Genomic DNA, 57,671 nt, shown 5'->3' with positions numbered 1-57,671 from the left:
CGTTCCTGGAATGGTTCGCCGAGGAAGCCAAGCGTATCGACGGCGACGTGCTGCAAAGCCCCAAGGCCGGCCAGCGCCTGCTGGCGCTCAAGCAGCCCATCGGCGTCACCGCCGCCATCACGCCGTGGAACTTCCCGGCCGCCATGATCACGCGCAAGGCCGGCCCGGCGCTGGCCGCCGGCTGCACCATGGTGCTCAAGCCCGCCCAGCAGACCCCGCTGACCGCGCTGGCGCTGGCCGTGCTGGCCGAGGAAGCCGGCGTGCCGGCCGGCGTGTTCCACGTCGTCACCGGCAGCTCGCGCGAGATCGGCGCGGCCCTGTGCGAAAGCGACGCCGTGCGCAAGCTGAGCTTCACCGGCTCGACCGAAGTCGGCCGCACGCTGATGGAACAGTGCGCGCCCACCATCAAGAAGCTGTCGCTGGAACTGGGCGGCAACGCGCCCTTCATCGTGTTCGACGACGCCGACCTGGATCGCGCCGTGGACGGCATCCTGGCCTCCAAGTTCCGCAACGCCGGCCAGACCTGCGTCTGCGCAAACCGCATCTACATCCAGGCCGGCGTGTACGAGGAAGTCACCAAGCGCCTGGTCGCAAAGGTCCAGGCCATGAAGGTCGGCGACGGCTTCGGCGAGGGCGTGACGCAAGGTCCGCTGATCGACGCCAACGCCGTCGAGAAGGTGCAGGAGCACATCGCCGACGCCACCGCGCACGGCGCCAAGGTCATCGTCGGCGGCAAGCATCACGCGCTGGGCGGCACCTTCTTCGAACCCACCGTGGTGCGCGACGTCACCAAGTCCATGCGCTTCGCCACCGAGGAAACCTTCGGCCCGGTCGCGCCGCTGTTCCGCTTCGAGACCGAGCAGGAAGTCATCGAACAGGCCAACGACACCATCTTCGGCCTGGCCGCGTACTTCTTCACCCGCGACTACGCCCGCGTCTGGCGCGTGTCCGAGGCGCTGGAATACGGCATCGTCGGCATCAACACGGGTCTGATCTCCAACGAAGTCGGCCCGTTCGGCGGCGTCAAGCAATCCGGCCTGGGCCGCGAAGGCTCGAAGTACGGGATCGAGGAATACCTGGAGATCAAGTACCTCTGCCTGGATCTGGGTTAAGGCCAAGCCCTGGAGCGCACGGCGCTTCGGGGCGAATGGCATTACGCGTTTCGGACGTTTACGAACGCGACAGCGCCGTCGGCAAGGCATGTGGGGAAGGTTCCCGCGCGTCTTGCCGACGGCGCTGTTTCATGGGCGGGCGCGATAAGTACCCCGATCAGGGCAGAAGAAGCCCGTGCGCCTCCACCCCCGCCAGCATGCCGACCATGCTGGTTTTTTTCCATCATCCGTGCCCACGGTCCTGTTCATCTGATCCTGTCAGGGCACGCACAACGGGATGGCGCGTTCCGCGCGACATCATGAATCCGAAGGCGCGCTACGCCAAGCCGTCCCTGAAATGCTCTTTTGATTCAACCCCTACCCCGACACGATCAATTGCCTTGCCGGCATGCTAGATTTGCGCGTTGCTAGGACGAATACTATGAGCAGATCTTTCACCCGCGAAGAAACGCGCCGGCTGGCGTCCATCCTGGCCGATACGGCCCAGGCCGAGGTCATGCCACGCTTTCGCAACCTGCCCGAGGGCGCCGTGCGCGGCAAGACCTCCGTGCGCGACCTGGTCACCGATGCCGACGAGGCCGCCGAGCGCATGATCAGCGCGCGGCTGGCCAAGCTGTATCCCGGCGCGGTGCTGATCGGCGAGGAAGCCTCGACCCGCAACCCCGCGCTGTTGAACATGCTGGTCGACGCCGACCTGGCCTTCCTGATCGACCCCATCGACGGCACCCGCAATTACGTGGCGGGCCTGCCGCTGTTCGGCATGATGATCGCCGCCTGCCATCGCGGCGACGTGATCGCCGGCGTGATCTACGACCCCGTCAGCCGCGACAGCGCGCTGGCCGTGCGCGGCGAAGGCGCATGGATGGAATACGAGAACGGCAAGCAGGCGCCGCTGGCCGTGGCCAGTCCCGCGCCGCCCGAGGACATGGACGGCCTGATCTCCACCGGCGCGCTGCCCGAGCCGCTGCGCAGCACGGTCAACGGCAACCTGTCGAAATTGGGCAGCACGGCCTCGCTGCGCTGCGCGGCCCATGAATACCGCATGCTGGCGGCGGGCCATTGCCATGTCGCGCTGTACAACCAGCTCACCGCCTGGGACCACGCCGCCGGCTGGCTGCTGCACCGCGAGGCCGGCGGCTACGCCGCGCGCTTTGACGGTTCGCCGTACAAGCCCACGCACCGCAACGGCGGCCTGCTGTACGCGCCCGACGCGGGCAGCTGGCATGCCGCGCAAAAAGCGCTGATGGGCGAGGATTTCGTGGCCTCGGAAAGCTGAGCCCGGGCGGGGTCCGTCCCCGTCCGGAGTCCCATTTTCCGGGACTCCGCCTCGGGTTATCCCTAGGAGTTATCCCCACTATCTGTGGACAACCCTATGGAAAGCTCTGTAACAGCAGAAAAAAACCCTTGCAGGACAAGGGCTTGTATAAACCGCTCAAAAACCGGCCGCTAACTGGCGGCCGGCGAGCGCTTTCACAGGGCATCCAGCGCCAGCGCGCAAGGCTGTTCCACCTTCAGGGTCAGCAAGGCGTCGGCGCGCGTGCGGCCCAGATTGATCGCCGCGATCGGCATGCCGTTGCGCGCGGCGGCGGCCACGAAACGGTAGCCCGAATACACCATCAATGAAGACCCCACGACCAGCACCGCGTCGGCGGCCATCAGGCCCGCGTTGACGCGGTCCACCCGTTCGCGCGGCACCGTCTCGCCAAAAAAGACCACATCGGGCTTGATCACGCCGCCACAGCGCGGACAGGGTGGAACGCGGAAGCCGGAGAAATCCACGCCATCCAGATCGGCGTCGCCGTCGGGCGCGTCGCTGGCCTCCAGCGACTCCCAATGGGGATTGAGCCCCGCCAGCTCGTCCTGCCAGGCCTGCCGCCCGCCGCGCCAGTCGCACTGCATGCAGCGCACCTGATCCAGCCGGCCGTGCAGGTCCACGACCTCGCGGCTGCCGGCGGCCTCGTGCAGCCCATCGACGTTCTGCGTCACCAGCAGGCTGAGCCGGCCGCGCGATTCCAGCCGCGCCAGCGCCCGGTGCGAGTCATTCGGCAGGACGCGGCCGAAGCGGCGCCAGCCGATCATGCTGCGCGCCCAATAGCGCGCGCGGGCCAGGTCGCCGCCCATGAACATCTGCAGGGTCATGGGCGGCTTGCGCTTCCATTCGCCCTCGGTGTCGCGATAGTCCGGAATGCCGGAATCGGTGCTGACGCCCGCCCCCGTCAGCACGAAAAGCCGCGGGTGGCGGTCGACGAAGCCGCGCAGCGCGGCCAGATCCGAAACGCGTGTGTCCATCCAGGCTCCCAGAATCACCGATGCGCGGACCGGCGGACGCGCCCGGCGCGACGATCAGCCGCCCAGCCCGCAATCGGGCATATCGCTGACCAGGCTCGCCTGGGTCACGTTGCTGCCGGGCGCCACGCTGCGCGTGAGCCAGACGTTGCCGCCGATGGTCGATCCCTTGCCGATGGTGATGCGGCCCAGGATCGTGGCGCCAGCGTATATCACCACATCGTCCTCGATCAACGGGTGGCGCGGCAGGCCCTTCTTGAGTTCGCCGTTCTCGCCGGGCGGGAAGCGCTTGGCGCCCAGCGTCACCATCTGGTAGAGCCGCACGCGGTCGCCGATGATGGCGGTCTCGCCGATCACCACGCCGGTGCCATGGTCGATGAAGAAGCTGCGGCCGATGGTGGCGCCCGGATGGATGTCGATGCCGGTGTCGGCATGGGCGATCTCGGCCACCATGCGCGCCAGCATGGGCACGCCCAGCCGGTACAGCACGTTGGCCAGGCGATGGTGGATCATCGCGGTCACGCCGGGATAGCACAGCAGCACCTCGTCGGCGCTGTGCGCGGCCGGGTCGCCCTGATAGGCGGCGGTCACGTCCAGGTCCAGCGCCTCGCGCACCTTGGGCAGCTCGGCGCCGAACTGGCGCACGATGCCGATGGCGCGCTGCTGCGTGTCGGCCAGCAGCGCCGGATCATTGCGCCCGGCGTACTGCAGTTCCAGACAGACCTGGTGCAGCAGCGCGTCCAGCGCCGCGCCAATGGTGTGGCCGACGTAGAAGTCTTCCACTTCCTCGCGCAGATCGATGGGCCCCAGGCGCATGGGGAAGAGCGCGCCGCTCAGATCCTTGACGATCTGGCGCAGGCTTTCCTGCGACGGAAACTCGCGCAGGCCGGCGTCCTCGCGCAGGCGGCCGCGCGGACCGCGCCAGGCCAGGCGCGCCTCGCGCAGGCCGGACACGATGCCGTCCAGGTTCCAGTGCGCGGGCGGGGTGTGGCTGGGCCCGCTCATGGCTGCGCCCGCAAGGAAATGCCGGCGGCGCCGGCGTGGGAATGAAGGTCGAACATGAAGTGCCTCGCTGACGGAGCAGCGGCCGCCGGACTGGCCGACGGGCCGATGCTGCTTTGCAATATTCCCGTCAACTGTAACCGCTGGGGCCCTCTTCGCGGAATCCCCCCGACACGGCGTAGGGGTTATGCGGCAGGGGTCGTCCCCTTGGGCGCCGGCCCCCTGGCGCCGCTCACAGATGCGCCGCGACGCCCGGCACCCAGGCATGGCGCGGCAGCGGCGCCTGGGCGTGGCCCCGGTAGCAATCGATCCAATACGACGTGGACGCGTCGTGCCCCCGGTCGGCCACGGCCGCCGACACCGGCACCGCCAGCTCGCGCTCGATGCCGGTGGCCAGCCGCTTGCCCAGCTCCACGCCCCATTGGTCGAAGGGATTGATGCCCCAGACCACGCTCTGCACGAACACCTTGTGCTCATACAAGGCCAGCAGCGCGCCCAGGCCGCGCGGATCGAGCTTGCGCAGCACGATCAGCGAGGAAGGACGCCCGCCGGGATGCACCATGTGCCGCGCCAGGCGCAGCGCCCGCTCGCGGTCGTCGATATGGGCCACGTCCAGCAGCGCCTGCTCCAGGCTCTTGCCGCGCAACAGGGCCTGGCGCTGCGCCAGGCAGTTGGCCAGCAGCATGCGGTGCGCGTCCGGGTTGTCCGGGCAGCCTTGCAGGCTGGCGATGAAATCCACCGGCGCGCCGTTCTCGCTCTGGTGCAGCCACTGGAAGAAGGTGTGCTGCCCGTCGGTGCCGGGCATGCCCCAGATGATGGGCGCGGACGGCACGCCCACGGCCTGGCCATCGCCCGCCACCCGCTTGCCCAGCGATTCCATCTCCAGCTGCTGCAGGTAGGTCACCAGGTGCAGCAGCCGCGCGCTGTAGGCCGCGATGTTCAGCGAGTTGTGGCCCAGCACGCTGCAATTGACCAGACCGGCAAGCGCCAGCTGCGCCGGCGCATTGGACGCCAGCGGCGCCAGCCGGAAATGCTGGTCCATGGCCTCGGCGCCGGCCCGCATGCCGATCAGCACCTCCGCGCCCACCGTCAGCGCGATGGACAGGCCCGCCACCGACCACACCGAATAGCGGCCGCCCACCCAGTCGCACATCGAGAACACCCGCTCGGCCGGCACGCCCAACGCGCGCGCCGCCGCCGCGTTGGCCGTGACCGCCGCCAGATGCGCCGCCACATCGGTCACGCCGCCGCGCCGCAGCCAGGCGATGGCGGCGCGGGCATTGTGCAGGGTCTCGGCGGTGGTGAAGGACTTGGACGACACCACCACCAGGCAGCGCCTCGGGTCCAGCCCGGTCACCGCGTCGTTGAACGCATGGCCGTCGATATTCGAAACGAAACGGATCTGACGCCGCTGCGTGGGGCCGCCAAAGGCCTGCACCGCCAGCCTCGGCCCCCAGTCGCTGCCGCCGATGCCGATATGCAGCACGGCACCAATGTCCGCCTCCTGGTCCAGCGCGCGCACGAAGTCCAGCATGCGCGCGTACTCGCAGACGGAGCCGGCGTCCTGGCCGTCGGGCTGCTCGCGCGTGCGGCCCGCGCGCAGCGCCGTGTGCCAGGCGGGCTTGTCCTCGGTCCAGTTGACCGCCTCGCCAGCGAACAGCGCCTGCACGGCCCTCGGCACGCCACGGGCGCGCAGCAGGGCCAACCCCGCCGCCTCCAGCGCGGGCGACTGGCGCTGCATGGACAAGTCCAGGCTCAGGCCCGCCGCCTCGATCAGCTTGAGCGCGCCGGCGTCCAGTTCCGCGCGACGCGCCGCATGGTCGAAGGCGCGCCATTCGGCGCAGTCCAGCAATCCCGCGGCTTGCGCCTCTTCCCTCGCAAATTCAGCCCTATCCATCGCGTAGTGCTCCTTAGAACGGTAAACGGACATGAGGCGCGACGCGACGCAAGGCGTTGCGGAAGTCCTCCTCGATGCGCGCCAGGGCGGCCATCGTGTCCCCTTCGAAACGCAGCACGACCGTCGGCGTGGTGTTGGACGGCCGCGCCAGGCCGAAGCCGTCGACGTAATCCACCCGCACGCCGTCCAGATCGTTGATCGACTGCGCGCCAGGAAATCCGCCTTGCGCGCGCAGCGCCTCGACCAGGGCGAACTGCTCGCCCTCGGCGGTCTCCAGCTTGATCTCGGGCGTGGCGCAGGACTGCGGCAACCCCTCCAGCATGGCCGAGGGATCCGACGCCGCGGACAGGATTTCCAGCAGGCGCGCGGCGGCGTACAACCCGTCGTCGAAGCCGTACCAGCGTTCCTTGAAGAACAGATGCCCGCTCATCTCGCCGGCCAGCAGCGCGCCGGTCTCGCGCATCTTGGCCTTGATCAGCGAATGGCCGGTCTTCCACATGGTGGCCTTGCCGCCGGCCTCGGTGATGGCGCGGGCCACATGGCGGCTGCACTTCACGTCGTAGATGATCTCGGCGCCCGGGTTGCGCGACAGCACATCGCGCGCGAACAGGATGAGCTGCCGGTCCGGCCAGATGATCTGGCCGGATTTGCTGACCACGCCCAGGCGGTCGCCATCGCCATCGAAGGCCAGGCCGATCTCGCAGTCCGAATAGCGCAGGCAATAGATCAGGTCCTGCAGGTTCTGCGGATCGGCCGGGTCCGGATGGTGCCCCGGAAAGGCGCCGTCCACCTCGCAGAACAGCTCGGTGACCTCGCAGCCCAGCGCGCGGAACAGGGCCGGGGCGATCGCGCCGGCCACGCCGTTGCCACAGTCGACGGCGATCTTCATCGGCCGGGTCAGCCGGATGTCGCCCATCACGCGCGCGGCGTAGCAGGGCTGCATCTGCATCTGCGTGCGCCCGCCGGCATGGGCCGCGCCTTCTATCGGCCGCCGCATGGCGTCACGCAGCGCGGCGATGCCGTCCCCGTAGAGCGAAGCGCCATCCAGCACGAGCTTGAAGCCGTTGTGGTTGGGCGGATTGTGGCTGCCGGTGACCGCGATGCCCGCGCCGGTATCCATCAGCCGCGCGGCGAAATACAGCATGGGCGTGGTCGCCATGCCGATGTCGATCACATGCAGGCCGGCGGCGCGCAAGCCGGCCTGCAGCGCGGCCGACAGCTCCACGCTGCTCAGCCTGCCGTCGCGCGCCACCACCATCGCGCGCGCGCCCAGCTCCAGCGCCTTCACGCCCGCCGCCATGCCCAGGCTGTGGGCAAAGCGCGCGTCGATCTCCTCGGGCACCGTGCCACGGATGTCGTAGGCCTTGAAAACCGAATCAAGGATGTTCGGAGCGTCCCAGCCAAAAGTTCCGTGCATGTCCGTTTCCTCCGGCTGGCGTCACTTGGGACCGTTCTGCTTGAAATCGCCGTAGTACGCCGCCCTGGAGTAGCGGTATCCGCCATATTTGGACCGCAGGCCGAAGCGTTCGGGCAAGAGCTTCAGGCCGTTGAACAGCACGCCGTCCACCGGCGCGCCGGCCTGGATGAGCCGCTTGGCCGTCTCGCGGATCTCGCCCACCGTGTTCATGCCGGACCGCACCACCACCATTACCGCGGCCGCATGGCTGCCCACCACAGCTGCATCCGGCGAGGACAGCACCGGCGCGGTATCCAGCACCACCATGTCGTACTGGGTGGACAGCTCGCGCAGCGTCTGGCCGAACACGGGCGAGGCCAGCAGCTCGGACGGGTCGAAGGTGACGGCGCCGGTGGAAATGAAATCCACGCCCTCGGACACGCTGTGCCGGCGCACCTGCTCCAGCGGGATCGTGCCGGACAGCACCTCGAACAGGCCGTCCTCCTTGGGCACGCCGAAATAGCGGTTGAGCTGTCCCTTGCGGAAGTCGGCGTCGATCAGCAGCACCCGCTTGCCCACGCCGCCCTGGATGAAGGCGAAGTTGGCCGACAGGAAGGACTTGCCCACCCCGGCCACGGGGCCGGTGAACATGACCATGTTGTTGGCCGACTGGCGCAGCGAGGCCTGCAGCACATTGCGGAAGCCCCGCAGGCTTTCGATGGGCGGCGCGTTGCTCTGGCTCTGCGCCAGCAGCGCGGGCACGGTCGCATTCTTGCGGCGGCTGCGGCGCCAGAGCTTGTCCTGGATGTCGCTGTAGGGAATCGCCGCCAGCACCGGCAGGCCGGTATAGCGCTCCACTTCCTCCGGCTCGGACAGGCCGCCGAACAGGGCGTTGCGCACCAGGGCCGACAGCAGGCCGATGATCAGGCCGATGGCGCTGGCCACCAGGATGATGATGGCGGCCTTGGGCCGCACCGGCTTGTCCGGCTGCACCGCCGCGTCCAGGATGCGCACGTTGCCGACCTTGCCGGCGCGAATCAGCTTGAGCTGCTGGGTATTGTTCAGCAGCGCGGTGTACAGCTCGGTGTTCACGCGCACGTCGCGCACCAGCCGCACCACGTCCTGTTCCAGGTCGGGCAACTGCTTGATGTTGTTGCCGATGCGGTTCACGTCGCCGGTCAGCGAGGCGATCTGCCGGTCGATGGCCAGGATGCTGGGGTGGGTGGGCGCGAAGCGCGTGATCAGGTCCTGACGCTTGGCGCGCAGTTCCATCACCTTGGTCTGCGCGTCCACCGACTGGGCCAGGATCAGCTTGGCTTCCTCGCTCAGGTCGATGGTGCCGCGCTTGTTGCGCAAGGCGTTGTACTTGGTCTCGGCCGCGTCCAGGTCCTTCTTCATCTGGGGCAGCTGCTGCTCCAGGAAACTCAACGACTTCTCGGCCTGCGCCGCCTTGCGGTTCACGTTCTGCTGCACGTACTCCGCGCCGATCTCGTTCAACACGGCGGTGGTCAGCGCGGGATCGTTGCCTTCCAGCGTGACGCCGATCACGCCCGAGGCGCGACCGCGCTCGAAGATGCCCATGCGCGCCTGCACGTCCTCGATGGCCGCCAGCCGCGAGCTGCGCGACACGGTGAACTCGGTGCCCGGACGGCCGCTGAGCGCGTCGATGTGCACGTCCAGCGCGCCGCCGCCCGGCAGCACGAAATGCTGCGGCGCGCCCACGGTCCCGGTGAAGGTCGAGCCGGTGATCTTGTCGAACAGCGTGTAGCGCCCGTCGCCCAGCGTCGTCACCCGCAGCGGCTTGCCCAGCCATTCATTGGGCACATCCAGCTGCGACACGGAAATGGTCTCGCCGCCCCAGGCGTAGCCGCCCCGGGGCAGGCCGCCAGGATAGGGAAAGCTCTCGTGGCGCTGCGCCAGCCAGGCGCCCACCACCGGGAAGTAATTCGGCCTGGCGTGGATATACAGCAAGAACTTGTCGACCGCCGGTCCGACCACCATGCGCGAACGCAGCACCTCCATTTCGCCAGAGGTCTCGGTCTTGGTGTCGAAGATCGCGGACACATCGCCCAGCAGGCTGCGGGCCTGTCCGTTGGGCTGCTCCTCCTCCACCTGGACGATGATGTCGGCCTGGTAGACCGACGGCGTCATCATCACGTAGATCACCGCGCCCAGCAGGGCCAGCAGCGTGATGCCGATGATCATCCAGCGGTTGGAGAAGATCGCGTCCACGTGCGAGGACAACGGGGTTTCCTGCTGACGGGCAGGCGCCGTGGGTTCAAAGGACTCGATGGGCAACGACATGCAGCTCTCCAGGAGAAGGCGCCGCCGCCGTCGCGGCGCCTCCAAAGGCGTTGTTTGTCAGGCGACTACTTGATGGAATTGACGGTCTGCACCGTTTGCGCGCTGGGGAACAGGTTGCTGATGAAACGGTTCCAACGCACCAGGCCGGCCGTATCCACGAATACGACGTCTTTGGGCTGCAACTCGAATTTCTCCGCCACCGCGAGCGCCTGCGGCGATGCCGCGTTCAGGTGAAAGACCAGCGGTTTTGCCTCCTCCGTGCTGCGCACGACAAACACCTGCGACGGATCCGAGTTCAACTGGCTGGGGCCGCCGGCCAGTCCCAACGCCTCGTTCAGCGACATGCGGCCGTCCCGCATCACCGCCACCGTGGGCGTGGTCACCTCGCCCATCACGAAGATCTTGCTGTCATCGCGCGGCGTCACCCGCACGATGTCTCCCGCCTTCAGCAGGACCTGGTTCAGGTCCTTGCCGCGTTCGATCAGAGCCGGCAGATTGATGCGCGTGCGGCGGCCTTCGCGGATGACATACACGCCGCTGCGATCGCCCGTCGCCAGGATGCCCCCGGCCCGGTTGACCGCTTCCATCAGGGTCATGGGAATGTCGTTGATCGCCAGCGCGCCCGGCGTCTTCACTTCGCCTTCCACATAGACACGCTTGCTCCGGTAGCCCAGCACGCGCACGGTGATCTGCGGATCCTGGATGTACTTGCTCGAACTATTGACTATGAGATTGCGCGCCTGAAGCTCCGTCAACCCGGCCACTTTCAGCAATCCCGTGTACGGAAACTGGATGAATCCAGTGGCTGATACGGCATAGCCCGGAATGCCCGAGGCGGTGTCCCCAATGGCTAGTTCGGTCGCCCCCGCGCCGATGGCGTAGGTTTGCGTCGGAAGCACGAGTTCGGGGTGGTCCCAGACCACGATCGAAAGGATGTCCCCGGGGCCGATGCGGTACGGCTCGCTCTTGCCGTACAGGCGGTCCACGCCGTCGTTGTCGATCAGCGCGTCGCGGGCGCGCACGTCGTCCATGACCAGCGCCGGCGTGAGCTCGCGGACCTCCGAGACGGAATTCGGATCATTGGGATCGACGAGGTGGCCGGCCTTGAAGGTCATGCCGGGGGACAAGGCGCAAGCGCCCAACGAGGACACGAGCGCGATGGCTGCCAGGGCCCGGCTCACGGTTCCGAAAATTGTCGTCATGGCGACTCCACGGTGAATGACTTCGTTGCCAGCAAGAGAGCCCGATGCGTAACGGGTTGCGACATTCCACTCTCTTTTTTCCGGCCCGCACATTCGACGGATGCCCTAAGCCTTCTCCTACATCGTTTGGAGGTTTCGAGTGCGCCCTCCAGTCAATAAGATTTTTCCAGTGGCCCCAGGCTTTGCGGCAACGCAGCGGCCTGTTCCCGGTTCCTTCTGGCATCCAGCCAAGAACAGAGGAGTGCGCGATGGACACGCCCCAATCGGACGCGTCGGCAAGATTCAATGGCGCCAGCTTGCTTTATCGCCTGCTGGACGCGGGGATCGTGATCGCCTGCGGACTCGCGGCCACCGAGCTGAAGTTCGCCGAGGACATGACCGGCGATCCGCCGCCCATCCATCTGTTCCTCATCTACCTGTGCGGGCTGGGCGTGATCGCCGTCTTCCCCGCGTTTCGCCTCTACCAGTCCTGGCGCGGCCGGCGCCTGGCCGATCTGGCGGCGCGCTGCGTCGCCGCCTGGGCGACCGTGTTCGCGCTGGGCATCCTGATCAGTTTCCTGATGCACCAGGCGGCGGCGCTGTCGCGCATGTGGGCCGGCGCCTGGTTCGCGCTGGCCGCCGTCGCGCTGGTCGGCGCGCGCGTCGGCGCCTACGCCGTCCTGGGCGCGGCGCGCGATCGCGGCCTGAACAGAAAGCGCGTGCTGATCGTCGGCTTCGGCGCGCTGGGGCACGACCTGTGGCGCCGGGTGCGGCGCCATAGCGAGGCCGGTTACGAAGTCGCCGGCATCTATGCCGAGCCGCACGAGAACCTGCCGTCGCAGGTGCGACGCCTGCACAGCCTGGACCAGCTGCACGCCTTCGTCCTGGAGCATGGCGTGCGCGAAATCTGGATCGTGCTGCCGATGGAGGCCGGGCAGGAATTGCGCGAAGTGCTCTATCACCTGCGCAATGACCTGGTGGACGTGCGCTGGATCCCGGACGTGCTGTCGATCCAGTTGCTGGGCCATCGGATCGGCGACTTCCTGGGCCTGCCCGCCATCCAGCTCAACACCCTGCCGGCCGCCGGCGTGCGCGGCCTGGCCAAGGAAGCGTTCGACCGGGTGTTCGCGCTATGCGCGCTGATCGGCCTGTCGCCGGTCATGCTGACCGTGGCCGCGCTGGTGAAACTGTCCTCGCGCGGTCCGGTGCTGTTCACCCAGCCCCGCCTGGGCGTGGACGGCAAGGTGTTCCGCGTCTACAAGTTCCGCACCATGACGGTGCACCAGGAGCACGGCGTGGTCACGCAGGCCACCCGGGGCGACGCGCGCGTGACCCGCATCGGCGCCTTCCTGCGGCGCACCAGCCTGGATGAGCTGCCGCAATTCATCAACGTACTGCTGGGCGACATGTCCGTGGTCGGCCCCCGGCCGCACGCGCTGGAGCACAACGAGATGTACAAGGACCTGGTGCAGCGCTACATGATGCGCCACCGCGTCAAGCCCGGCATCACCGGCTGGGCGCAGGTCAACGGATTCCGGGGCCAGACCGACACGCTGCGCAAGATGAGCGACCGCGTCGAGCACGACCTGTACTACATCCAGCATTGGACCTTCCGCATGGACCTGCGGATCATCGCCCGCACGGCGATCTCCGGATGGACGGGCCGCAATGTCTATTAGGGATGAGCCCCCCCCGAAGCGCTGCGCGCTTCCCCCCCAGGGGGGCATGCCTGCGGACCGGCGGAGCCGGATCCGCGGCATCCCGATGGCGGGGCAGCGGTGGCGTGCGGGGGGGCTGTGCTGGAGGCCCCCGGTGGTGGTGGTGCGCCCGGGCTGAAGGCCGCCGCCACTGGTGGTGGCGCTTCCGGGCTGGGGGCGGCGGCTGCATGCGGTGAGTCTGGTGTGCACGGAACGGCGGCTTCGGGCGCGGCGGAACCGGCCGGCGGCCTGCTGTCGCCGGCGGATTTCCGGCGGGCGGTGGAGATGCTGCCGCTGGTGTCCATCGATCTGCTGCTGCACGACGGCCAGGGGCGCTACCTGACGGGGCTGCGCAGCAATCCGCCAGCCCAGGGCGCCTGGTTCGTGCCCGGCGGGCGCATCCGCAAGAACGAGCCGCTGGCGCTGGCGCTGGACCGCATCGCCCGCGAGGAACTGGGCCTGCACGCAATGGCCGCCGCCTGGACGCCTTGCGGCGTCCACGAGCATTTCTACTCCACCAACTTCGCCGGCGAAATCAACCGCTCCACCCATTACATCGTGCTGGCCTACGAGGCCGAGCGGGCGCTGGATCCGGCCAGCCTGCCGCACGCGCAGCATCGCGGCTACCGCTGGCTGTCGCCCGCCGCCATCGTCGCCGACCCTGACGTGCATCCCTACACCCGGGCCTACTTCAAGGAGTACGCGCCATGACCAATCCCCCTCCCCCCTACCGCGCCGTCATCCTCTGCGGCGGATCGGGCTCGCGGCTGTGGCCGCTGTCGCGCGAGCTGCTGCCCAAGCAGTTCATCCGTTTGACCGATGACCGCAGCCTGCTGCAGAACACCCTGCTGCGGCTGGATTCGGCCGGCGCCCAGGCGCACCCCACGCTGGTGTGCAACGAAGCCCACCGCTACATCGCGGCCGAACAGGCGCAGGAGCTGGGCATCAAGGATGCCGAGCTGATCCTGGAGCCGCACGCCCGCAACACCGCGCCGGCCATCGCCGCCGCCACGCTGCGCGCCATGCGCGGCGGCGAGGATCCGGTGATGCTCATCATGCCGTCGGACCATGTGCTTGAGGACGGCGAGGTGCTGGCCGCGGCCTATGCGCAGGCCTATCTGGCGGCGCGCCAGGGCGCGCTGGTGACGTTCGGCATCACCCCGACCGCGCCGCTCAGCGGCTATGGTTACATCCAGGCCGATGCGCCCGCCGCCATGGCGCCCGCCCGGCGCGTGCGCCGCTTCGTCGAAAAGCCCTCGCCGGAGGTCGCGCAGCGCTTCATCGAGGAAGGCAACTACTACTGGAATAGCGGCATGTTCGCGTTCCAGGCCTCGGTCTTCCTGGCCGAGATGGACCGGCTCGCGCCGCGCATGTTGCTGCAGGTGCGCGCCGCGATCGCCGCCGGGCATGGCGACGATGCGCTGTTCCAGCTTGACGGCCCCGCCTTCGAGGCCTGCCCCAGCGATTCGATGGACTACGCCATCATGGAACGCACCGACAGCGCCGTGGTCATCCCGCTGGCCGCGCCCTGGAGCGACGTGGGCGCCTGGGACGCGGTCTGGGGCATCGCCCCCAAATCGGTGGAGGGCAACTCGACCACCGGCGACGTGATGGTGGAGGATTCGCGCAACTGCCTGATCCATTCCACCAGCCGGCTGGTGGCCTCGGTGGGGCTGGACGACATCGTGGTGATCGAAACCGCGGACGCGGTGCTGGTGGCCCACAAGTCGCGCTCGCAGGACGTCAAGCGGCTGGTGGAAGCCTTCAAGGTCCAGCACCGTTCCGAGCTGAACCATCATCGCGAGGTGCAGCGGCCCTGGGGCTCCTACGACTCGGTGGGCCAGGGTCCGCGCTACCAGGTCAAGCGGATCACGGTCAAGCCCGGCGCCCGGCTCTCGTCGCAGATGCACCATCACCGCGCCGAGCACTGGATCGTGGTGTCCGGCACGGCCCGCATCTACAACGGCGACAAGCAATACCTGCTGACGGAGAACCAGTCCACCTACATCCCGCTGGGCGAGATCCACAGCCTGGAGAACCCGGGCAAGATCCCGCTGGAAATCATCGAGGTGCAGTCCGGCGCCTATCTGGGCGAGGACGACATCGTCAGATTCCAGGACATGTATGGCCGCGCCTGAGGCCACCCGCGCGCCGTTCTGGCGTCCGGGGCTGGCGCGCGTCTGCGTGCCGGCAGCGGCGCTGTTCTTCCTTGCGCTGGTGACGATCGGCAACCTGCCCGGCCTGGCCGCGCAGATGTCCGACGCCTACGGCGACAAGCGCCTGCACCTGGCCGCCTACGCCACGCTGACCTGCCTGGCCTACGCCTCGTTCAACCGGCGGCCCGCCCTGTTGGCATTCCTGTCCGCCACCGCGCTGGGCGCGCTGGATGAAGGCATCCAGTCGTTCTTCCCGTACAGACAGGCGGATCTCTTAGACCTTTTGGCCGATATCTCGGCGGCGGGTGCGACAGTAATCTCATTGCACATTGGTTCCGCAGCCATCGGCTCCTTTCGTGCAGTCACTAAGTCTTAAGGATACAACCATGCCAAAACGGGCACTGATTACCGGCGTCACAGGCCAAGACGGCGCCTATCTGGCGGAGTTCCTGCTCGCCAAGGGCTACGAGGTGCACGGCATCAAGCGGCGGGCATCGCTGTTCAACACCGCGCGCATCGACCATCTGTACCAGGATCCGCACGACCAGCCCCGCAACTTCGTGCTGCACCATGGCGACATGACCGATTCGTGCAGCCTGATCCGCATCGTGCAATCGGTGCAGCCCGACGAGATCTACAACCTCGCGGCGCAGAGCCACGTCGGCGTGTCGTTCGAGGAACCGGAATACACCGCCAACGCCGACGGCCTGGGCACGCTGCGCCTGCTGGAAGCGATCCGCATCCTGAAGCTGGAAGACAAGTCGCGCTTCTACCAGGCCTCGACCTCCGAGCTGTACGGCCTGGTGCAGGAAACGCCGCAACGCGAGACCACGCCGTTCTATCCCCGCAGCCCCTACGCCGCCGCCAAGCTCTACGCCTACTGGATCAGCGTGAACTACCGCGAAGCCTACGGCATGTACGCCTGCAACGGCATCCTCTTCAACCACGAATCGCCCAAGCGCGGCGAGACCTTCGTCACGCGCAAGATCACGCGCGGCCTGGCGCGCATCGTGCTGGGCCTGCAGGAATGCCTGTACCTGGGCAACCTGTCCGCCCTGCGCGATTGGGGCCATGCGCGCGACTACGTGGAAATGCAGTGGCTGATGCTGCAACAGGACAAGCCCGAGGACTACGTCATCGCCACCGGCCGGCAGTACAGCGTGCGTGAATTCATCAATACCGCCGCGCGCGAGCTGGGCCTGCTGCTGGCCTGGGAAGGCGAAGGCGTGGAGGAAACCGCCACCGTGCTGTTCAGCCCCATCCACGACATCAAGCCGGGTCAGGTGATCGTGCGGGTGGACCCGCGCTATTTCCGTCCGACCGAGGTCGAGACGCTGCTGGGCGACCCCACCAAGGCCCGCGAGAAGCTGGGCTGGTCGCCGCGCACCAGTTTCGCGCAGCTGGTCAAGGAAATGGTCGAGAGCGACCTGAAGGAAGCCCGGCGCGACGCGCTGGTCGAGCAGAACGGCTATGAAATCTACGCCTACAAGGAGTAAGCCGCCATGACGAACCTGGATCAGCGGGTGTTTGTCGCAGGCCATCGCGGCATGGTGGGCGCGGCGCTGGCCCGCGAACTGGACCGGCGCGGCTATCGCAACGTGATCACGCGCGGCCGGCAGGAGCTGGACCTGGAGAACCAGAACCAGGTCCACCGCTTCTTTTCCACCACGCCGGTGGACGTGGTGTACCTGGCGGCCGCCAAGGTCGGCGGCATCCTGGCCAACCAGAACCACCCGGTGGATTTCCTGTACCGGAACCTGATGATCCAGAGCAACGTCATCCGCGCCGCCTACGCGGCCGGCGTGCGCAAGCTGCTGTTCCTGGGTTCCTCGTGCATCTATCCGCGCGAGGCGCCGCAGCCGCTGCGCGAGGACGCGCTGCTGACGGGCCCGCTGGAATCGACCAATGAGCCCTACGCCATCGCCAAGATCGCCGGCCTGAAGCTGTGCGAGGCCTACCAGCGGCAACACGGCGCGCGCTTCATCTGCGCCATGCCGACCAACCTGTATGGCCCGCGCGACAACTACGACCTGCACAGCAGCCATGTGCTGCCGGCGCTGATCCGCAAGTTCCACGAAGGCCGCGAGGCCGGACAGGCCAGCGTGACGATCTGGGGCACCGGCGCGCCGCTGCGCGAGTTCCTTTACGTCGACGACCTGGCGCGCGCCTGCGTCATGCTGATGGAGCACCCGGATGCCACGGGCATCTACAACATCGGCGCCGGCCAGGACATCGCGATCGCGGAACTGGCCACGCTGGTCGCGCGGGTGGTCGGCTTTCGCGGCGCGATCGACTATGACAGGTCCAAGCCCGACGGCACGCCGCGCAAGCTGATGGACTCCGGACGCATCCGGGCATTGGGCTGGCGTCCGGAGATCTCGCTCGCGCACGGCATCGAGCTGGCCTACGGCCATTTCCTGCGGGAGCATCCGCAACAGGCGGTGCCCGTGGCCTGAGGGTCGCGCCCGCGAGGACGACAGACAGGCTTACCGATGCGCGCTTTCCTCAGCAGACACGTCGCCGGCAATGCCTCCTTCTGGGGGCTGGTGGAGTACGGCGCGGGACCGGCCGCCGCGCTGGTCGCCCTGCCCCTGCTGTTCCGGCAGCTGGGCACGATCGGCTTCGGGCAATATTCCATGATCATCGCGCTGGCCGGGTTCGGCAACGCCGCCAACCTGGGCGCGGCGGTCACGGCCACCAAGCTGGTGTCCGAACGCGCGCACGAACCGGGCGGCGCCTACCGCGCCGCGGGCGTGGGCATGGCGTTGATAAGCTGCGCGCTGGCCGTGGTCTCGGCCATCGCCCTGCTGCTGTGGCTGGTGGTGGGCCTGGGCTGGCCCGGCGCCACCTTCGGCGGCGTGGCGGTCACGCTGCTGGCCATGCCGGCGCTGGCCGTCTACCTGACCCAGCAATACGACCAGCTGCTATCGGGCTGCCTGAAGGGACGCGAGGACTTCCGCGCCACGGCGCTGTGCGAGGCTTTCAGCCGCGCCGGCACCATGGGGCTGGCCTGCGCCGCGGCGCTGGTGACGGCCTCGCCGACCTGGACCGCGCTGGCGCAGGCGCTCGGCCTGCTGCTGGCCGGCACCGTCAAGATGTTCGTGTTCTCGCGCGCCTACGGCCATGCGCTGCTGCGCCCGGTGATCGACCGTCCCGCCATGATGGCGGCCTTCAGATTCTCGCGCTGGTCCTGGCTCAACAGCCTGAGCGCGCTGGCCTTCGGCTCGGTGGACCGGGTGCTGGTCGGCGGCCTGATGGGCCCGGCCGCGCTGGCCATCTACACCGTCGGCGTGCAGGTCGGCCAGATGATTCATACCGCCTCGGTGGCGGTGTTCCAGAAAGCCATGCCGCGCGTCAGCCGGCTGCTGGCGGCGCCGCCCTTTCCCGGCGCCGCCGAACGCGAAGTCCGCCGGCAGATGCTGTGGAACCTGGCGCTGTCTGCCGGCGCCACGCTGGCCGTGCTGGCCGCCAGCCGGCCGCTGCTGGACCTGATGCTGGGACCGGCCATCGCGGCCGGCCATCTGCACACATTCCGGCTGCTGATCGTCGCGTCGGGCCTGTTGTCCTTGAACGCGGCCGCGCACTTTTCGCTGCTGGGCATGGGCAATTCGCGCGCCATCGCCATTTTGAACGGACTCGGAGGACTGGCCATGCTTGCCATCATGGCCGCGCTCGCCGCCAGCGCAGGCGAACAGGCCGCAGCCTGGGGCCGCATGGCGTATGCCGTCATCACCCTGGCCGGCGTCGCCTTGGCGATCCGCCAGTCCCGTCCGGAATTCCAGGGCGCCATGCCCGCCGCCACCCGCTAAACCGAACCAGGAAGAGGCCCCCATGAGCAAGCGCCACAATGAATACACCCGCGAGCTGGTCGACTTCGTCCGCGAGCTGCGTCCGCCCGCCCCCATCGCCGGCGGCCTGCTGCCCAAGCTGAGCATCGTGACCCCGTCGTACAACCAGGCCCGCTTCCTGGAGCGAACCATCCTGTCCGTGCTGAATCAGGGGTATCCGAGGCTGGAATACATCATCATCGACGGTGGCTCCACCGACGGCAGCGTGGACATCATCCGCAAGTACGAACGCTATCTGACCCATTGGGAAAGCCAGCCGGACCGGGGCCAGTCGCATGCCATCAACAAGGGCTTCGAGCGCGCCACCGGCGAATACGTGGGCTGGCAGAACTCGGACGACCTGTACTTCCCGGGCGCGCTGCGCAAGCTGGGCGCGGCGGCGGCGCGCGGCCGGGCGCCGATCGTCAGCGGCAACCTGTTCGTGGCCGACGCCAACAACCGCATCTTCCGCAAGATCCACTACACCCCGGTCAACCGGGGCACGCTGACCGTGGTGAAGGCGTCCATTCCGAACCAGTCCGCCATCTTCCGGCGCGACCTGCTGAAAAAGCACGGACTGCTTCAGGAGAGCATGCGCTATTGCATGGACCTGGAACTGTGGAGCCGCCTGCTGCGCGAGGGCAAGAACGTCATCGTGCCCGAGGCCATGGGCGTCTACACCGCGCACGACGAGACCAAGACCGCGCTGATGCAAGACGTGCTGCTGGAAGAACGCAAGCAGATCGTCGACCGCATCCGCAACAGCGAGCCCGGCCTGGGCAAGCTGTTCCAACTGTCCTGCCGCGCCTCGAAGGTGGCGGCCCATGCCCGCCAGGGCGACCTGTCCTACCTGTTCGAAAAGCTCGCCACCCGGCTGCTGGGCCGGGACGACTGGACCGCGCACTAGGCGCGTCCGCCATCCGCCCAGCGCCACGGAGCCGCCGTCATGCACAGCCGCCATCTGTCCACCCTGCACCTGCTGGGCCTGTTCGCCTTCACGGCGCTGGCCTTGAACGACGACAGCTTCATCCTCGGCGTGGGCAGCTTCAAGCTGTCGCCCTTCGACGTCATCTTCGTCGCCATCCTCGTCGTCAAGGCGATGCGGCTGGCGGATCCGGCGGCCTACGCGCTGCCGCGCGGCGCGCTGGGCCTGCTGCTGGGCATCCAGGCGCTGTCGGTGGCCTATCTGCTGCTGGTGTCCATCGACCATCCCGGCATCGAGACCGGCGACGTGGCGCGCGACCTGCGCATCGTGTTCTATTTCCTGACCACGCCCTTTCTTTGCTACAAGGACATCGACACGCCGCATGCCTATGCCGTGCTGCAGAAGTACATCATCGCAGCCTGCCTGACGGTGGCCACGCTGATGCTGCTGCAACAATTGCAGGGCTTCAGCATCGCCAACCCGGTGCGCAATGTCCGCCTGGGCGTCTGGGCGATTCCGCTGGGCGTGGTGTCGCTGCTCTACTTCCGGCGCACGCTCAGGATCTCGGGCCCCAAGGCCTATGCGCTGACGCTCTACATGCTGCTGGCGCTGGTGTTCTCGCTGAACCGCAGCCAGTACCTGCAGCTGGCCGTGTCCGTGCTGCTGGCCATGATGCTGGCGTCCGGCTCCGAGGTGCGCCGCCGCGTGGTGCTGATCTTCGCGCCCGCCGCCGTCGCCGGCGTGCTGGTGTTCGCCAGCATCGGCTACCTGGACGTGCTGACCAACCGCATCTTCAGCGTCGAGCGGCTGGACGAGGACTCCAGCTACGGCGCGCGCGTGCAGGAGATGCAGGGCCAGATGGATTTCTTCGCGCAAAGCCCGGTGTTCGGCAAGGGCGCGGGATTCCGCAGCTGGGTCATGGGCGAGAATGGCTTCGAGCTGAGCACCTTCGCGCACAACTCCTGGGCCTTCTACCTGATGAAGTTCGGGCTGGTCGGCACCATCATGATCATGCTGCCGCCCCTGCTGATCCTGCTGCTGACGCTGTTCCGGCGCTACGCCCATCCCGGCCTGGAACTGCACCGGCGCTACCTGCTGGCCACCGCGCCCATCTACATCTTCATCGACTCCATGTCGGGCGGCCTGGCCTATGCACCCAAGACCGCCTTCACCGGGTTCCTGCTGTGCTACTGCCTGTCCCTGCTGCGCAACGCGCGCGCCATGCCCGTGCCTGCGCGGGATCCCGCCGATCCCGGCAACCGTCCGGATGCGCCGCGCCGGACCCTGACGCGAGTGCTGCCCCATGCCTGATGTCATGTTTGTCGCGCCGGACCTGCACGGCGGCGTCGGAAGATGCGTGGCCTTCATCGCCGACGGCCTGCCCGCCCACGGGGTCGATGCCTCGCTGTTCCTGCTGCGCGCCCGCAACCGCGAATACCCCATCGACAATCCGAAGGTGGTCAAGGCGCTGCCGGTGATCGAATCGCCGACGGCGCTGCGACTGGCGCTGCCGCTGGCTTTCGCCCGACTGCTGGCGCAGATCCGTCGCGACAAGCCTGCCATCGTGTGCTCGCACGGGCTGCTGTGCAATATGCTGGCCGTGGCCGCCCGCAAGATCCTGCGCGGCCGTTTCGCCATTGTGGCGTTCGAACACAGCAGCCCGGCCATCCACTACGGCGCCTCGCGCATGCGCCGCCTGAAATACTGGCTGGTCAGCCAGACCTACCGCCGCCATGATGCCGTGGTCGGCGTCTCGGAGGGCGTGAAGGAAGATCTGGTCAGCATGTTCCCGCCGCTGCGCGGCAAGGTTCATACCATCTACAACGGCGTGCCGCTGGACGACGTGCGCGAGCAAAGCGTCTCGCCGCCGGCCCCCGCGACGGCTCCGGCCGCCAGGGACGAACCGTACCAGGTCGTCGCGGTCGGCAGGCTGGAGGCGGTCAAGGACTACGCCACCCTGATCGACGCGGCCGCGCTGCTGGATGATCCGCGCATCGCCTTCACCATCGTGGGAGAAGGCTCGGAGCACGCGGCCCTGCAGCGCCGCATCGATGCGCGGCCGTCCCGCACCACGGTGCGCCTGGCGGGTCATATCGACAACCCCTTCCCCACCATCGCCCGGGCCGGCGCCTTCGCCCTGACCTCCGTGCGCGAGAGCTTCGGCAACGTGCTGGTGGAGGCCCTGTGCCTGGGCGTGCCGGTGATTTCCACCGACTGCCCGCACGGCCCGGCCGAGATCCTGGACGCCGGCCGCTACGGCCTGCTGGTCCCGGTCGGCGACGCGCCCGCGCTGGCGGCGGCGGTCCGGCGCCTGGCCTACGACACGGCGACGCGCGAACGGCTGGCCGCCGAAGGGCCGGTCCGCGCCGACGCATTCTCCCTAGACCGGCACTGCCGCGACGTCATTGCGCTATTCCAGCCCTTGATGCGCCGTGGCGCGCCCTGACCTGGATCGCATCATGCAGAAAATACCGGTATCCGTTGTGGTCATGACCAAGAACGAAGAGCGCAACATCGCCAAGTGCCTGAAGGCGCTGGCAGAGTTCGACGAAGTCTTCGTCATCGACTCGCGCAGCACCGACGCGACGTGCGCGCTGGCCGCCTCGCTGGGCGCGAAGGTGGTGGACTTCCAGTGGAACGGCAAGTATCCGAAGAAAAAACAATGGTGCCTGGAGCAGCTGCCTTTCTCGCACCCGGTCGTCCTGTACGTCGACGCCGACGAAGAGATGACGCCGGCGCTGGCCCGCGAAATCCGCGCCAGCCTGCCGCGCTTCGAGGCCGGCGCCGGCGGCGCCTTCGTGCCCTTCGACTACGTGTTCTGCGGCCGCAAGCTGCGACACGGCCACCGCGTCTACAAGCTGGCGCTGCTGGCCCGCGACCGCTCGCGCTTCCTGGACTACGACGACCTGGACGTGGCCCACATGTGGGAAGTCGAGGGCCACTACCAGCCCCAGGTACAGGGCCAGACCTTCGCGTTGCGCGAGCCCATGGTCCACAATGACCATGACTCGCTGTTCCACTATTTCGACAAGCACAACCGCTACTCGGACTGGGAGGCAAGCCTGCGCGTCAAGGGCCTGATGAACGACCCGCGCGAAGCCAACCTGGGCGGCCGCGCGCTGCTCAAGCGGCTGTTCCACGCGCTGCCGTTCAAGGCTCCGATCTCCTTCCTGCATTCCTATGTATTCCGCCTGGGCTTCCTGGACGGCAAGGCCGGCTTCGACTATGCGGTCGCGCGCGCCATGTACTACTGGCAGATCCGCATCAAGACCGAGGAAATCCGCAAGGCCCGACAGGCCTGCGCCGAGGATGGCGACGACAAGGTGGTGGCGGGAGCGGCGAAATGATCCCCGCCCGTCGGTTCCACGCGGGCCCGGCGCGCGAGGCGGATGTCGCGGATGCGACGGATGCGGCGCATGTCTGGCCACGCGTCGGAGACCCGCCTGGCGCGCTGCAGCGGCTGGACCTGTTCACACTGGCGCCCGGCCAGCGCGGCCGCTCCGCGCTGACGGTGCAGCTCTGGTGGCTGGTCCAGGGTTCCCTGTTCCGCTGGTCGCCGCAGTTCGCCTATGGGTTCCGGCGCTGGCTGCTGCGGCTGTTCGGCGCGCGCGTCGGCGCCAAGGCGCTGATCCGGCCCAGCGCCACCGTGACCTATCCCTGGAAAGTCGACATCGGCGAGCATGCCTGGATCGGCGACGATGCCGTGATCTACAGCCTGGGGCCGGTGCACATCGGCGCGCACGCCGTGGTGTCGCAGCGCAGCTACCTGTGCGCCGCCGACCATGACCCGGACCAACCCGACTTCCCGCTGCGCGAACGCGCGGTGCGCATCGAGGACGGCGCCTGGGTCGCCACCGACGTATTCGTCGCCCCCGGCGTGACCGTGGGCCGCGAAGCCGTGGTGGGCGCGCGCAGCTCCGTCTTTCGCGATCTGCCGCCCGCCATGGTCTGCCACGGCACGCCGTGCAGGCCCGTGCGTGCGCGCGGACGGGAGCGCGCATGAAGATCCTGATCTACGGCATCAACTACGCTCCCGAACTTACCGGCATCGGCAAGTACAGCGCGGAATTGGCCGAATGGCTGGCCGCGCGCGGACACTGCGTCAGCGTAGTCACGGCGCCGCCCTACTATCCGCAATGGCGGGTGCATGACGGCTATCGCGCCGGACGCTATGCGCACGAGGAGCGCGCCGGCGTCTCGGTGCGCCGCGCCCCGTTGTGGGTGCCGGCGCGGCCCGGCGGCGTCAAGCGCCTGCTGCACCTGGCCAGCTTCGCCCTGTCCAGCCTTCCCAGCCTGCTGCGCGCCGCCGCCGGGCGGCCCGACGTCATCCTGGTGGTCGAGCCGGCGCTATTCTGCGCGCCCGCGGCATGGCTGGCCGCCAGGCTGTGCGGCGCTCGCGCCTGGCTGCACGTGCAGGACTATGAAGTGGACGCCGCGTTCGAGCTGGGCCTGCTCAAGGGCGCCTGGCTGCGCCGCGCCGTCGCCCGCGCCGAGCGCTGGCTGATGCGCCGCTTCGACCGCGTTTCCACCATTTCCGAACGCATGCTGGCGCTGGCCAGGGACAAGGGCGTGGAGCCCGCCCGCGCCGTGCTGCTGCCGAACTGGATCGACGCGCAGGCGATCACGCCGGACCTGGACGGCGGCGCGTACCGCGCGCAACTCGGCATCCCCGCCGACGCGATCGTGGCGCTGTATTCCGGCAACATGGGCGGCAAGCAGGGCCTGCAGGTCCTGGCCGACGTGGCCCGCCGCCTGGAAGGCGAAACGCGGCTGTGGTTCGTTTTCTGCGGCCAGGGACCGGAACGGGCCGCGCTGCAGGCGCGCTGCGCCGGACTGGCGCGCGCACGCTTCCTGGACCTGCAGCCCGCCGAACGCCTGGGCGAGCTGCTGTGCATGGCGGACATCCATCTGCTGCCGCAGCGCGCGGGCGCGGCCGACCTCGTCATGCCGTCCAAGCTGACCGGCATGCTGGCCAGCGGCCGTCCTGTGGTCTGCGGCGCCGCGCCGGGCACGGAACTGGCGGGCGTGATCACGCGCTGCGGCCTGTTGACTCCCCCTGAAGACGCGGCGGCCATGGCCGAGGCCGTGCTCAGCCTGGCGCAAAACGGCGCGGCCAGGGCCGCGCTGGGCCAGGCCGCGCGGCGCCATGCCCTGGCTCATCTGCACGTGGACGCGGTGCTGGGCGCGGCCGAGCGCGAACTGGCGGCCCTTGCCGTCCCGGGCAGGACACAGGCCTCGCGCGCCCGCGACGCCTGACGGCGTCCGTCCGATCACTCCGAAGGTTCGCGCGGCGTCGGCGGCAGGCCCACGCCGCTGACCAGCCCCAGCTGCACGGCGACATAGGCGGCCTCGGCCTGGTTGCGCGCATTGAGCTTCCAGTACAACGTGCGCGCATGGCTCTTCACGGTGGCCACCGATATGCCCACCTGCTCGCCGATCTCGCGCATGGTCTTGCCCTGCACCAGCAGCTGCAGGATCTCCGCCTGCCGCTGCGTCAGCTCGCGCAGCTCCAGCGCCGGCGCGGCGGTGCGCGGCAGCGGCCGGCCAGCCGGCTGCGGATAGCATTCGCCTCCCGCCTGGACCAGGCTGACCGCGGCCGCCAGGGCGTCCGGGCTGGATGCCTTGGGCAGATAGCCGGCCACGCCCGCGCGGGCGCAAGCCGCCATCACCGCCTGATCCAGCACGGAATACAGCACCATCGCCAGCCTGGGCCCGAAGAAGGCGATGGCCTGTGTCAACAGCGCGATATCGTTCTCGGCGATGCCGCCGCAACCGACCACCAGCATTTCCACCGGACGGTTGAGCGAATTGGGCAGGTTGAGCATCTGGGCCGGCGAGATCGCCAGGATGTCGTCCGTTTTGCGCACGCGCTCCAGCACATGCTGGATGGCGACGCGAAGCAACGCATAGTCTTCGATTAGAACGGTTGTCATCCCGAATGGAACCTTGCGACACAGGGCCCAAATGCGGTTCCCATGTCGCACGCGAGACGGATCGCGATGCGCGCGCGGCCGCGCGACGGCGCGGTTCACGGGAATCCTGTCCGCTGCTGCGGCCCGGGCGGCGTGCTGTGGTTCGCCGTCCCGGCCCGCACTTGCGGACACGAACCATGCTATCAGCGGCTATCGCCGTTGAATCTCGTTCAGGAGGATGATTGGGGGAGGACTGAGGCGCTGCGCAATGCAGGCGGAACTGCGATGAAAGCACTAGGAGGGAAGGCGGGGCGGCATCGCGTCGGGCCAGGCTGCCTGCCGGGTCGGCAGCTGGCGCGCGCGCGGTATCAGCCTGCTTTGCGGCCGTATAGTTGTCCTGCGTCGACTTCCCTGCCGTTGGGCTCGTGCCATTCCAGCGTGGCGCCGCGCTGCAACGCCGCGTACACGGCCTCGCCCTTGTTCTTCACATGCAGGCGCTGATAGAGCGTGCAGGCATGCGTCTTGGCGGTGGCGACCGAAATGTTGAGCATGCGGCTGACCGTCTTGATCGGATAGCCCCTGGCCAGCAACACCAGCACCTCGTACTGGCGCGGCGTGATCTGCAGCAATTGCGCGCCCGCGCTGATGGGCATGGCGCCCTTGGCCGCGGCGTCATCAGCGTCATGCGCCGGCAACGCGCAGATCGTCTGGGCGGGCGCCTGCAAGGCCTGTTCGCTGGGGAAGCACTGTCCTCCCGCCATCACCAGCCGGATCGCCGCCTCCAGGATCTCGACCGATGCGGTCTTCATCAGACAGCCGTAGACGCTGGCGCCCGGCAGACCCTGGACGGGCATCGGCAAGGGCATCACATCGGTCAATAGCAGGATGCGCTTGGGGGTGAGCACGCGCTGGATCTCATGCAACGCGCTCCAGGCCTCATCCGTATCCACCGGAAGTCCGTAGATCAGGAGATCAGCGCCGGCATGGACGCCATCGGCCGTGGACACGTCCGCCAGGCCCATCCCCTCGATCTCCCACACGTCATCCAACTTGCTCAGAATCTGCCACAAACCCAGCCGCAGCAGCGGATGAGCTTCAATCAGGACCATCTTGGCCATGATGTCCTCCCGGTTTACTAGACAGGCCTAGAAGGGATCTTCGCTGTACTGAAGACTTATTTTTCCAGCCCCGCGAAGCGGGTCCGCGGTAGCCCTGGATATGTGAATACATCGTATCCGGGTATTTTGGCTGGGAGACTTTGGTAGCCACCATTACGGCGGATGGCATGAGTCCATCTTATGGTTCGGGATTTGCAAAATCAAGACGTTTCAGGGCGATATAATCCGACAAAAACAGAAATCAATCGTTAGCCTTAATCGCCCTCGTAAATAAGGATGAAAACACGTTCTCATCCATTTCGACGCTAGGGTTTACACGGAGTTTCATAGAGAGGAAAAGGCCTTCCCACGGGCGGAGAAAGCCGAATGACAGCCCGGAATTCGGCTGTTGGCAAGCTTCGGGGGATGAGGCTGGCACCATCCTGGTGCCTGGCCCGATGGGACGCCGGCGTGGCAAGAATTATCGATATGTTGCGCCGGACACATCACCCCAGGATATGGGCCGATTAATCGAAATATAGGTAACACTTTTATTTTTTTGGACGCACGGTCATTTACTCCATATAGGCGAAGTCGAATACCGTGTGACCGCCCTGATGATGCCAATGGTGCATCGAAGCATGACGCCGTCCCAGAAAATTGGCGTAGTGTATTTCTCCGTCATCCTCGACGTAGGAGTGCGGCGACAACTGCTCGATCCGGTTGAGCGACACGCCCTTGCCGTAGTGGCAGAAGCCCTGGTACTGCGCGCAGCGGATGACGTCTCCGCCAGGCGAGACAACGATTCCAGCGTTGCGCGCCCGCATCGGGTTGCGCACGATGGGGTTGCAGGCATGCGGCGTCCAATTGGTGGAGAGCGGCGAATCGGCGAAGAACGCGAACAGCTCGTCGCAATGGCTCTGCCCGTCCGTCCTGTCGATATTGGTCAATAGCCACCAGTATTCCCCGTGCTTGAATATTATCGTATCGACAGCGGAAACATTACTCATCAGATTATATTGAAGCTCCCACTTCAATGGAAAATCCGTGCATTTCCATAATTCTATGCTGCGATTACCGCAGGTCTCCGGCACCATGTAGGTGACACCTTCATATTCAAATATATACGGGAACGACAAATGGTACGGCAGGTTCAGCGCCGTCCCCAAAAGGCGGAAAGCCCCGTCGGAGTACGTCGCGACCGAGATCGTCCCTTTGCGCGAGGAGAAGTCGTAATCCTCGAAAAATATATAGGGCTGTTTATCGTGGGTATATACAAAGGGATCAGCGAAAAACCTGCCCTTGGGTGGCTGCAACACCATCGCTTCGGATATCACCGCCTGCTGCCGGCCCGACGGAAACATGCCTATCCGCCAGCGCACGTTACGTTTCATGATGCGACGCACAATAAAATCAGCCATTAACCAGGCCTGGCGGGCGACATACGCCGCGCCGTCCCAGGCCACCGGATCCCGGCGCCGCTCGCCGCTCATGATCTGCATGCCAGCCGGCGGCGTGCGGCGCGCGCGCGCCAGCGCCTGCAGCGCGTCGCGGACCATGAAGTTGCCCAGGCAGAATGCGCGCGCCCGATTCTTCAGCCAGAAGATCTCGGTGTTGAAGCTGCGCTGGTCCAGCAGCTCGTCCTCGTCCTCGCTCGCGCCCAGGCGCCACAGCTTGACCGTGGTGTGATCCGCCCGCTGATACACCTCCCAGAATCCCGCATAGCTGCCGCTGGCAACCGCAACGTCGGAATAGCTCAACTGCCAGGCGCCCTGGCGCGCCCAGCCCGCGATACGCTCGCGCGGCACAGGCGGCGCGCCCAGCACGATCACCAGGTCCAGCCCCGGCGGCGCCAACCGCTCCGCGCCGCCGCCTGCCGTCATCTCGACGATCTCAGTATCGGGACCGGGCAGGTGCTCGCGCAGGTCGCGGCAAGCCAGCTGCGCGCGCGGCTTGCTTCCCAGCAGCCGGGACTCGAAACGGGACAGCGCGCCGAAAAAAGCCCTCGCGCCGAAATGCGCCTTCGTTTCCGCGCCCGCGCGGCCGGCCACCAGCAGGGCGGCGATCTGGAAGTCCTGGCTGTGCGCCAGCCATTCGACCAGCTCATGCATCCAGCCGGGCTGCTCGTATCCGTCGACCAGCAGTCCCACTCTGTAGGTCTTCATTTCTCCAGCTCCTGTGTCGGGGCAAGGGCCAGCCGCCGCCAGCCGGCGGGCTGGCGGCGCAACCATAAGGGCATGGCTACACAGCCTTCATACGGATACTGAAACGTTTCGCAGGCATCTTCCAGCGAGCTTTCAGCCTAGGGCTGGCGCACGAAGCCAAATGGCGCATGGCGCGCCCGCCGAGCGCCCTTGCCTCGGCCAAATTCGCCGGGGGAGTTCATCCATCCGGACGTAGCAGCGCGCGGCGCGCGGGGCGCGGCGGCCGGCATCCCTCTGCCTTGTCTCATGCCCCTTGGGGTAAACCCTATTCGGGATTGCAGGGACTCGCTCTTGCCGGAAATCTGTCGCATACTCAATTTAAACGAACGTTTGAATTCAACCTCATGCAAGAACTCAGATCCTCTTCAACCCGGGAATCCATCCTGGACACTGCCGAGGCGTTGTTCGCCCAGCAGGGTCATGACGGCACGTCGATGCGCCAGATCACTGGCGCGGCCGGCGTGAATCTCGCGTCCGTGAATTACCACTTCGGCTCGAAGGAGTCGCTGGTGCAGGCGGTGCTCAAGCGCCGCCTGGCCGTGCTCAACAGCGAGCGCATGCGCCTGCTGGACGAGCTCGAAGCCCAAGCCGAGGGCAAGCCGCTCAAGCCCTCGCAAATCGTTGACGCCTTCATCGGCACGCTGCTGCGCCTGGCCGCCGACCCGGAGCAGGCGGGCAGCACTTTCCTGCCGCTGCTCGAACGCACCATGTCCGACCCCACGGACTTCATCCGCGCGCTGTTCGCGGAGGAATACGCGGACGTGCTGGACCGCTACCGCAACGCGCTGTTCGCGGCGCTGCCGGACGTGCCGCGCGCCGAAATCATGTGGCGCTTTCAATTCATGCTGGGCGCGACGTCCTACGCCATCATCGGCACGGACCTGCTGCGCTCGGTCACCGGCTGGGTCATCGACGAAGCCGAACAACCCAACAACCCCGAACTGCTGCTGCCGCGCCTGATGAGCTTCCTGCTCGGGGGCCTGCGCGCGCCGCTGCCGCAGCGGCCATCCTGTTAGAGCCAGCAACGGTCAGGCCCCCGGCAATGGGCCGAACATTGCGATAGGAGACAAGAATATGCACCCGATCCTTCTTGCGCTGCTCGTCTTGGCGCTTCTGGCCGTGGTCCTGCTGGGACTGCGTCCCTTGCGACGAGCCGTGCTGTCGGCCCCGATCTTCAACATGTACCGCAAGGTGCTGCCGCAGATGTCGGACACCGAGCGCGACGCGCTCGAGGCCGGCACCGTATGGTGGGAAGGCGAGCTGTTTCGCGGCCGTCCCGACTGGAGCCGCCTGCACGCCTATCCGCGCCCGCGCCTGTCCGACGATGAGCAGCGCTTCCTGGACAACCAGGCCGAGGAAGCCTGCCGCATGGTCAACGACTGGGAAGTCACGCAGGAACGCTTCGACCTGCCCGCCGATGTCTGGAACTACCTGAAGAACCAGGGCTTCCTGGGCATGATCATTCCCAAGTCCTACGGCGGCCTGGGCTTTTCCGCCTATGCGCATTCAGAGATCGTGACCAAGCTGTCGACCCGCTCGTCGGCGCTGGCCGTGTCGGTCATGGTGCCGAACTCTCTGGGCCCGGCCGAGCTGCTGCTGCACTACGGCACCGACGCGCAGAAGAACCACTATCTGCCGCGCCTGGCGCGCGGCGAGGAAGTGCCGGCCTTCGCGCTGACCAGCCCCTGGGCTGGCTCGGACGCAGCCGCCATTCCCGACAGCGGCATCGTCTGCAAGGGCGAATGGCAGGGCCGCGAAGTGGTCGGCATGCGCGTCACCTGGGACAAGCGCTACATCACGCTGGCGCCGGTCTGCACCCTGCTCGGCCTGGCGTTCCGCCTGTATGACCCGGACGGACTGCTGGGCGACGAGAAGGACCTGGGCATCACCTGCGCGCTGGTGCCGCACGACCACCCCGGCGTCGACACGGGCCGCCGCCACTTCCCGCTGAACGCCATGTTCATGAACGGCCCGACGCGCGGCCAGGACGTGTTCATGCCGCTGGACTTCATCATCGGCGGCCCCGCCATGGCCGGCCAGGGCTGGCGCATGCTGATGGAATGCCTGGCCGCCGGCCGCTCGATCTCGCTGCCGTCCTCCAACACCGGCATGTCCAAGCTGACCGCCCGCGCCGTGGGCGCCTATGCCCGCGTGCGCAGCCAGTTCCGCACCCCGGTGGGCAAGTTCGAGGGCGTCGAGGAAGCGCTGGCGCGCATCGGCGGCCACACCTACATGATGGACGCCGCGCGCAGCATGACCGCCGGCGCGGTGGACCTGGGCGAAAAGCCCTCGGTCGTCTCCGCCATCGTCAAATACCACGTCACCGAGCGCGCGCGCCAGGTCGTCAACGACGGCATGGACGTGATCGGCGGCAAGGGCATCTGCCTCGGACCGTCCAACTTCCTGGGCCGCGCCTACCAGCAGATTCCCATCGGCATCACCGTGGAAGGCGCCAACATCCTGACCCGCAGCCTGATCATCTTCGGCCAGGGCGCGATCCGCTGCCATCCCTACGTGCTGGCCGAGATGCAGGCCGCGCAATCGTCCGACCGCCAGCAAGGTCTGCATGACTTCGACCGCGCCTTCTGGGGCCACGTGGGCTTCGTCGTGAAGAACAAGCTGCGCGCGCTGGGCACCGCGCTTACCGGCGCCCGCCTGGTCGGCGTGAACGCCGACGTCGCGCCCGAGATGAAGCGTTACTACCAGCAGCTCAGCCGCTACAGCGCTGCCTTCGCGCTGCTGGCAGACACCTCCATGCTGGTGCTGGGCGGCAGCCTGAAGCGCCGCGAGCGCCTGTCCGCGCGCCTGGGCGACATCCTGTCGCAGATGTACCTGATCAGCGCCACGCTCAAGCGCTACCAGGACGAAGGCCGCCAGGCCGCCGATGCGCCGCTGGCGCACTGGTCGATCCAGGACGCGCTGTTCCGCCTGCAGGAAGCCTTCGACGGCGTGCTGGAAAACTACCCGAACCGCTTCGTCGCCTGGGTCCTGCGCCGCATCGTCTTCCCCTGGGGCCATCCGCAATCGCTGCCCTCGGACGAACTGGGCCAGCAGGTCGCCAAGCTGCTGATCAACCCGGGCGCCGCCCGCGACCGCCTGACCGCCGGCTGCCACCTGCCCGCCACCGCCGACGAGCCGGTGGGCGCCATCGAGCTGGCGCTGGCCGCCACGCTGGAGGCCGAACCCATCGAGGCCAAGATCCGCGAGCTGGAAAAGCGCGGCGCGCTGGACGGCAATCCGCAGGCCAACGTGCGCGACATCGCCGACGCCGCCTATGCGGCCGGCGGCCTGACCGACGAGGAATACGCCGTGGTCAAGCGCAGAAACACCTTGCGCGACACCGTGGTCAAGGTGGACGATTTCCCCTTCGATCTTGGCGCGGGCGCGATCCGTCCCGCCGCCGAGCGCCGGGCCGCATGAGCACCAAGGACGCACGGATGGCATTCAAACCGGTATATGTGGTGGACGGGTCCCGCACGCCTTTCCTGAAGGCGCGCACGGGCCCCGGCCCGTTTTCGGCGGGCGACCTGGCCGTGCAGGCCGGGCGCGCGCTGCTGCTGCGCCAGCCCTTCTCGCCCACCGACGTGGACGAGGTCATCATTGGCTGCGCCGCGCCCTCGCCCGACGAAGTCAACATCGGCCGCGTGATCGCGCTGCGCCTGGGCTGCGGCAACCGCGTGCCGGGCTGGACCGTGATGCGCAACTGCGCCTCGGGCATGCAGGCGCTGGACTCGGCCATCGCCAACATCCAGTCGGGCCGTTCGCAACTGGTGGTGGCCGGCGGCGTGGACGCGCTGTCGCGCGCGCCGCTGCTGTTCTCGGACGACATGGTGCGCTGGCTGTCCGGCTGGTACGCCGCGCGCGGCCTGGGCGCCAAGCTGTCCGCGCTGCGCCGCTTCAAGCTGCGCAACCTGGCGCCCGTCATCGGCCTGCTCAAGGGCCTGACCGATCCCGTGGTCGGACTGTCGATGGGCCAGACGGCCGAAAACGTCGCCACCCGCTTCGGCATCGACCGAGCCGCCATGGACGCCTACTCGGCCGGCAGCCACCAGCGCGCGCTGGCGGCGCGCGCCGCCGGCGCCCTGGCCGAGATCGTGCCGATCATCGACGCCAAGGGCACGCTCTATCCCGAGGACGACGGCGTGCGCGCCGACTCCACCCCGGAAAAGCTGGCCAAGCTCAAGCCCGTGTTCGACAAGCCCTGGGGCAACATCACCGCCGGCAACAGCTCGCAGGTCACCGACGGCGCGGCCATGCTGGTGCTGGCATCGGAAGAGGCCGTGCAGCGCTGGAACCTGCGTCCGCTGGGCCGCATCGTCGACAGCCAGTGGGCCGGCCTGGATCCGGCGCAGATGGGCCTGGGTCCGGTGCACGCCGCCACGCCCATCCTGCAACGCCACGGTCTGGGCCTGAATGACCTGGACTTGTGGGAGATCAACGAGGCCTTCGCCGCCCAGGTGCTAGGCTGCCTGGCCGCATGGCGCGACGAGGCCTATTGCCAGGAGCACTTCGGCACGCCGGCCTGGGGCCAGCTCGACACCGATCGCCTGAACATCGACGGCGGCGCCATCGCCATCGGCCATCCCGTCGGCGCGTCCGGCGCCCGCATCGTGCTGCACCTGCTGGACGCGCTCAAGCGCCGCGGCGCGCGGCGCGGCATGGCCGCCATCTGCATTGGCGGCGGCCAAGGCGGCGCCATGCTGGTCGAAACCCTGGAGGAGCGCGCATGAGCCGCAACGCCGCCTCGACGCGTACCACGGAGACCGCCCGATGAGCGCACTGGACACCCTCTCGCACTGGCGCCTGGCGCGCGACCCCGACGGCCTGGCCTGGTTGACCTTCGACCGCGCCGCCAGCGCGGTCAACGCCCTGTCGGCCGACACCATGGCGGAACTCGCCCTGGTGCTGGACGCGCTGGACAAGGACCCGCCCAAGGGCCTGGTGATCCGCTCGGGCAAGCCGACCGGCTTCATCGTGGGCGCCGATGTCAACGAATTCGCCAGCCTGGACACGCCCGAGCAGGGCCGTGCACTGGTGGCGCGCGGCTGGAACCTGTTCAACCGGCTGGCCGCCGTGCGCTATCCCACGCTGGCCCTGATCCAGGGCCACTGCCTGGGCGGCGGCCTGGAGCTGGCGCTGGCCTGCCGCTATCGCCTCGTGGCGGACCAGCCCGGCGTATCGCTGGCGCTGCCCGAGGTCATGCTGGGCATCTTCCCCGGCTGGGGCGGCATGCTGCGGCTGCCGCGCCTGATCGGCGCGCCGGCCGCGCTGGACATGATGCTCACCGGCCGGGGCGCCGACGCGCGCCGCGCCGCCGCGCTGGGCCTGGCCGACGCGCGCGTGCCGCCGCGCCTGCTGGAAGCCGCCGCGCGCGCCACGGTGCTGTCCGGCAAGCCGACGCGCCAGGCGCGCGGCCTGGCCGCCTGGACCAACCGCTGGCCGCTCAAGGCCATCGTCGCCAACCGCGCGCGCAAGCAGATCGCGGCCAAGGATCCCCTGGGCCACTATCCCGCCGCGCCGGCCATCGTGACGCTGTGGGAACAGCACGACGGCGACGCCCAGCGCGCGCCCTCGCTGATCGACGGCATCATCGCGTCCGACACCGCTCGCAATCTGCTGCGCGTGTTCCGCCTGCAGGAGCGGCTCAAGGCCAACGGCCGGCAGCCCGGGGCAGCCCCGGCGCGGCGCATCCATGTGGTCGGCGCCGGCGTCATGGGCGGCGACATCGCCGCCTGGTGCGCCTACAAGGGACTGACCGTCACGCTGCAGGACCAGGACATGGCCCGCATCGCGCCCGCCATCAAGCGCGCCGCGACGCTGTACGCGCGCCGCCTGAAGGACCCGCGCGCGGCCCGCGCCGCCATGGACCGCCTGATCCCCGATCCCGCCGGCACAGGCGCGACACTGGCCGACATCGTGATCGAGGCCATCAGCGAACAGCCCGAGGCCAAGCTCGCGCTGTATCGCGCGCTGGAACCGCGCATGAAGCCCGACGCGGTGCTGGCCACCAATACGTCCAGCCTGTCTCTGGAAACGCTGCGCGCGGGACTGGCGCGGCCCGAGCGTCTGGTGGGCATCCACTTCTTCAATCCCGTGGCCAAGATGCCGCTGGTGGAAGTGGTGCACGCCGACGGCACGGCGGCCGATGCGCTGGCGCGCGCCAGCGCCTTCGTCGGCCAGATCGACAAGCTCGCCCTGCCGGTCAAGAGCGCGCCCGGCTTTCTGGTCAACGCGGTACTGGCGCCCTACATGCTGCAAGCCATGCGCAGCGTGGACGCGGGCGTCGCGCCGGCCGCGATCGACGCGGCCCTGGTGGCCTTCGGCATGCCGATGGGACCGCTGGAGCTGGCCGACACCGTGGGTCTGGACATCGCCCGCGCCGCCGGCGAGGAGCTGGCCGGCGGCCAGGAGCCGCCGCGCTGCCTGGCGGACCGGCTGTCGCGCGGCCAGCTGGGCCGCAAGACCGGCCAGGGCTTCTATGCCTGGCGCGACGGCAAGCCCGTCAAGGACAAGGCGTCCGCCGCCCCCGCCGGCCTCGCGGCCGGCCTGATCCAGCCCCTGATCGACGCGACCCGGCAGCGGGTCGATCAGGGCATCGTCGCCGACGCCGACCTGGCCGACGCCGGCGTGATTTTCGGAACGGGATTCGCCCCCTTCACGGGCGGTCCCTTGCATTACCAAGGCAGGACCAAGACGTAGCGCAGTAGAGGAAATACGGCTCACGCCGATAGACCGGGCCGCCGAGCCCGGCAGTGCCATAACGACACCTATCCAACACGAGGAGGCAGTACCATGAGCAGACGTTCATTGTCCCTGAGCACCCTGTCGGTCATCGTGGCCGGCCTGGGCGCGTCCACCGTCGCCCACTCCGCCGGCTTCCAGCTCCTTGAGCAGAACGCCAGCGGCCTGGGCAACGCGTACGCGGGCTCGGCGGCAAATCCGGAAAACGCCAGCATCATCTACTACAACCCGGCCGGCATGACGTACCTGCCGGGCTTCAACTTCTCGGGCGGGGTCAACCTGATCAAGCCCTCGTTCAAGTTCTCGGACAACGGCGACAGCCGCAATCCCGGCGTGCCCGGCATACCCGGCTCCGGCCTGGGCGGCTCGCGTCCCACCGGCGGCAACGGCGGCGACGCCGGCAAGCTCGGCGTGGTGCCGAACCTCTACGCCTCGCTGCAGCTCAATGAAAAGTGGTTCATCGGCCTGGGCATCGGCGCGCCGTTCGGCCTGATGACCAAGTACGACGAAGGCTGGGCCGGCCAGTACCACTCCAACAAGTTCGACATCAAGACCATCAACGTGAACCCCTCGGTGGCCTATAAGGTCAACGACAAGTTCTCGATGGGCTTTGGCCTGAACTGGCAGCGCATCGACGCCGAGTACAAAAAGAAGACCGTGGTGCAATTGCCCGTGCCGGGCCGCCCGGTCTTCACCAATGGCGATGCCGACCTCAATTTGAAGGGCGACGCCTGGGGCTGGAACGTGGGCTTCATGCTGCAACCCACCGAGGACACCCGCATCGGCCTGTCGTACCGCTCGAAGATCCGCCAGACGGCCAAGGGCGATACCGACATCGACAACATCGGGCCGACCCGTCAGTCCGCTTCGTTCGACGCCAAGGCGACCGTGGACCTGCCCGACACGCTGATCCTGAGCGCCGCGCACCAGCTGAACGAGCGCTGGGAACTGCTGGGCGACATCTCGTGGACCGGCTGGAGCAGCATCCCCGCGCTGAAGATCCGCAACTCGGGCACCGGCGCCAAGGATGACGAGCTGCCGCTGAACTTCCGCGACACGTGGCGCCTGGCCGTCGGCGCGAACTACAAGTTCGCGCCCGACTGGAAGTGGAAGTTCGGCCTGGCCTATGACCAGTCGCCGGTCCACAAGGAACAGGACCGCCCCACCTCGCTGCCGGACAACGACCGCTACTGGTTCTCGACCGGCGTGCAGTGGCAGGCCACCAAGAACACGACGCTGGACGTGGGCTACACCTACCTGTACCTGCGCAAGACGTACATCGACACGAACTCCGGCAACGCCCTTGCCAAGGGTCGCGTGGCGGGCAGCTACGACAGCAGCGGCCACATCTTCGGCCTGCAGGTCTCGTCGCGTTTCTAGCAGGGGCTGCCCACCCTGGAGCGCCACACGCTCCCCAAGGGCGCCGCCGCGGACCGGACCGGCAAAGCCGGCTCCGCGCGGTTTGGACAGGAATAGGGGCCACCCGTTGTATGCGCGGCGGGTGGCGCCCGTTTCGTGAAGGACCGGAGCAACATGTCCCTTCCCGCACGGGGACGGCAAGCGCAACAAGGCGCACAGCCTTGGGCATTTTTTGGAGACTTCCTTGAGCAAGTTCGTCGTTAAACACGTCGCCGTGCTGGGTGCCGGCGTCATGGGCGCGCAGATCGCCGCCCACCTGGCCAACGCCGGCGTGCCCGTCACGCTGTTCGACCTCGCCGCCAAAGAAGGCGACCGCAACGGCATCGTCAAGAAGGCGCTGGCCGGCCTGAAGAAGCTCGAACCCGCGCCGCTGGCCGGCGTCGCGCGCCTGGCCCTGATCCAGCCCGCCAACTATGACGACCATATCGAACGGCTGCAGGGCTGCGACCTGATCATCGAGGCCATCGCCGAGCGCATGGACTGGAAGACCGCGCTGTACGAGCGCATCGCGCCGCACGTGGCGCCCGGCGCCATCATCGCCTCGAACACCTCCGGGCTGTCGATCGACGCGCTGGGCCACGCCCTGCCCGAGCAGCTGCGCCACCGCTTCTGCGGCATCCATTTCTTCAACCCGCCGCGCTACATGCGGCTGGTCGAGATCATCGCCACCTCGCACACCGAACCGCGCGTGCTGGACCAGCTCGAAACCTGGCTCACGTCGACGCTGGGCAAGGGCGTGATCCGCGCGCTGGACACCCCCAATTTCGTCGCCAACCGGATCGGCGTGTTCTCGATCCTGGCGGCCATGCATCACACCGCCCGCCTGGGCCTGGGCTTCGACGAAGTCGACGCGCTGACCGGCCCGAAGATCGGCCGTCCCAAGAGCGCCACCTATCGCACCGCCGACGTGGTCGGCCTGGATACGCTGGCGCATGTGATCGGCACCATGGACAAGAACCTGGCCGACGATCCCTGGCACCGCTATTTCAAGCAGCCCGAGTGGCTGGCCGCGCTGATTTCCAAGGGCGCGCTGGGCCAGAAGAGCGGCGCAGGCGTCTATCGCAAGGCCGGCCGCGAGATCCAGGTGCTGGATCTGAAAGCCCAGGACTACCGCCCCAGCGCCGGCAAGCTGGCAGACGAGGTGGGCGCGATCCTCAAGGAACGCGATCCGGCCAAGCGCTTCGCCGCGCTGCGCGCCAGCAGCCATCCGCAGGCCCAGTTCCTGTGGAGCCTGTTCCGCGACATCTTCCACTACAGCGCCGCGCAGCTGGCCAACGTGGCCGACAATGCCCGCGACCTGGACCTGGCCATGCGCTGGGGCTTCGGCTGGGCCCAGGGCCCGTTCGAGACCTGGCAGGCCGCCGGCTGGCAACAGATCGCCCAGGCCGTGGCCGAGGACATCGCCGCCGGCCGCGCCATGAGCGACAGCCCCCTGCCCGCCTGGGCGCTGGAGCCCGCCCGCCAGGGCGTGCACGCGCCCGAGGGTTCGTATTCGGCGCGCAGCGGCAAGCTGCATGCGCGCTCGTCCCTGCCGGTGTACCGCCGCCAGATCTATCCCGAGCGCGTGTTCGGCGAAGCGCCCGACAACCGTGGCGTCACCGTCTGGGAAAACGAAGGCGTGCGCCTATGGAACCTGCCCGACGTGGATCCGGGCGTGGCCATCCTGTCGGTCATCTCCAAGAACCACACGCTGGGCGCCGAGGTGCTGGAAGGCATCCTGCAGGCCGTGGCCCGCGCCGAGCGCGAGTTCGACGGCCTGGTCATCTGGCATCCGGCTCCCTTCGCCGTGGGCGCCAACCTGCAGCAGGTGGTCGAAGCCTGCGCCGCCAGCCAGTGGGACATGCTGGAAGCCACGGTCGAGAAGTTCCAGCGCGCCTCGCAGGCCTTCAAGTACGCGCAGATCCCCACCGTCGCCGCCGTGCAGGGCATGGCGCTCGGCGGCGGCTGCGAGTTCCTGATGCATGCCTCGCACCGCGTGCTGGCGCTGGAAAGCTACATCGGCCTGGTCGAGGCCGGCGTGGGCCTGATCCCGGCCGGCGGCGGCAGCAAGGAATTCGCCGGCCGCGCGGCCGCGCTGGCCGCCAAGACCGCCACGCCCGGCGAAGTCTTCCCGTTCCTGCAACCGATCTTCCAGACCATCGCCACCGCTCAGGTCGCCAAGAGCGCGCGCGAGGCCATCGAGACCGGCTTCGCCCGCGAGCAGGACATCGTGCTGTTCCATCCGGACGAGCTGCTGTTCGTGGCCATCGGCCAGGCCCGCGCCGCCGCCCAGGCCGGCTACGTGCCGCCGGCCAGGCTGCAGAACGTGCCGGTCGCCGGCCGCAATGGCATCGCCAACTTCGAGATGATGCTGGTCAACATGCGCGAAGGCGGCATGATCAGCGCGCACGACTACCGCGTGGCGCGCAGCGCCGCCGTGGCGCTGTGCGGCGGCGAGATCGAGACCGGCACGCGCGTGGACGAGGAATGGCTGCTGACCGTGGAGCGCAAGGAGTTCGTGGCGCTGCTGCGCACGCCGGAGACCCAGGCCCGCATCCGCCACACCTTGGAAACCGGCAAGCCTCTGCGGAATTGAGCCCCCCCGAGCGCCTTCGGCGCCTCCCCCAGGGGCGCCGGCTGCGGACCGGCGGAGCCGGATCCGCGCGGCCCCGATCGTGGGGCGCCGTTGTGGGTTGGGAGAGTTTGGGTCCATGGATATTTGAGGATATGAGATGAGCAAGCAAATTCAAGACGCGTATATCGTTGCCGCGACGCGGCTGCCGGTGGGCAAGCGCAATGGCGCTTATGCGACCACCCGGCCGGACGACATGCTGGCGGCGGCGCTGAATGGGGCGCTGGCGCAGGCGCCGGGGCTGGATCCCGCGCGCATCGAGGACGTGATCGCGGGCTGCGCCATGCCCGAGGCCGAACAGGGCATGAACGTCGCGCGCATCGGGCTGCTGCTGGCGGGACTGCCGCAGAGCGTGGCGGGCGTCACCGTCAACCGCTTCTGCGCCTCCGGCCTGCAGGCGGTGGCCGACGCCGCCGCCCGCATCCGCACCGGCGAGGCCGACATCATGATCGGCGCGGGCACCGAGTCCATGAGCGCCATGCCGCAGATCATGGGCAACAAGGTGTCGATGAATCCGGCCATCTTCGCGCACGAGGAAAACCTGGGCATGGCCTTTGGCATGGGCCTGACCGGCGAGAAGGTCGCCGAGCGCTGGAAGGTGTCGCGCGAAGACCAGGACGCCTTCGCGCTGGCTTCCCACCAGAAAGCCTGCGCCGCCATCGCGGCAGGCCATTTCAGGGCCGAGACCACGCCCTTCGAGGTGGTGTCGCACCTGCCCGACGCCAACGGCGCGGTGCGCGTGGCGCGCCGGCTGGTCGAGACGGACGAAGGCCCGCGCCCCGACAGCAGCGCGGAATCGCTGGCCAAGCTGCGCCCGGTGTTCGCCGCGCGCGGCAGCGTCACCGCTGGCAACAGCTCGCAGATGTCCGACGGCGCGGCCGCCGTGATCCTGGTGTCCGACCGCATCCTGCGCGAATTCAACCTGCAACCGCTGGCGCGCTTCGTCAGCTTCGCCGTGGCCGGCGTGCCGCCCGAGGTCATGGGCATCGGGCCGGTGGCCGCGATCCCGAAGGTGCTGGAGCGCGGCGGCATCACGCAGGATGCGCTGGACTGGATCGAACTGAACGAAGCCTTCGCCGCGCAATCGCTGGCGGTGATGCGCGAACTCAGGCTCGACCCCGCCAAGGTCAACCCGCTGGGCGGCGCCATCGCCCTGGGCCACCCGCTGGGCGCCACCGGCGCGATCCGCACGGCCACGCTGGTCCATGGCCTGCGCCGCACCGGCGGCAAACACGGGCTGGTGACGATGTGCATCGGCACCGGCATGGGCGCGGCTGGCCTGTTCGAGGCGCTGTAGGACGGCGGGTATCCAGTGAAGCCTTATTGGTTCAAGCGCCTGTCCCCCGAATGGCGCGCGCGGCTGATGCGGGTGGGGTTCAACCTGCATCCGGCGTTCCGCGCCACCGGCGGGCGGGTGCTGCACGTGTCTCCGGATTTTCATCACATCCGGATCAAGCTGCCGCTGTTGCGGCGCACCCGCAATATCGTTGGCTCGATGTATGGCGGCTCGCTGTTCGCGGTGACCGACGGCGCCCACCCCACGATGCTGATGTCCGCGCTAGGCTCGGATCACATCGTATGGGACAAGGCGGCGTCCATCCGCTACCGCAAGCCCGCCTACACCACCCTGTACGTGGATTTCCGCCTGCCTGCCGGGGAAATCGCGGAAATCCGCGAGATCCTGGCGCGCGAGCATGAAACCACCCGGACGTACACGGTGGAACTGCAGGACAAGGACGGCGTCGTCTACGCCGTCGTGGAACGAACGATCTATATCGCAAACAAGAAGTTCTACAAGCAGAAGACCCAAGGAGGTGACAAATGCATCGCATCCCCGGAGGGCGAACCGCCGCCCTGAGCCTGATCCTGGCCGCCGCCCTGGCGGGCGCCCCGGCCCTGGCGGCCGACGTCGAAGTCGGCGGCCTGCGCGTCCCGGACCAGTTGTCCGAGGGCGGCCGCGCGCTGGTGCTCAACGGCGCCGGCGTGCGCACCAAGTTCGTCGTGAAGGTCTACGTGGCCGCGCTATACGCGACCGCCAAGACCGGCGACGCCGCCGCGCTGGTCAATAGCGCCGAACCCCGCCGCATGCGGCTGCACATGCTGCGCGACGTCGACAGCAAGAGCCTGGACGGGGCGCTGCAGGACGGATTGCGCGACAATACGCCCAAGCAGGAGCTGGAAGCGCTGAAGGAACCGGCCCAACGCCTCTCGGCCCTGATGGCCAGCGTGGGCTCGGCCAAGGAAGGCGACGTGATCGACCTGGACTTCGACGCCAAGGGCGTATCGGTCAGCGACAACGGCAAGGCGCGCGGACGCATCGACGATCCCGCCTTCGCCCGGGCGCTGCTGCGTGTATGGCTGGGCGAAAACCCGTCGCAGTCCTCCCTGAAGAAGGCCCTGCTGGGCAACTAGGCGGAATCCCCAACGATATGGAACGAATCTGGCAAAAGAGCTACCCCCCCGGCATGCCCACGGACATCCAGCTCGACGGCGTGTCGACGATGGTGACGGTGGTGCGGGACAGCTGCCGGCAGTATGCCGGCAAGACCTCGTACATCAGCATGGGCAAGTCGATCAGCTACGCCGAACTGGACGCGCTGACGCGCGACTTCGCCGCCTGGCTGCACGCCAACGGGCTGGGCAAGGGCGACCGCATCGCCCTGATGATGCCCAACCTGCTGCAATACCCGGTCTGCCTGTTCGGCGCCTGGCGCGCCGGCTGCGTGGTGGTCAACTGCAATCCGCTCTACACCGCGCACGAGCTTGAGCATCAGCTGGCCGACTCGGGCGCGCGCGCCATCGTGGTGGCGGACAACTTCGCCGCAACCTTGCAGCAGGCGCTGCCCAAGAGCGCCATCGAGCGCGTGCTGGTCACCTCCATCGGCGAATTGCTGGGCCCGCTCAAGGGCCGGCTGGTCGACCTGGTGGTCAAGCGCGTCAAGCGCATGGTGCCGGCGTGGTCGATTCCCGGCGCGCAGCGGCTGGGCCAGGCGCTGCGCGCCGGCCGCGCCCTGCCCTTCACCGAGGTCGAGCTGAACCAGGACGACCTGGCCTGCCTGCAATACACGGGCGGCACCACCGGCGTGGCCAAGGCGGCCATGCTGTCGCACGGCAACCTGATGGCCAACGTCAGCCAGGCCCACGCCTGGGTGACGCCGCTGGTCCGGGACGGCGAAGAACTCATCGTGACGGCGCTGCCGCTATATCACATCTTCGCGCTGACGGCGAACTGCCTGACGTTCATGAAGATCGGCGCCAGCAACCTGCTCATCGTCAACCCACGCGACATACCGGGGCTGATCAAGGAAATGTCCAAGGCGCCGGTCAGCGCCTTCACCGGGGTCAACACGCTGTTCAACGCGCTGCTGAACAACCCCGATTTCGCCAAGCTGGATTTCTCGCGCCTGCGCCTGACGCTGGGCGGCGGCATGGCGGTGCAGCGTTCGGTGGCCGAGCGCTGGCGCGCCGTCACCGGCCGCTCGCTGGCCCAGGCCTACGGCCTGACCGAGACCTCGCCCGCCGTGACCATCAATCCGCTGGACGTGAAGGAATTCACCGGCTCCATCGGCCTGCCGGTGCCGTCCACCGACATCTCCATCCGCGACGACGAGGGCCGCGAACTGCCCATCGGCGAGCGCGGCGAGATCTGCGTGCGAGGCCCCCAGGTGACGCGCGGCTACTGGAAGCGCCCGGACGAGACCGCGCTGGTGCTGTACGCGGACGGCTTCCTGCGCACCGGCGATATCGGCTACGTGGACGAGGCCGGCTATGTGTTCCTGGTGGACCGCAAAAAGGACATGATCCTGGTGTCCGGCTTCAACGTCTATCCGAACGAAGTCGAGGATGCGGCCGCGCTGCACCCCGGCGTGCGCGAGGTGGCGGCGGTCGGCGTGCCGGACGAACGCTCCGGCGAGGCGGTCAAGCTCTACGTCATCCGCAAGGATCCGAACCTGGACGCCGAGACGCTGATCGCCCATTGCCGCACCCAGCTCACCGGCTACAAGGTGCCGCGCTACGTGGAGTTCCGCGACGACCTGCCGCGCACCAACGTCGGCAAGATCCTGCGGCGCGAACTCAAGCCGGAAGCCCAGGCGCAGGCCAAGGCGCCCGCCCAGGCCTGATCCCGCGTCGCGGCGGGCCGGCGGCGCCGGCCCGCTGCGTTTTGGCGCCGCCGCGACGGCGCGCCGCCTACCACTGCCCGAAATACACGCCCGCGCGCTTGTGCGCGTTGGTGGCCCGCTCCACCGCCTCGTCGCTCATCGTGGTGCGGGTGCGGCCGCGCAGCATCCACTCCAGCAGGCGGTGGCGCAAGGCCCCGCGCACCTCGGCGTGCGCGGCGCTGGTCCCCAGGTCCTGGAACTCTTCGGGATCGGCCCGCAGGTCGTACAGCTGCTCCGGCTCGTCCAGCCAGTACACATAGCGCCACCGGTCCGTGCGCAGCGACCAGGCGCGGGCATTGCGCGGCGTCTTGCCGCGCAGCAGGCGGGCCTGGCGGAAGCTGTAGTCCAGCTCCGAATACACGCAGTCGCGCCAGGGCTGGCCGTCCGGCAGGCCATGCAGCACTTCCTGCAGCTCGCATCCTTCCAGCCGGTGCGCCGGCCGGGGCGCGTCCAGCGCGCGCAGCACGGTGGGCACCAGGTCCACGCTTTCGACCATGTGGTCCAGCGCCTGGCCGCGCGTGGCGTCGGCCTCGCCGGACGGATCCATGACGATGAAGGGCACGCGCTGCACGGTGTCGTAGAACAGCTCCTTCTCGCCCAGCCAATGGTCGCCCAGGAAATCGCCGTGGTCGGCGGTGAACACGATCAGCGTGTTCTTCATCAGGCCCGCGCCTTCCATGTAGTCGAACAGGCGTCCCAGATGGTCGTCCAGCTGCCGGATCAGGCCCTGGTAGGCCGGACGCACCACGCGCACGCAATCGTCGCTGGAAAAACTGACGCTCTCCTCGTGCTGCCGATAGGCGGCCACCACCGGATGCGCACTCTCCAGCTCGGCAAGATTGCGCCGCACGGGCAGGCATTGGTCCGCGCGGTAGCGCCGATGATAGGGATCCGGCGCCATGTAGGGCCAGTGCGGTTTCACATAGCTCAGGTGCAGCACCCAGGGCTGGCCGCCGCGCCGCTTCATGAAGTCCAGCGCCTGGTCCGTCATGTAGGCGGTCTCGGAATGCGCCTCGGCCACGCGCGAGGGCAGATGCACGTTGCGCATGTTCCAGCCGCTCACCACCTGCCCGGACGCGTCCACGCCGGCAATGACGTAGTCGGTCCAGGGATCGGCGCTGTCGTAGCCGTGACGCCGCAGGAAGGCCGGATAGCCGCTCTCGGCCCCGGGCTCGTGATGGCCGTCGTAGCGGTCCAGCTCGACGAAGCCGCCCCGGCTCAACAGGATGCCCAGTTCGGACGCGCCGTCGATGGCAAGCCGCTCCATGCCCGCCTTGTCCGGGATCACGTGGGTCTTGCCGGCCAGCGCCAGATCGCGCCCTTGTCCCGCCAGGTATTCGCCCAGCGTGATCTCGTTGACCGAAAGCGGCACGCGGTTCCAGGTCGCGCCGTGGCGCGATGGATAGCGGCCGGTGTAGTAGCTCATGCGCGACGGGCCGCACACCCCGGAGTTGACGAAGGCGCGCGTGAAGCGCGCGCCGCGCGCCGCCAGCCCGTCCAGGCTGGGCGTCTCCAGGTAGGGATGGCCGTAGCAGCCCAGGTGGTCGGCCCGCAGCTGGTCGGCCATGATGAACAACACGTTCTGGACGGCGCCCATGTCTGCCCCTTTTCTTACTGCGTGACCGTGAAGCCGGACGCGCGCACCACCGGCTCCCACTGCTTGCGATAGGCGTCCAGCGCCTCGGCGCTGCGGGCGGCGTCGGCCGACACCGGTTCCAGGTAGGCGGCGCGCACGGCCTCGCGCAGGGCCGGCTCGTCCAGCACGGCTGCGATGTCGCGCCCCAGCCGTTCGGCCTTGTCCGCCGGCATGGCGGCCGGCGCAAAGAAGGCGTTCCAGCCATCGGCGGCCAGGTCCACGCCGGCCTCGCGGAAGGTCGGCACGTCGGGCAGGTCGGGATCGCGCGCCTCGCCCGAGGTCGCCAGGATGCGGATCTTGCCGGCGCGGTGCTGCGGCAGCAGCGTGTCCAGCGTGTCGATGGCCTGCGGCAGGACGCCGCCGATCAGCTCGGAGATCAGCGGCGCCGATCCCCGGTAGCCGACGATCTCGGGCTCCTGGTTGATGGCGCGGCCCAGCATCAGCGCGAAGAAATGCGGCAGGCTGCCGGTGGCGGGCACGCCCACCGAGAACAGCCGGGGATCGTCGCGCAGGACCTGGCGCAGGCCGGCCACGTCGCGCACCTTGGAATCCGCCGCCACCGCCAGCGCGAACTTGTAGCGGCTCACCAGCGACACCGGCTTGAAATCGCGCTGCGCGTCGTAGCCTGGCTTGTCGTAGACCAGCGGCGCCACCACCATGACGGCCGGATTGGCCAGCATCAGCACGTTCTGCGCCGCCCCGGCCGCATGCAGGCCCTGGGCGGCGATGCGACCGCCGGCCCCGGTCTTGTTCTCGACCACCACCGGCGCACCGATGCGCTCCTTGAGCCGGTCCGCCACCAGCCGCGCGACGCGGTCGGAACTGCCGCCGGGCGGATAACCCACCACGATGGTCAGCGCGCCGTCCAGCGGCGGCTGAGCCTGTACGGCGGGACAGGCCGCCACGCTTGCCGCCAAGACCAGGCCCGTCGCCCAGCCGCTCAATCTCTTGCGCATCGCTCTCTCCTGATTCGCCGCGGCCATGGCGCTCCCCGGCCGGTTGGCCGGATGCCGGGGCCATTCCCCGTGGTTGCTCCGGGGGCTATTCCCTATGCCCGGCGCATGCCCAAATGGGCAAAATGAATTTAGCAACGCGACGCTTTGTTGATCTAATCCAGTACTTTCCATAACGATATGCATGCGCGACGGGCAACAGCTCGGCCCGCGGGAGACGCCATGGCAACGCCCCCTGCCCCCGGCCAGGCCAGCCTGTCCGATATGCTGATGTACCGTCTCTACCAGGCCTGGTCGCAATCCAACCCGGTATTCGTGCGCCTGTGCGAAGGCCGCTACGGCATCACCCGGCGCGAGTGGCGGTTGCTGGCCTGCGCGGTGGAGGGCGGCATCATGACCTCGGCCGAGCTGGCGGCGGCGGCCAAGCTGGACCTGGCCCGCACGTCGCGCACGCTCGGCACGCTGTGCGAGAAGGGCTGGCTGCGCCGACTGCACGACAGCGCCGACCGGCGCGTGGTCCGGGTCGAGGCCACCGAGCGAGGGCAGGAACGCTACCTGGCGCTGCTGCCCGAGGTCGCGCGCCTGAACGACATGCTGGTGCAGGACCTGAGCGCGACCGAGGTCGAGCAGTTGCGCGGCTTCCTGGCGCGCATCGAGCAACGCGGCCGGCGCATGGCCGAGGACAACATCGTGTCGGACAAGGCCAGCCGGCGCGCCGGCGGCACCCGCCGGGCGAGGTAGAAGCCCACCCCGCCTCGTTCAACCGGGTCTCCACAAACATTTGCTACGCTAGGCGTCTGCCGTCCGCGCAGCCGCGCCACGGCCGTCCACGCCCGCCGCGCCCACGAAGCCGGCCGGGCGCCCCTACGGATATTCCATGCCCGGCGTCCAGCGCACATCCATCTTCCGTCGTTTCGAAGGCCTGATAGACCCCTTCAAGGACGCTCCGGACATCACCCCGCCCGGCCGCGTGCTGCGCTTCTACGCCTACTACCTGTTGCAGGTCTGGCCGATCTTCGCCGTGCTGCTGGTGGTGGGGCTGGCGGGCGCGCTGGTCGAGGTGGCGCTGTTCAGTTTCCTGGCCGACATCGTCGACCTGGCGCGTGACACGCCGCCCGCCGAGTTCTTCCAGCGCCACGCCGGCCTGCTGCTGTGGATGGCGCTGGTGGTGATGGTGCTGCGCCCGCTGGCGATCGCCGCGCACGACCTGCTGACCCACCAGACCATCGCGCCCAGCCTGACCACGCTGGTGCGCTGGCAGAACCACCGCTACGTGCTGGGCCAGGGGCTGGCGTTCTTCCACAACGACTTCGCCGGCCGCGTCGCCAACCGCGTCATGCAGGCTGGCAGCGCGCTGCGCGATTCCGCCGTGCAGTCGGTGGACGCGCTGTGGCACGTCATCCTGTACGTGGTCAGCGCGCTGTACCTGTTCGCCGAGGCAGACTGGCGGCTGGTGATCCCGCTGGTGCTGTGGATCGTCGGCTACTGCTGCATGCTGGGCTATTTCGTGCCGCGCATGCAGGCGCGCGCCGTGACCGCCTCGGAAGCGCGCTCCAAGCTCATGGGCCGCATCGTCGACGGCTATACCAACATCGGCACGCTCAAGCTCTTCGCCCATGCCCGGCAGGAAGAGAACTACGCGCGTCAGGCGCTGGCCGAACAGACGGAAAAACAGCGGCTGTCGACCCGCGTCATCACGGCGATGGACGTGTCCATCAATACGCTGAACGGCGTGCTGATCGTCGGCACCGCCGGCCTGGCGCTGTGGCTGTGGAGCCAGGACAGCATCACGCTGGGCGCGATCACGCTGGCGCTGGGCCTGGTGATCCGCATCAACAACATGTCGGCCTGGATCATGTGGGAGGTCAGCGGCATCTTCGAGAACGTCGGCATCGTGCAGGATGCCTTGAGCACCATTTCGCAGCCCAAGCAGGTGCTCGATGCGCCGGCGGCCGGCCCGCTGCGCATCGAGCGCGGCGAGGTGCGTTTCGACGACGTGTCCTTCCACTATGGCGGCGCCCGCGAGGTCATCCCGCACCTGAACCTGACGGTGCGCGCCGGCGAGAAGATCGGCCTGATCGGCCCGTCCGGGGCCGGCAAGTCCACGCTGGTCAACGTGCTGCTGCGCCTGTACGACCTGCAGGGCGGACGCATCCTGATCGACGGCCAGGACATCGCCGGCGTCACCCAGGAAAGCCTGCGCTCGCAGATCGGCGTGGTCACGCAGGACACCTCGCTGCTGCACCGATCCATCCGCGACAACCTGCTCTATGGCCGCCCCGACGCGTCCGAGGAACAGCTGCAAGACGCGGTGCGGCGCGCGCGGGCCGGCGACTTCATCGCCGGGCTGGTCGACGGCGAGGGCCGCCGCGGCCTGGACGCGCACGTCGGCGAGCGCGGCGTCAAGCTGTCCGGCGGCCAGCGTCAGCGCATCGCCATCGCCCGCGTGCTGCTCAAGGACGCCCCCATCCTGATCCTGGACGAAGCCACCTCGGCGCTGGACTCGGAAGTCGAATCCGCGATCCAGGAAAGCCTGGAAACGCTGATGCAGGGCAAGACCGTGATCGCCATCGCGCACCGGCTGTCCACCATCGCCCGCATGGACCGGCTGGTGGTGCTGGACCAGGGCCGCATCGTCGAGGCCGGCACGCATGCCGAGCTGGTGGCCCGGGGCGGGCTGTATGCACGGCTGTGGAGCCACCAGACGGGGGGGTTCGTGGGGCTGGATTGAGCGTGCGCCCGCGTCAGCAGACGCGGAGGGCTCAGACGGCCGCCACCCTTGCCGCCAGCGCCTTGCGATCCACCTTGCCCACCGCGTTCTCGGGCAGCGCGTCCACCCAGAGCACGTCGCGCGGCACATAGATGCGGCCCAGGCCCGCCAGCACGGCGGCGCGGATCGCCGCCTCGTCCGCCGGCGGCGCGCCGGCCGCGCGGGTCGCGAAGACCACCGGGACTTCGCCCAGGTCGGCATCGGGCGCGCCCACCACGCAGCAGGCCGCCACGCCGGGCAGCGCCGCCACCACGCCCTCGACCAGCGCCGGCGAGATGTTCTCGCCGCCACGGATGATCACGTCCTTGATGCGCCCGGTGATGGTCAGATAGCCGTCGGCGTCGAAGCGACCCACGTCGCCGGTGCGCAGCCGCCCGTCGGCCACGCCGATCTGGCCCTGCGCGCCCAGGTAGCCCAGCATCAGGCTGTCGCCCTCGATGCAGATCTCACCCTCGCCGCCCGCCGGCGCCGCGCTGCCGTCCGGCTGGCGCAGGACCACGCGCTGGCCGGCCAACACCGTGCCCACCGTGCCCACGCGCCGCGCGCCGGGCGGATTCATGGTCGAGGTGCAGGTCGCCTCCGACAGGCCGTAGGACACCAGCAGCGGACAGCCCAGGAAGGCCTCGATGCGCCGGTGCAGCGCCTCGGTGATCGGCGCCGAGCCGCAACGCGCGTAGCGCAGGCCCGCCAGGCTGGCGGGTTCGAATGCCAGGTCCAGCATGCGCGCGTACATGGTCGGCACGCCGGTCATGATGGTGGGGCGCCAGCGCGCCAGCAGCCCCGGCATGTCCTCGGCGCGGAAGCGCCCGGCCAGCGCCACGCAGGCCCCGGCCAGCAGCGGCGTGAAGACCTGGTTGTTCAGCGCGTTGGTGTGATGCAGCGGCATCACGTGCAGCAGCCGGTCGTCCGGCGTCAGGCCGCTATGCGCCAGCACGCCGCGCGCATTGTTCATCAACCCGCGATGGCTCAGCAGCACGCCCTTGGGATGGCCGGTGCTGCCGGAGGTGAAGAGCAGCAGCGCCGGCGCGTCCGCCGCCAGCGCCGGCGCCCAGAAAGGCTCGCCCCGCGCCAGGCACGCGGCGGGCAACAGGCGGACGGCCGGCAGCCCGGACGCGGCGGCCGTCCCCGCGTGCGCAGGGTCGTGCAGCATCCAGCCCAGGCCCACGGCGGCAACGCGGCGCGCCGTCTCCTCGTCGGCCAACCGGGGTTCCAGCGGACACGGGCAGGCGCCCGCCGCCATCGCGCCCAGGATCGCGATCAGTTGCTCCAGCGAGCGCTCCATCGCCACCGCGACGAAGTCGCCCGCTGCCACGCCCGCCGCGCGCAACGCGCCCGCGGCGCGGGCCACGCGCTCATGCAGCGCCGCGTAGTCCAACGTGGCGTCTTCGGCGACCAGGGCGGGCAGGCGCGCCCGGTCCGGCCGGGTCCAACTGCGGGCGTAGGCCGCCACCAGCGTGGCATCGGTGTCGTTCATATCAGTGTCTCCAGGCGATCGGGGCCGCATGGATCCGGCTTTGCCGGGCCATCGCGGCGCCCCCTTGAGGGGGGAGCGCGCCAGCGCTCGGGGGTGGTCCTGCTTCAGCGCAGCGTCACCGCCGCATCGCGTTCGAATTGGCCTTCGGGATCCAGTTCGCGCAAGGCGCGCGCCTCGGCCGGCGTGGGCGGCTCGGTGGGCGCCGCGCCGCTGGCGTCGAACGCGAAGCCGGTGCGCTCGCGCACCTCGGCGAGACTCGCCTCGGGATGCCAGGACTGCAGGGCCAGCCGCCCGTCGCGCTTGATGAACGCCGCGATCGGCGTGACCACCCCATGAAAACCGCCCCAGGACGTGACGAAATCCAGCCTGGGCACCAGCGTGCGCGTCGAGTGCTCGGTGCGCCAGGTGCAGGCGCGCCGCGCCGTGGGCAGCATGACCGCGCCGCCTCCGCCGCCCGGCAGGCGGACCTTGGGCGCGTGCCAGTCGCCGATGCAGGAGTTGTTGGCGCAGCCCTCGCCGTCGATCTGGGCCGCGCCCAGGAAGGTCAGGTCCATGCGGCCACGCGTGCACAGATCGTAGAAATCCTCGTTGGCAAAGATCGACGCCGTGTGTTCGGCCAGCACCGGATCGGAGCTGGACAGCGGCACGTGCGAGGGCCTGGGATCCACGCCGCCCGCCACGTTGATGTAGACGTAGTCCCAGTCATAGGCGCGCTTGGCCAGCAGGCAGGCCAGCATCGGCATGGTGGAATTGACGCCGCTGAAAGTGATCTCGTCCGGGCGGATGAAGCGCGCCAGGTTGGTCACGATGTAGGAAAACCCCGACCATTGCTCAGCCATGGCTGGCCTCCTTCGCTTCCGGCGCCGCCGCCAGGTGGGCGGCCAGTTCGCTGTTCTTGTCCATGTAGGCCTCGACGGCCGGGTAGTCGATCGCGTAGGCCGGCCAGCACGAGCCGGGCCAGGCGCTGCCCGGCGCCACCGCGTAGGCCTGCACCATGAAGTACGGCACCAACGTGGACTCGGGCTGGGCCTCGAACACCGCGCTGTCGACCCGTTTCTCGGCCACCACCAGCACGCTGCCGGCGGCGCGCGACATGATGCGGTCCCAGTGCGCGGTGCCGCTCACGCGCACATTGCCCAGCGCGTCGATCTCGGACGCCTGGATCACGGCAAAGTCCGGCCGCACCGCCGGCACCACCCAGGTCCGCTGGCCGCTGCCGTAGGGATCGTCGATGCATTTCCAGCCGTTCAGCTCGGGCAGGCCGCTGCCATGCAGGCCGCCGCAGGGCTGGAATGGCACGCCGAACGCCGCCGCCCGCAGGCCGGCCGTGAGGCTGGCGCAGGCATGCTCTTCCAGCTCGACCTCGCCACGCTCGATCGCCTTGCGATACCAGGGCGCCAGGCCGAAGTTGCCTTCCATGGCCACGATGCCCGCGCGCACGCGGCGCAGCGCGCCGGCGCGGCACAGGATGTCCACGTCGTAGCCGGGCGACTGCTTGATCAGTTCCAGGTCGCGCTTGCCCTGGCGGATCAGTTCACGCACGAAGCCGAACGGCCCGCGATGCAGGAAGCTGCCGCCCAGCGCGATGCTGGCGCCATCCGGCACCATGGCGGCCAGTTCCGCCAGCGTGCGCTGCTTGTTCTTCTGGTTGTATCCCGAACCCATCTTGTCTCCTTGCCCCGCCGCGCCGCGCGGCTAACGGGCCTGCAAATAGGCGGCCACGCGGGCCTTGAGCCCCGGCTCGGCGGCCGAGCGCGTCAGCCGCGCCAGGTCGGCGTCCGGCGCTTCGAGCGACAGCGCGGCGTACAGCTGCGCGCGGCTCGCATCGGTCAGCGCGGACGCGACGGCCAGCGCCTCGTCCGCCGCCGCCGGCCATTCGTCCCGCGCCGCCAGCCGGCTGACGAAACCGTCGCGCAAGGCCGATTCGGCGTCGAAGGTCGCGGCCTGTTCCAGGATGGTCCGCGCGCGCTCGGCGCCCACCAGCGCGGCGAAGCGCCGCGTGCCCAGCACCAGCCCGAACTTCAGCCCCGGCATGCGGAAGCTGGCGTCCGGCGTGGCCAGCCGCCACTTGCAGGCGCCGAACAGATCCACGCCGGCGCCGAAATTGCGGCCATGCGCCAGCGCCACCGTCAGGCAGGGCGTGGCCGCCACGCGCTGCAGCAGCATCTCGATGCGCACGAAGCGCAGCAGCAGGTCGCCCTCGCTGTGCGATTCCCAATCACCGAAGTCGAAGCCCGCGCTGAAATTGCGGCCCTCGCCCTGGAACACGATGGCGCGCGCCTGCTCGGCCTGCGCCTGGTCCACCGCCGCGATCAGCGCCTCGACCAGCCCGGCCGACAGTGCGTTCATCTTGTCGGGCCGTGCCAGCGTCAGCAGATGCAGCGCGCCGCGCCGCTCGACCCGCAGGCCGTCCGTTTCCGTGATGTCGCTCATGCCGGCTCCTTGCGCCGCGCGCGCAGCGCGCCTAGCACTTCCTCGTTGTGCTCGCCCAGCGCTGGCGGGCGGCGACGCAGCGCCGTGGTCTGGCCGTCGAAGCGCACCGGCAGGCCGAAGGTGCGCGTGCGCACGCCGTTGGGCAGTTCCAGCGGCTGCACCCAGCCCATGTGCTCGACCTGTGGATCGGCCAGCACTTCCGAATAGGTGTTGATCGGCGCGCAGGGGACGCCCGCCTCGCGAAAGCGCGCCAGCCAGGACGCGGCCTCGTCGCCGGCGAAGATGGCTTCCAGGATCTCGCGCAGCGCGTCCTGGTTGCGGGCGCGCAGGCTGGTGTCGGCGAAACGGGCGTCGGCCAGCAGGTCATCGCGGCCAACCACCTCGCACACGCTCTTCCACAGCGCCTGGTTGCCGGCGGCCATGCCGAAGTACCCGCCCTTGCAGCGGAACGCCTGGTAGGGCGCGTTGCGCGGATGGGCGGAGCCGAGCTTGACCGGATCGCGCCCGCTGCCGAAGAACTCGGAGGTCTGCAGCGCGGCGATGCCCAGCGTGGCGCCCAGCATGGGCACGTCGATGTGCGCGCCCTGCCCGCTGGCCTGCGCGGCGCGCAGCGCCGAGGCGATGGCGAAGGCGCCGTACAGCCCGGCCGAGAAGTCCGCCAGCGGCACGCCGCATTTGACGGGTTCGCCGCCGGCCTCGCCGGTGACGCTCATGATGCCGCTCATGGCCTGGATGGTGAGGTCGAAGCCGCCTTCCTGCGCGCGCGGGCCAGACTGTCCGTAGGCCGAGATCGAGCAATACACCAGCCGGGGATTGCGCGCCTTCAATGCCTCGTAGCCCAGGCCCAGGCGGTCCATCACGCCGGGACGGTTGTTTTCGATCAGCACATCGACGGTGAGCGCCAGCTCGCGCGCCAGCTCCAGGTCCCCGGGGTCTTTCAGATTCAAGGTCACGGAGCGCTTGTTGCGATTGAGCGAGGCGAAGTTCTCGCTGTAGCCGTCGGAGATCGGCGGCCAGCTGCGCAGCGTGTCGCCGCCGTCCGGGTTCTCGACCTTGATCACGTCGGCGCCCATGTCCGCCAGCAGCATGCCGCAGAACGGCCCCGCCGCCACATTGCAAATCTCCAGCACCGTGATGCCGGCCAGTGCCGAGCTGGGTGTCATGTCTGACCTCTCGTTATGAAAATTCAATATTTGGGATACGAAAAATAATCTATAGCGGCGAATCCGGCAATGGCACCATGAGCGTCCCGCTTGCCTGGCCGTGCCGGGCGTCCCTATGAAACCTAGAACATTCCCTAGGTCCATTGCTTAATCGTTGACCAGCATATCACCGTGTGGAATTCTAGGTAAACCATTTATTGGAATTCAAGTCCTATTTTTTAGGACATATAAGGACCCACCCCGAGCAGGCAGGTCCGCATCCCCCAAGGAGACAGTCATGAGAACACTCGCCGTATTCGCCGCTGCCGCCCTGGCGCTGGGACTGGCGGCCGGCCCCTCGCAGGCGGCCGACGCCTGGCCAGGCAAGCCCGTGCGCATGGTCGTGCCCTTCCCGCCCGGCGGCGCCACCGACGCCGCCGCGCGCATCTACGCCCAGCACCTGGGCGACTATCTGGGCCAGAGCGTGGTGGTCGAGAACAAGGCCGGCGCCGGCGGCGAGATCGGCGCGGAGTACGTGGCCAAGTCGGCTCCCGACGGCTACACGCTGCTGATGGGCGCGGTGGGCAGCCATGCGATCCACGCCGCCATGCCCGACAAGCCCGGCTACGACTTCGGCACGGCCTTCGTCGGCGTGTCGATGGCGACCAGCATGCCCATGGCGCTGGCGGTCAACAGCAAGGTGCCGGCGCGCAACGTGCAGGAGCTGATCGCGCTGGCCAAGGCCAAGCCTGGGTCCATCACCTACGGCTCGGCCGGGCCGGGCACCTCGCAGCACATGGCCGGCGAACTGTTCCAGGTGGTCACCGGCACGCGGCTGATGCACGTGCCGTACCGCGGCAGCGGGCCGGCCATCACGGACCTGCTGGGCGGCCAGATCGACATGGTCATCGAGACCCTGCCCGCGCTGCTGCCGCAGGCCGCCAGCGGCAAGATCCGGCTGCTGGCCGTGACCACGCCCACGCGCGCCGCCGCATTGCCCGAGCTGCCCACGCTGATCGAACAGGGCGTGAAGGACTACTCGGTGGCCACCACCTATGCCCTGCTGGCGCCGGCTGGCACGCCGGCCGCCATCGTGGACAAGCTCTCGGCCGGCATGCAAAAGGCCGCCGCGATGGAATCCGTGAAGCAGGCGGCGCAGAAGCTCGGCGCCGACGCCGTCGCCACGTCGCCGGCCGACACCCGCCGCATGTTGCAGCAGGAGACTGCCCGCTGGGCCGAGGTCGTGCGCCTGTCGGCGGCCAAATGACGGCCGCCCCCGACACGCATGACGCACAGGCCGTCGACCTGGCCATCATCGGCGGTGGATCGGTCGGCGTCAGCCTGCTGCTCCAGTTCCTGCTGTCGCTGCCCGCCGGCGGCGGCCGGCCGCTCAGCTTGCGGCTGTACGAACCGCAGGAGTGCCCCGGGCCGGGCGGCGCCTACCAGGACGACCTGCGCAGCAACCTGCTCAATATCCCGGCCGGCAATATGTCGGCGCTGGCCGACGAGCGCCTGGACTTCGTGGGCTGGCTGCGGCGCCAGGATCCCGCCTGGCTGGCCGGCCACGGGGTGGAAGGCGCGATCGATCCGGGCGATTTCCTGCCCCGGCCGCTGTTCGGCGCCTACATGGCCGACGCCTACGAGCGGGCGCGCGCGCTGGCGCCAAGCCGGGGCGTAACGCTGGAACACGTGCGCGCGCGCGTCGCCGGCGTCACGCCGCTGGCCAATGGACGCGTGCGGGTGTTGGCGGAATCGGGGCAGCCCTGTGTGGCGCGCCGCGTGGCGTTGTGCAACGGCAACCTGCCCTCGCGCGCCTTCCCGGCGCTGGCAGCCGCGCCCGGCTACTTCAACAGCCCCTATCCGGTCAGCGAGCTGGCGGCCGGCATCGCCGCCGACGCCACGGTCTGCGTGATCGGCACCAGCCTGAGCGCGGTCGACGCCGTGGTCGCGCTGCAGCAGGCCGGGCATCGCGGTCCGCTCATCTGCGTGTCGCGCAATGGCCGGCTGCCCTCGGTGCGCAGCCCGCATAACCGGCCGCCGCCGCGGGGCCTGACCGAACTGAGCCGCGATGGCGCGCAGGCGCTGGCGCACGCGCACGGCGGCGCGCTGACGCTGGAACGGATCGCCGCGGCGCTGGGCCGCGAGGTGCGGGCGCTGGGCGGCGCGGTCGACGCCGAGGACATCCTGGGCGTCGATGGCGACGCGCGGGCCGCGCTGGACGATGAAATCCGCCGTTCCGAACACGACGCGCGCCCATGGCAGGCGGTGGCCGCGGCGACCAACGCGGCCGTGGACCTGATCTGGCATCTGCTGCCGGACGCCGAGCGCGCGCGCTTCCAGTCGCAATGGCGCGCGCTGTGGATGGCGCGCCGCGCCAACTTTCCGATGCGCAACGCGCGCAAGCTGCAGGCGTTGTTCCGCGCCGGCCAGCTCGAGGTGCTGAGCGGCTACGTCGACAGCCGCCATGACGCCGCCGGCGGCTTCGTGACCCGCCTGCGCACGCCGGCGGGCGAGCGCGAGCTGCGCAGCCGCTATCTGATCAACGCCACCAGTTTCTCTGTGGACGCGGCCGGCGCCGCCGATCCCCTGGTGTCGGCGCTGCTGTGCGACGGCCACGGGCAGGCGCATCCGCATGGCGGGCTGGCGCTGGACTACGCCACCGGCAGCCTGCTGGACGCTGGCGGCGTCGTGCAACCCGCGATCACCGTGCTGGGCAGCCTGGCCGGCGGCACCTACTTCTGGACCACGTCCATGGACGTGAACGCCCGCCTGGCGCGGGACCAGGCGCGGCGCATCGCCGCCGCGCTGGCGGACGCGGGCGCTACTGTCCCAGGAAGCCGCCGCGATACCCCATGCCCTGGGATATCGCCTGCGCACAGGCCGCCACGTCCGGCGCCAGCTGCTTCATCCGGGCCGCGCTGAGGCGGTCCAGCGGCCCGGAGATGCCCACGGCCGCCACGGGCTGGTCCAGGCTGTTGAACAGCGCCACGGCCAGCCCGCCCACGCCTTCGCGCCATTCGCCGCGATTGATGGCGTAGCCGGCGCGCACCACCTTGCGCAGCTCGTCCTTGAGCAGCGGCATGGTGACGATGGTGGCCGGCGTGTGCCGCTGCAACTGGTCCGCATAGCGCTCGACATAGCCGTCGGACTGATAGGCCAGCAGCGCCTTGCCGGTGGCCACGGCATAGGCCGGCGCGCGTCCGCCGATCATGGAATAGGCGCGGATCGGCTGCGGACTGTCGATCTTGTCCACGTACACCACGTCAAAGCCGTCCAGCACCGACAGATGCACGGTTTCGCCGGTCTGGTCGGCCAGCGTGCGCATGTAGGGCGCGG

The 57,671-nt window shown here is 68.7% G+C and carries 46 protein-coding genes (2 of these 46 only partly in view); 29 read left to right on the top strand and 17 right to left on the bottom strand.

All coding sequences use genetic code 11. The features are described from left to right. Both AC6LJ5_RS04545 and AC6LJ5_RS04540 read left to right on the top strand, forming a co-directional pair. Positions 1-1,112, top strand: partial view of an NAD-dependent succinate-semialdehyde dehydrogenase gene (locus AC6LJ5_RS04545; protein ID WP_103275444.1) — the 3' portion only. It extends 349 nt beyond the left edge of the window; 1,112 of the gene's 1,461 nt are visible here — the last part of the coding sequence; the start codon falls outside the window, past its left edge; its stop codon occupies positions 1,110-1,112. A 421-nt stretch (positions 1,113-1,533) separates the two neighbouring features. Next, positions 1,534-2,388 carry an inositol monophosphatase family protein gene (locus AC6LJ5_RS04540; RefSeq protein ID WP_498139913.1) on the top strand — a complete coding sequence of 285 codons (855 nt, stop codon included), beginning with the start codon at positions 1,534-1,536 and terminating at the stop codon, positions 2,386-2,388. A gap of 194 nt (positions 2,389-2,582) precedes the next feature. On the opposite strand, the gene AC6LJ5_RS04535 is transcribed toward AC6LJ5_RS04540, so the two are convergent. From AC6LJ5_RS04535 to AC6LJ5_RS04510, 6 genes are all read right to left on the bottom strand, one after another. Next, positions 2,583-3,401, bottom strand: a complete 819-nt coding sequence (locus tag AC6LJ5_RS04535; RefSeq protein ID WP_103275446.1) for an NAD-dependent protein deacetylase — start codon at positions 3,399-3,401, stop codon at positions 2,583-2,585. Between the two features lie 54 nt (positions 3,402-3,455). Next, positions 3,456-4,403: a serine O-acetyltransferase EpsC gene (epsC, locus tag AC6LJ5_RS04530; protein ID WP_392411069.1), complete on the bottom strand. Its 948-nt coding sequence runs from the start codon at positions 4,401-4,403 to the stop codon at positions 3,456-3,458. Positions 4,404-4,632: 229 nt separating this feature from the next. Then, complete coding sequence (gene pgi, locus AC6LJ5_RS04525) at positions 4,633-6,297, bottom strand: glucose-6-phosphate isomerase (protein WP_498139912.1); 1,665 nt, start codon at positions 6,295-6,297, stop codon at positions 4,633-4,635. A 13-nt stretch (positions 6,298-6,310) separates the two neighbouring features. Beyond that, positions 6,311-7,714, bottom strand: a complete 1,404-nt coding sequence (locus AC6LJ5_RS04520; protein WP_498139911.1) for a phosphomannomutase/phosphoglucomutase — start codon at positions 7,712-7,714, stop codon at positions 6,311-6,313. Between the two features lie 21 nt (positions 7,715-7,735). After that, on the bottom strand, positions 7,736-9,997 hold the full coding sequence (locus AC6LJ5_RS04515; protein ID WP_392411066.1) for a GNVR domain-containing protein: 2,262 nt from the start codon (positions 9,995-9,997) through the stop codon (positions 7,736-7,738). Between the two features lie 65 nt (positions 9,998-10,062). Next, positions 10,063-11,199 (bottom strand): polysaccharide biosynthesis/export family protein, encoded by a 1,137-nt coding sequence (locus AC6LJ5_RS04510; protein ID WP_103275451.1) that lies wholly within the window; start codon positions 11,197-11,199, stop codon positions 10,063-10,065. Positions 11,200-11,447: 248 nt separating this feature from the next. Between AC6LJ5_RS04510 and AC6LJ5_RS04505 the strand changes: the two genes are divergently transcribed. The 13 genes from AC6LJ5_RS04505 (at position 11,448) to AC6LJ5_RS04445 (ending at position 25,039) form a co-directional block, all read left to right on the top strand. After that, the gene (locus tag AC6LJ5_RS04505; RefSeq protein WP_103275452.1) at positions 11,448-12,857 is read left to right on the top strand and encodes an undecaprenyl-phosphate glucose phosphotransferase; all 1,410 of its coding nucleotides are present in this window, start codon (positions 11,448-11,450) and stop codon (positions 12,855-12,857) included. A 267-nt stretch (positions 12,858-13,124) separates the two neighbouring features. Then, positions 13,125-13,586: a GDP-mannose mannosyl hydrolase gene (locus tag AC6LJ5_RS04500; RefSeq protein ID WP_304562619.1), complete on the top strand. Its 462-nt coding sequence runs from the start codon at positions 13,125-13,127 to the stop codon at positions 13,584-13,586. Further along, positions 13,583-15,013, top strand: coding sequence for a mannose-1-phosphate guanylyltransferase/mannose-6-phosphate isomerase (locus AC6LJ5_RS04495; RefSeq protein ID WP_498139910.1), 1,431 nt, complete (start codon positions 13,583-13,585; stop codon positions 15,011-15,013). The genes AC6LJ5_RS04500 and AC6LJ5_RS04495 overlap by 4 nt, the downstream gene beginning before the upstream one ends. Then, complete coding sequence (locus AC6LJ5_RS04490) at positions 15,000-15,407, top strand: VanZ family protein (RefSeq protein ID WP_498139909.1); 408 nt, start codon at positions 15,000-15,002, stop codon at positions 15,405-15,407. The genes AC6LJ5_RS04495 and AC6LJ5_RS04490 overlap by 14 nt, the downstream gene beginning before the upstream one ends. A gap of 10 nt (positions 15,408-15,417) precedes the next feature. After that, the gene (gmd, locus tag AC6LJ5_RS04485; protein ID WP_103275454.1) at positions 15,418-16,527 is read left to right on the top strand and encodes a GDP-mannose 4,6-dehydratase; all 1,110 of its coding nucleotides are present in this window, start codon (positions 15,418-15,420) and stop codon (positions 16,525-16,527) included. 6 nt (positions 16,528-16,533) lie between these two features. Further along, positions 16,534-17,487, top strand: coding sequence for a GDP-L-fucose synthase family protein (locus tag AC6LJ5_RS04480; protein ID WP_103275455.1), 954 nt, complete (start codon positions 16,534-16,536; stop codon positions 17,485-17,487). Between the two features lie 36 nt (positions 17,488-17,523). Continuing rightward, complete coding sequence (locus AC6LJ5_RS04475) at positions 17,524-18,840, top strand: lipopolysaccharide biosynthesis protein (RefSeq protein ID WP_498139908.1); 1,317 nt, start codon at positions 17,524-17,526, stop codon at positions 18,838-18,840. Between the two features lie 22 nt (positions 18,841-18,862). Further along, a complete protein-coding gene (locus AC6LJ5_RS04470) occupies positions 18,863-19,765 on the top strand; it encodes a glycosyltransferase family 2 protein (RefSeq protein ID WP_103275457.1) in 903 nt (300 codons plus the stop codon). A 39-nt stretch (positions 19,766-19,804) separates the two neighbouring features. After that, complete coding sequence (locus AC6LJ5_RS04465; RefSeq protein WP_103275458.1) at positions 19,805-21,094, top strand: O-antigen ligase family protein; 1,290 nt, start codon at positions 19,805-19,807, stop codon at positions 21,092-21,094. Next, a complete protein-coding gene (locus AC6LJ5_RS04460; protein ID WP_103275459.1) occupies positions 21,087-22,229 on the top strand; it encodes a glycosyltransferase in 1,143 nt (380 codons plus the stop codon). The genes AC6LJ5_RS04465 and AC6LJ5_RS04460 overlap by 8 nt, the downstream gene beginning before the upstream one ends. A gap of 13 nt (positions 22,230-22,242) precedes the next feature. After that, complete coding sequence (locus AC6LJ5_RS04455) at positions 22,243-23,130, top strand: glycosyltransferase family 2 protein (protein WP_103276587.1); 888 nt, start codon at positions 22,243-22,245, stop codon at positions 23,128-23,130. Further along, positions 23,127-23,786: a putative colanic acid biosynthesis acetyltransferase gene (locus AC6LJ5_RS04450; RefSeq protein WP_498139907.1), complete on the top strand. Its 660-nt coding sequence runs from the start codon at positions 23,127-23,129 to the stop codon at positions 23,784-23,786. Before AC6LJ5_RS04455 ends, AC6LJ5_RS04450 begins: the two co-directional genes overlap by 4 nt. Beyond that, positions 23,783-25,039 carry a glycosyltransferase WbuB gene (locus AC6LJ5_RS04445; RefSeq protein WP_498139906.1) on the top strand — a complete coding sequence of 419 codons (1,257 nt, stop codon included), beginning with the start codon at positions 23,783-23,785 and terminating at the stop codon, positions 25,037-25,039. Before AC6LJ5_RS04450 ends, AC6LJ5_RS04445 begins: the two co-directional genes overlap by 4 nt. A 14-nt stretch (positions 25,040-25,053) precedes the next feature. Here the strand turns inward: AC6LJ5_RS04445 and AC6LJ5_RS04440 are convergent, their stop codons facing one another. The 3 genes from AC6LJ5_RS04440 to AC6LJ5_RS04430 form a co-directional block, all read right to left on the bottom strand. Then, complete coding sequence (locus tag AC6LJ5_RS04440) at positions 25,054-25,716, bottom strand: response regulator transcription factor (protein WP_103275462.1); 663 nt, start codon at positions 25,714-25,716, stop codon at positions 25,054-25,056. A 347-nt stretch (positions 25,717-26,063) separates the two neighbouring features. Beyond that, the gene (locus AC6LJ5_RS04435) at positions 26,064-26,813 is read right to left on the bottom strand and encodes a helix-turn-helix transcriptional regulator (RefSeq protein WP_498139905.1); all 750 of its coding nucleotides are present in this window, start codon (positions 26,811-26,813) and stop codon (positions 26,064-26,066) included. Between the two features lie 554 nt (positions 26,814-27,367). After that, positions 27,368-28,957 carry a glucosamine inositolphosphorylceramide transferase family protein gene (locus AC6LJ5_RS04430; protein ID WP_103275464.1) on the bottom strand — a complete coding sequence of 530 codons (1,590 nt, stop codon included), beginning with the start codon at positions 28,955-28,957 and terminating at the stop codon, positions 27,368-27,370. 383 nt (positions 28,958-29,340) lie between these two features. Here AC6LJ5_RS04430 and AC6LJ5_RS04425 point away from each other — a divergent pair, with 383 nt between their 5' ends. The 10 genes from AC6LJ5_RS04425 to AC6LJ5_RS04380 all read left to right on the top strand — a co-directional run bounded on the left by AC6LJ5_RS04425 (position 29,341) and on the right by AC6LJ5_RS04380 (position 43,888). Continuing rightward, a complete protein-coding gene (locus AC6LJ5_RS04425; protein WP_498139904.1) occupies positions 29,341-30,012 on the top strand; it encodes a TetR/AcrR family transcriptional regulator in 672 nt (223 codons plus the stop codon). Positions 30,013-30,070: 58 nt separating this feature from the next. Beyond that, complete coding sequence (locus AC6LJ5_RS04420; protein ID WP_498139903.1) at positions 30,071-32,416, top strand: acyl-CoA dehydrogenase; 2,346 nt, start codon at positions 30,071-30,073, stop codon at positions 32,414-32,416. Between the two features lie 17 nt (positions 32,417-32,433). Further along, the gene (locus AC6LJ5_RS04415; RefSeq protein WP_392411058.1) at positions 32,434-33,726 is read left to right on the top strand and encodes an acetyl-CoA C-acetyltransferase; all 1,293 of its coding nucleotides are present in this window, start codon (positions 32,434-32,436) and stop codon (positions 33,724-33,726) included. Between the two features lie 40 nt (positions 33,727-33,766). Continuing rightward, the gene (locus tag AC6LJ5_RS04410) at positions 33,767-35,695 is read left to right on the top strand and encodes a 3-hydroxyacyl-CoA dehydrogenase NAD-binding domain-containing protein (RefSeq protein WP_498139902.1); all 1,929 of its coding nucleotides are present in this window, start codon (positions 33,767-33,769) and stop codon (positions 35,693-35,695) included. 93 nt (positions 35,696-35,788) lie between these two features. Next, entirely contained in the window at positions 35,789-37,117 is a 1,329-nt protein-coding gene (locus AC6LJ5_RS04405; RefSeq protein ID WP_103275469.1) for an OmpP1/FadL family transporter, read from the top strand. A 223-nt stretch (positions 37,118-37,340) separates the two neighbouring features. Beyond that, positions 37,341-39,731, top strand: coding sequence for a 3-hydroxyacyl-CoA dehydrogenase/enoyl-CoA hydratase family protein (locus AC6LJ5_RS04400; RefSeq protein ID WP_498139901.1), 2,391 nt, complete (start codon positions 37,341-37,343; stop codon positions 39,729-39,731). Positions 39,732-39,867: 136 nt separating this feature from the next. After that, complete coding sequence (locus AC6LJ5_RS04395; RefSeq protein WP_103275471.1) at positions 39,868-41,064, top strand: acetyl-CoA C-acyltransferase; 1,197 nt, start codon at positions 39,868-39,870, stop codon at positions 41,062-41,064. Positions 41,065-41,079: 15 nt separating this feature from the next. Continuing rightward, positions 41,080-41,625 (top strand): DUF4442 domain-containing protein, encoded by a 546-nt coding sequence (locus AC6LJ5_RS04390; RefSeq protein WP_103275472.1) that lies wholly within the window; start codon positions 41,080-41,082, stop codon positions 41,623-41,625. Further along, on the top strand, positions 41,589-42,179 hold the full coding sequence (locus AC6LJ5_RS04385; RefSeq protein WP_392411482.1) for a chalcone isomerase family protein: 591 nt from the start codon (positions 41,589-41,591) through the stop codon (positions 42,177-42,179). Before AC6LJ5_RS04390 ends, AC6LJ5_RS04385 begins: the two co-directional genes overlap by 37 nt. Before the next feature lie 17 nt (positions 42,180-42,196). After that, positions 42,197-43,888, top strand: a complete 1,692-nt coding sequence (locus tag AC6LJ5_RS04380; protein ID WP_103275474.1) for an AMP-binding protein — start codon at positions 42,197-42,199, stop codon at positions 43,886-43,888. Positions 43,889-43,955: 67 nt separating this feature from the next. On the opposite strand, the gene AC6LJ5_RS04375 is transcribed toward AC6LJ5_RS04380, so the two are convergent. Together AC6LJ5_RS04375 and AC6LJ5_RS04370 are read right to left on the bottom strand one after the other, a co-directional pair. Continuing rightward, positions 43,956-45,524, bottom strand: a complete 1,569-nt coding sequence (locus AC6LJ5_RS04375) for a sulfatase-like hydrolase/transferase (protein WP_498139900.1) — start codon at positions 45,522-45,524, stop codon at positions 43,956-43,958. A gap of 14 nt (positions 45,525-45,538) precedes the next feature. Then, complete coding sequence (locus AC6LJ5_RS04370; RefSeq protein ID WP_392411480.1) at positions 45,539-46,519, bottom strand: tripartite tricarboxylate transporter substrate-binding protein; 981 nt, start codon at positions 46,517-46,519, stop codon at positions 45,539-45,541. A gap of 219 nt (positions 46,520-46,738) precedes the next feature. Here AC6LJ5_RS04370 and AC6LJ5_RS04365 point away from each other — a divergent pair, with 219 nt between their 5' ends. Together AC6LJ5_RS04365 and AC6LJ5_RS04360 are read left to right on the top strand one after the other, a co-directional pair. Further along, complete coding sequence (locus AC6LJ5_RS04365) at positions 46,739-47,257, top strand: MarR family winged helix-turn-helix transcriptional regulator (RefSeq protein ID WP_103275477.1); 519 nt, start codon at positions 46,739-46,741, stop codon at positions 47,255-47,257. Between the two features lie 136 nt (positions 47,258-47,393). Next, positions 47,394-49,247 carry an ABC transporter ATP-binding protein gene (locus AC6LJ5_RS04360; protein ID WP_498139899.1) on the top strand — a complete coding sequence of 618 codons (1,854 nt, stop codon included), beginning with the start codon at positions 47,394-47,396 and terminating at the stop codon, positions 49,245-49,247. A 31-nt stretch (positions 49,248-49,278) separates the two neighbouring features. On the opposite strand, the gene AC6LJ5_RS04355 is transcribed toward AC6LJ5_RS04360, so the two are convergent. The 5 genes from AC6LJ5_RS04355 to AC6LJ5_RS04335 form a co-directional block, all read right to left on the bottom strand. Beyond that, positions 49,279-50,760 carry a class I adenylate-forming enzyme family protein gene (locus tag AC6LJ5_RS04355; RefSeq protein WP_498139898.1) on the bottom strand — a complete coding sequence of 494 codons (1,482 nt, stop codon included), beginning with the start codon at positions 50,758-50,760 and terminating at the stop codon, positions 49,279-49,281. Between the two features lie 104 nt (positions 50,761-50,864). Then, on the bottom strand, positions 50,865-51,599 hold the full coding sequence (locus AC6LJ5_RS04350) for a CoA-transferase subunit beta (protein ID WP_498139897.1): 735 nt from the start codon (positions 51,597-51,599) through the stop codon (positions 50,865-50,867). Further along, positions 51,592-52,425: a CoA transferase subunit A gene (locus tag AC6LJ5_RS04345; protein WP_392411476.1), complete on the bottom strand. Its 834-nt coding sequence runs from the start codon at positions 52,423-52,425 to the stop codon at positions 51,592-51,594. Before AC6LJ5_RS04345 ends, AC6LJ5_RS04350 begins: the two co-directional genes overlap by 8 nt. 30 nt (positions 52,426-52,455) lie before the next feature. Further along, the gene (locus tag AC6LJ5_RS04340) at positions 52,456-53,193 is read right to left on the bottom strand and encodes an enoyl-CoA hydratase/isomerase family protein (RefSeq protein ID WP_392411475.1); all 738 of its coding nucleotides are present in this window, start codon (positions 53,191-53,193) and stop codon (positions 52,456-52,458) included. Continuing rightward, the gene (locus tag AC6LJ5_RS04335; protein ID WP_103275483.1) at positions 53,190-54,356 is read right to left on the bottom strand and encodes a CaiB/BaiF CoA transferase family protein; all 1,167 of its coding nucleotides are present in this window, start codon (positions 54,354-54,356) and stop codon (positions 53,190-53,192) included. The genes AC6LJ5_RS04340 and AC6LJ5_RS04335 overlap by 4 nt, the downstream gene beginning before the upstream one ends. A 277-nt stretch (positions 54,357-54,633) precedes the next feature. Between AC6LJ5_RS04335 and AC6LJ5_RS04330 the strand changes: the two genes are divergently transcribed. Next, complete coding sequence (locus AC6LJ5_RS04330; RefSeq protein WP_103275484.1) at positions 54,634-55,602, top strand: Bug family tripartite tricarboxylate transporter substrate binding protein; 969 nt, start codon at positions 54,634-54,636, stop codon at positions 55,600-55,602. Continuing rightward, positions 55,599-57,257, top strand: coding sequence for an FAD/NAD(P)-binding protein (locus AC6LJ5_RS04325; RefSeq protein ID WP_498139896.1), 1,659 nt, complete (start codon positions 55,599-55,601; stop codon positions 57,255-57,257). The genes AC6LJ5_RS04330 and AC6LJ5_RS04325 overlap by 4 nt, the downstream gene beginning before the upstream one ends. On the opposite strand, the gene AC6LJ5_RS04320 is transcribed toward AC6LJ5_RS04325, so the two are convergent. Then, positions 57,157-57,671: the 3' portion of an IclR family transcriptional regulator gene (locus AC6LJ5_RS04320; protein ID WP_103275486.1), read on the bottom strand. It continues 250 nt past the right edge of the window; 515 of the gene's 765 nt are visible here — the last part of the coding sequence; its start codon lies off the right edge, out of view; its stop codon occupies positions 57,157-57,159. The two genes, AC6LJ5_RS04325 and AC6LJ5_RS04320, sit on opposite strands and share 101 nt — an antisense overlap.

This window comes from Achromobacter sp. 1011791174, assembly GCF_059760925.1.
Note: the sequence above shows the minus strand (reverse complement) of the source record. Positions and strands in the feature narration are given on the sequence as shown.

Coding starts and splice junctions, on each gene's coding strand:
- AC6LJ5_RS04540 (WP_498139913.1), top strand. CDS start 1,534: ATGAGCAGATCTTTCACCCGCGAAGAAACGCGCCGGCTGGCGTCCATC.
- AC6LJ5_RS04535 (WP_103275446.1), bottom strand. CDS start 3,401: ATGGACACACGCGTTTCGGATCTGGCCGCGCTGCGCGGCTTCGTCGAC.
- epsC (WP_392411069.1), bottom strand. CDS start 4,403: ATGAGCGGGCCCAGCCACACCCCGCCCGCGCACTGGAACCTGGACGGC.
- pgi (WP_498139912.1), bottom strand. CDS start 6,297: ATGGATAGGGCTGAATTTGCGAGGGAAGAGGCGCAAGCCGCGGGATTG.
- AC6LJ5_RS04520 (WP_498139911.1), bottom strand. CDS start 7,714: ATGCACGGAACTTTTGGCTGGGACGCTCCGAACATCCTTGATTCGGTT.
- AC6LJ5_RS04515 (WP_392411066.1), bottom strand. CDS start 9,997: ATGTCGTTGCCCATCGAGTCCTTTGAACCCACGGCGCCTGCCCGTCAG.
- AC6LJ5_RS04510 (WP_103275451.1), bottom strand. CDS start 11,199: ATGACGACAATTTTCGGAACCGTGAGCCGGGCCCTGGCAGCCATCGCG.
- AC6LJ5_RS04505 (WP_103275452.1), top strand. CDS start 11,448: ATGGACACGCCCCAATCGGACGCGTCGGCAAGATTCAATGGCGCCAGC.
- AC6LJ5_RS04495 (WP_498139910.1), top strand. CDS start 13,583: ATGACCAATCCCCCTCCCCCCTACCGCGCCGTCATCCTCTGCGGCGGA.
- AC6LJ5_RS04490 (WP_498139909.1), top strand. CDS start 15,000: ATGGCCGCGCCTGAGGCCACCCGCGCGCCGTTCTGGCGTCCGGGGCTG.
- gmd (WP_103275454.1), top strand. CDS start 15,418: ATGCCAAAACGGGCACTGATTACCGGCGTCACAGGCCAAGACGGCGCC.
- AC6LJ5_RS04480 (WP_103275455.1), top strand. CDS start 16,534: ATGACGAACCTGGATCAGCGGGTGTTTGTCGCAGGCCATCGCGGCATG.
- AC6LJ5_RS04475 (WP_498139908.1), top strand. CDS start 17,524: ATGCGCGCTTTCCTCAGCAGACACGTCGCCGGCAATGCCTCCTTCTGG.
- AC6LJ5_RS04470 (WP_103275457.1), top strand. CDS start 18,863: ATGAGCAAGCGCCACAATGAATACACCCGCGAGCTGGTCGACTTCGTC.
- AC6LJ5_RS04465 (WP_103275458.1), top strand. CDS start 19,805: ATGCACAGCCGCCATCTGTCCACCCTGCACCTGCTGGGCCTGTTCGCC.
- AC6LJ5_RS04460 (WP_103275459.1), top strand. CDS start 21,087: ATGCCTGATGTCATGTTTGTCGCGCCGGACCTGCACGGCGGCGTCGGA.
- AC6LJ5_RS04455 (WP_103276587.1), top strand. CDS start 22,243: ATGCAGAAAATACCGGTATCCGTTGTGGTCATGACCAAGAACGAAGAG.
- AC6LJ5_RS04450 (WP_498139907.1), top strand. CDS start 23,127: ATGATCCCCGCCCGTCGGTTCCACGCGGGCCCGGCGCGCGAGGCGGAT.
- AC6LJ5_RS04445 (WP_498139906.1), top strand. CDS start 23,783: ATGAAGATCCTGATCTACGGCATCAACTACGCTCCCGAACTTACCGGC.
- AC6LJ5_RS04440 (WP_103275462.1), bottom strand. CDS start 25,716: ATGACAACCGTTCTAATCGAAGACTATGCGTTGCTTCGCGTCGCCATC.
- AC6LJ5_RS04435 (WP_498139905.1), bottom strand. CDS start 26,813: ATGGCCAAGATGGTCCTGATTGAAGCTCATCCGCTGCTGCGGCTGGGT.
- AC6LJ5_RS04430 (WP_103275464.1), bottom strand. CDS start 28,957: ATGAAGACCTACAGAGTGGGACTGCTGGTCGACGGATACGAGCAGCCC.
- AC6LJ5_RS04425 (WP_498139904.1), top strand. CDS start 29,341: ATGCAAGAACTCAGATCCTCTTCAACCCGGGAATCCATCCTGGACACT.
- AC6LJ5_RS04420 (WP_498139903.1), top strand. CDS start 30,071: ATGCACCCGATCCTTCTTGCGCTGCTCGTCTTGGCGCTTCTGGCCGTG.
- AC6LJ5_RS04415 (WP_392411058.1), top strand. CDS start 32,434: ATGGCATTCAAACCGGTATATGTGGTGGACGGGTCCCGCACGCCTTTC.
- AC6LJ5_RS04410 (WP_498139902.1), top strand. CDS start 33,767: ATGAGCGCACTGGACACCCTCTCGCACTGGCGCCTGGCGCGCGACCCC.
- AC6LJ5_RS04405 (WP_103275469.1), top strand. CDS start 35,789: ATGAGCAGACGTTCATTGTCCCTGAGCACCCTGTCGGTCATCGTGGCC.
- AC6LJ5_RS04395 (WP_103275471.1), top strand. CDS start 39,868: ATGAGCAAGCAAATTCAAGACGCGTATATCGTTGCCGCGACGCGGCTG.
- AC6LJ5_RS04385 (WP_392411482.1), top strand. CDS start 41,589: ATGCATCGCATCCCCGGAGGGCGAACCGCCGCCCTGAGCCTGATCCTG.
- AC6LJ5_RS04380 (WP_103275474.1), top strand. CDS start 42,197: ATGGAACGAATCTGGCAAAAGAGCTACCCCCCCGGCATGCCCACGGAC.
- AC6LJ5_RS04375 (WP_498139900.1), bottom strand. CDS start 45,524: ATGGGCGCCGTCCAGAACGTGTTGTTCATCATGGCCGACCAGCTGCGG.
- AC6LJ5_RS04370 (WP_392411480.1), bottom strand. CDS start 46,519: ATGCGCAAGAGATTGAGCGGCTGGGCGACGGGCCTGGTCTTGGCGGCA.
- AC6LJ5_RS04365 (WP_103275477.1), top strand. CDS start 46,739: ATGGCAACGCCCCCTGCCCCCGGCCAGGCCAGCCTGTCCGATATGCTG.
- AC6LJ5_RS04360 (WP_498139899.1), top strand. CDS start 47,394: ATGCCCGGCGTCCAGCGCACATCCATCTTCCGTCGTTTCGAAGGCCTG.
- AC6LJ5_RS04355 (WP_498139898.1), bottom strand. CDS start 50,760: ATGAACGACACCGATGCCACGCTGGTGGCGGCCTACGCCCGCAGTTGG.
- AC6LJ5_RS04350 (WP_498139897.1), bottom strand. CDS start 51,599: ATGGCTGAGCAATGGTCGGGGTTTTCCTACATCGTGACCAACCTGGCG.
- AC6LJ5_RS04345 (WP_392411476.1), bottom strand. CDS start 52,425: ATGGGTTCGGGATACAACCAGAAGAACAAGCAGCGCACGCTGGCGGAA.
- AC6LJ5_RS04340 (WP_392411475.1), bottom strand. CDS start 53,193: ATGAGCGACATCACGGAAACGGACGGCCTGCGGGTCGAGCGGCGCGGC.
- AC6LJ5_RS04335 (WP_103275483.1), bottom strand. CDS start 54,356: ATGACACCCAGCTCGGCACTGGCCGGCATCACGGTGCTGGAGATTTGC.
- AC6LJ5_RS04330 (WP_103275484.1), top strand. CDS start 54,634: ATGAGAACACTCGCCGTATTCGCCGCTGCCGCCCTGGCGCTGGGACTG.
- AC6LJ5_RS04325 (WP_498139896.1), top strand. CDS start 55,599: ATGACGGCCGCCCCCGACACGCATGACGCACAGGCCGTCGACCTGGCC.